This window comes from Microvirga calopogonii (genome assembly GCF_003347665.1).
GTDB classification, from domain to species: domain Bacteria; phylum Pseudomonadota; class Alphaproteobacteria; order Rhizobiales; family Beijerinckiaceae; genus Microvirga; species Microvirga calopogonii.
The window spans coordinates 1-57173 of record NZ_QDGA01000009.1 but is presented as its reverse complement, the minus strand read 5'-3'; the positions used below and the strand labels follow the sequence as shown (position 1 = coordinate 57173).

General features: G+C 64.3%; 49 protein-coding genes (1 of these 49 running past the window's edge). 18 read left to right on the top strand and 31 right to left on the bottom strand.

What is annotated here, in order from left to right; translation table 11 throughout:
- The 3 genes from DDF70_RS10370 to DDF70_RS10360 all read left to right on the top strand — a co-directional run.
- Window positions 1-329, top strand: partial view of a hypothetical protein gene (locus tag DDF70_RS10370; RefSeq protein WP_162820326.1) — the 3' portion only. The gene continues 97 nt to the left of window position 1, outside the view; 329 of the gene's 426 nt are visible here — the last part of the coding sequence; the start codon falls outside the window, past its left edge; the stop codon is at window positions 327-329.
- 405 nt (window positions 330-734) lie between these two features.
- On the top strand, window positions 735-2177 hold the full coding sequence (locus DDF70_RS38720; RefSeq protein WP_114944793.1) for a M10 family metallopeptidase: 1443 nt from the start codon (window positions 735-737) through the stop codon (window positions 2175-2177).
- Window positions 2178-2287: 110 nt separating this feature from the next.
- The gene (locus DDF70_RS10360; RefSeq protein ID WP_114944792.1) at window positions 2288-2599 is read left to right on the top strand and encodes a hypothetical protein; all 312 of its coding nucleotides are present in this window, start codon (window positions 2288-2290) and stop codon (window positions 2597-2599) included.
- Between the two features lie 227 nt (window positions 2600-2826).
- Here the strand turns inward: DDF70_RS10360 and DDF70_RS10355 are convergent, their stop codons facing one another.
- From DDF70_RS10355 to DDF70_RS10320, 8 genes are all read right to left on the bottom strand, one after another.
- Entirely contained in the window at window positions 2827-4116 is a 1290-nt protein-coding gene (locus DDF70_RS10355; protein WP_114944791.1) for an NAD(P)/FAD-dependent oxidoreductase, read from the bottom strand.
- A gap of 9 nt (window positions 4117-4125) precedes the next feature.
- Complete coding sequence (locus tag DDF70_RS10350; protein ID WP_114944790.1) at window positions 4126-4623, bottom strand: GAF domain-containing protein; 498 nt, start codon at window positions 4621-4623, stop codon at window positions 4126-4128.
- 42 nt (window positions 4624-4665) lie between these two features.
- Window positions 4666-6477 (bottom strand): ABC transporter ATP-binding protein, encoded by a 1812-nt coding sequence (locus tag DDF70_RS10345; RefSeq protein WP_114944789.1) that lies wholly within the window; start codon window positions 6475-6477, stop codon window positions 4666-4668.
- 300 nt (window positions 6478-6777) lie between these two features.
- Complete coding sequence (locus DDF70_RS10340; protein ID WP_114944788.1) at window positions 6778-7320, bottom strand: MOSC domain-containing protein; 543 nt, start codon at window positions 7318-7320, stop codon at window positions 6778-6780.
- Between the two features lie 27 nt (window positions 7321-7347).
- Entirely contained in the window at window positions 7348-7797 is a 450-nt protein-coding gene (locus DDF70_RS10335; protein ID WP_114944787.1) for a DUF488 domain-containing protein, read from the bottom strand.
- Window positions 7798-7806: 9 nt separating this feature from the next.
- Window positions 7807-8382 (bottom strand): cyclase dehydrase, encoded by a 576-nt coding sequence (locus tag DDF70_RS10330; RefSeq protein ID WP_114944786.1) that lies wholly within the window; start codon window positions 8380-8382, stop codon window positions 7807-7809.
- 11 nt (window positions 8383-8393) lie between these two features.
- Window positions 8394-9566: a zinc-dependent alcohol dehydrogenase gene (locus DDF70_RS10325; RefSeq protein WP_114944785.1), complete on the bottom strand. Its 1173-nt coding sequence runs from the start codon at window positions 9564-9566 to the stop codon at window positions 8394-8396.
- A 113-nt stretch (window positions 9567-9679) separates the two neighbouring features.
- Window positions 9680-10126 carry an NUDIX hydrolase gene (locus tag DDF70_RS10320; protein WP_114944784.1) on the bottom strand — a complete coding sequence of 149 codons (447 nt, stop codon included), beginning with the start codon at window positions 10124-10126 and terminating at the stop codon, window positions 9680-9682.
- A 192-nt stretch (window positions 10127-10318) separates the two neighbouring features.
- On the opposite strand from DDF70_RS10320, the gene DDF70_RS10315 reads away from it, so the two are divergent.
- The 4 genes from DDF70_RS10315 to DDF70_RS10300 all read left to right on the top strand — a co-directional run bounded on the left by DDF70_RS10315 (window position 10319) and on the right by DDF70_RS10300 (window position 15695).
- Entirely contained in the window at window positions 10319-11113 is a 795-nt protein-coding gene (locus DDF70_RS10315) for an inositol monophosphatase family protein (protein ID WP_114944875.1), read from the top strand.
- Window positions 11114-11232: 119 nt separating this feature from the next.
- Window positions 11233-12279, top strand: coding sequence for an ABC transporter substrate-binding protein (locus DDF70_RS10310; RefSeq protein ID WP_114944783.1), 1047 nt, complete (start codon window positions 11233-11235; stop codon window positions 12277-12279).
- A 111-nt stretch (window positions 12280-12390) separates the two neighbouring features.
- Window positions 12391-14580, top strand: coding sequence for an ABC transporter permease (locus DDF70_RS10305; protein WP_114944782.1), 2190 nt, complete (start codon window positions 12391-12393; stop codon window positions 14578-14580).
- 5 nt (window positions 14581-14585) lie between these two features.
- Window positions 14586-15695 carry an ABC transporter ATP-binding protein gene (locus DDF70_RS10300; RefSeq protein WP_114944874.1) on the top strand — a complete coding sequence of 370 codons (1110 nt, stop codon included), beginning with the start codon at window positions 14586-14588 and terminating at the stop codon, window positions 15693-15695.
- A 96-nt stretch (window positions 15696-15791) separates the two neighbouring features.
- Here the strand turns inward: DDF70_RS10300 and DDF70_RS10295 are convergent, their stop codons facing one another.
- Window positions 15792-16559 (bottom strand): potassium channel family protein, encoded by a 768-nt coding sequence (locus DDF70_RS10295; RefSeq protein ID WP_114944781.1) that lies wholly within the window; start codon window positions 16557-16559, stop codon window positions 15792-15794.
- A 179-nt stretch (window positions 16560-16738) separates the two neighbouring features.
- Between DDF70_RS10295 and DDF70_RS10290 the strand changes: the two genes are divergently transcribed.
- Window positions 16739-17404: an HAD family hydrolase gene (locus tag DDF70_RS10290; RefSeq protein ID WP_114944780.1), complete on the top strand. Its 666-nt coding sequence runs from the start codon at window positions 16739-16741 to the stop codon at window positions 17402-17404.
- A 254-nt stretch (window positions 17405-17658) separates the two neighbouring features.
- Here DDF70_RS10290 and DDF70_RS10285 read toward each other — a convergent pair whose 3' ends face one another.
- Complete coding sequence (locus tag DDF70_RS10285) at window positions 17659-18066, bottom strand: winged helix-turn-helix transcriptional regulator (protein WP_114944779.1); 408 nt, start codon at window positions 18064-18066, stop codon at window positions 17659-17661.
- 103 nt (window positions 18067-18169) lie between these two features.
- Here DDF70_RS10285 and DDF70_RS10280 point away from each other — a divergent pair, with 103 nt between their 5' ends.
- A complete protein-coding gene (locus DDF70_RS10280) occupies window positions 18170-18766 on the top strand; it encodes an NADPH-dependent FMN reductase (protein WP_114944778.1) in 597 nt (198 codons plus the stop codon).
- A gap of 55 nt (window positions 18767-18821) precedes the next feature.
- Here the strand turns inward: DDF70_RS10280 and DDF70_RS10275 are convergent, their stop codons facing one another.
- From DDF70_RS10275 to DDF70_RS10255, 5 genes are all read right to left on the bottom strand, one after another.
- Complete coding sequence (locus DDF70_RS10275; RefSeq protein WP_114944777.1) at window positions 18822-19985, bottom strand: iron-containing alcohol dehydrogenase; 1164 nt, start codon at window positions 19983-19985, stop codon at window positions 18822-18824.
- Between the two features lie 11 nt (window positions 19986-19996).
- Window positions 19997-21388, bottom strand: coding sequence for an aldehyde dehydrogenase family protein (locus DDF70_RS10270; RefSeq protein WP_114944776.1), 1392 nt, complete (start codon window positions 21386-21388; stop codon window positions 19997-19999).
- Window positions 21389-21460: 72 nt separating this feature from the next.
- The gene (locus DDF70_RS10265; protein WP_114944775.1) at window positions 21461-22831 is read right to left on the bottom strand and encodes a glutamine synthetase family protein; all 1371 of its coding nucleotides are present in this window, start codon (window positions 22829-22831) and stop codon (window positions 21461-21463) included.
- A gap of 191 nt (window positions 22832-23022) precedes the next feature.
- Window positions 23023-24558 carry an amino acid permease gene (locus tag DDF70_RS10260; protein WP_114944774.1) on the bottom strand — a complete coding sequence of 512 codons (1536 nt, stop codon included), beginning with the start codon at window positions 24556-24558 and terminating at the stop codon, window positions 23023-23025.
- Window positions 24559-24621: 63 nt separating this feature from the next.
- The gene (locus DDF70_RS10255) at window positions 24622-25410 is read right to left on the bottom strand and encodes an N-formylglutamate amidohydrolase (RefSeq protein ID WP_114944773.1); all 789 of its coding nucleotides are present in this window, start codon (window positions 25408-25410) and stop codon (window positions 24622-24624) included.
- Between the two features lie 138 nt (window positions 25411-25548).
- On the opposite strand from DDF70_RS10255, the gene DDF70_RS10250 reads away from it, so the two are divergent.
- Complete coding sequence (locus tag DDF70_RS10250; RefSeq protein WP_114944772.1) at window positions 25549-26421, top strand: MurR/RpiR family transcriptional regulator; 873 nt, start codon at window positions 25549-25551, stop codon at window positions 26419-26421.
- A gap of 3 nt (window positions 26422-26424) precedes the next feature.
- On the opposite strand, the gene DDF70_RS10245 is transcribed toward DDF70_RS10250, so the two are convergent.
- Window positions 26425-27474 (bottom strand): AbrB family transcriptional regulator, encoded by a 1050-nt coding sequence (locus DDF70_RS10245; RefSeq protein ID WP_114944771.1) that lies wholly within the window; start codon window positions 27472-27474, stop codon window positions 26425-26427.
- 159 nt (window positions 27475-27633) lie between these two features.
- Between DDF70_RS10245 and DDF70_RS10240 the strand changes: the two genes are divergently transcribed.
- The gene (locus tag DDF70_RS10240) at window positions 27634-28098 is read left to right on the top strand and encodes an RbsD/FucU family protein (RefSeq protein WP_114944770.1); all 465 of its coding nucleotides are present in this window, start codon (window positions 27634-27636) and stop codon (window positions 28096-28098) included.
- A 14-nt stretch (window positions 28099-28112) separates the two neighbouring features.
- Here the strand turns inward: DDF70_RS10240 and DDF70_RS10235 are convergent, their stop codons facing one another.
- The 4 genes from DDF70_RS10235 to DDF70_RS10220 form a co-directional block, all read right to left on the bottom strand.
- A complete protein-coding gene (locus tag DDF70_RS10235; RefSeq protein ID WP_114944769.1) occupies window positions 28113-29315 on the bottom strand; it encodes a pyridoxal phosphate-dependent aminotransferase in 1203 nt (400 codons plus the stop codon).
- Between the two features lie 116 nt (window positions 29316-29431).
- Window positions 29432-29866: a large conductance mechanosensitive channel protein MscL gene (gene mscL, locus DDF70_RS10230; protein WP_114944768.1), complete on the bottom strand. Its 435-nt coding sequence runs from the start codon at window positions 29864-29866 to the stop codon at window positions 29432-29434.
- Between the two features lie 55 nt (window positions 29867-29921).
- Window positions 29922-30449, bottom strand: a complete 528-nt coding sequence (locus DDF70_RS10225) for a VOC family protein (protein WP_114944767.1) — start codon at window positions 30447-30449, stop codon at window positions 29922-29924.
- A 9-nt stretch (window positions 30450-30458) separates the two neighbouring features.
- The gene (locus DDF70_RS10220) at window positions 30459-30893 is read right to left on the bottom strand and encodes a DoxX family protein (protein ID WP_114944766.1); all 435 of its coding nucleotides are present in this window, start codon (window positions 30891-30893) and stop codon (window positions 30459-30461) included.
- A gap of 101 nt (window positions 30894-30994) precedes the next feature.
- Here DDF70_RS10220 and DDF70_RS10215 point away from each other — a divergent pair, with 101 nt between their 5' ends.
- Both DDF70_RS10215 and DDF70_RS10210 read left to right on the top strand, forming a co-directional pair.
- Window positions 30995-31909, top strand: coding sequence for a LysR family transcriptional regulator (locus tag DDF70_RS10215; RefSeq protein ID WP_114944765.1), 915 nt, complete (start codon window positions 30995-30997; stop codon window positions 31907-31909).
- A gap of 71 nt (window positions 31910-31980) precedes the next feature.
- The gene (locus DDF70_RS10210) at window positions 31981-35490 is read left to right on the top strand and encodes a PAS domain-containing hybrid sensor histidine kinase/response regulator (RefSeq protein ID WP_114944764.1); all 3510 of its coding nucleotides are present in this window, start codon (window positions 31981-31983) and stop codon (window positions 35488-35490) included.
- 129 nt (window positions 35491-35619) lie between these two features.
- Here the strand turns inward: DDF70_RS10210 and DDF70_RS10205 are convergent, their stop codons facing one another.
- The 8 genes from DDF70_RS10205 to DDF70_RS10170 all read right to left on the bottom strand — a co-directional run bounded on the left by DDF70_RS10205 (window position 35620) and on the right by DDF70_RS10170 (window position 44385).
- Window positions 35620-36324, bottom strand: coding sequence for an aspartate/glutamate racemase family protein (locus DDF70_RS10205; protein WP_114944763.1), 705 nt, complete (start codon window positions 36322-36324; stop codon window positions 35620-35622).
- Window positions 36325-36331: 7 nt separating this feature from the next.
- Window positions 36332-36955 (bottom strand): 2-hydroxychromene-2-carboxylate isomerase, encoded by a 624-nt coding sequence (locus DDF70_RS10200; protein WP_114944762.1) that lies wholly within the window; start codon window positions 36953-36955, stop codon window positions 36332-36334.
- A gap of 46 nt (window positions 36956-37001) precedes the next feature.
- A complete protein-coding gene (locus tag DDF70_RS10195; protein WP_114944761.1) occupies window positions 37002-37550 on the bottom strand; it encodes a thioesterase family protein in 549 nt (182 codons plus the stop codon).
- A complete protein-coding gene (locus DDF70_RS10190) occupies window positions 37547-38056 on the bottom strand; it encodes a DinB family protein (RefSeq protein WP_114944760.1) in 510 nt (169 codons plus the stop codon). Before DDF70_RS10190 ends, DDF70_RS10195 begins: the two co-directional genes overlap by 4 nt.
- A 294-nt stretch (window positions 38057-38350) precedes the next feature.
- Window positions 38351-40558, bottom strand: coding sequence for an FAD-dependent oxidoreductase (locus DDF70_RS10185; RefSeq protein WP_114944759.1), 2208 nt, complete (start codon window positions 40556-40558; stop codon window positions 38351-38353).
- Window positions 40559-40582: 24 nt separating this feature from the next.
- A complete protein-coding gene (locus DDF70_RS10180) occupies window positions 40583-41791 on the bottom strand; it encodes an acetyl-CoA C-acetyltransferase (protein WP_114944758.1) in 1209 nt (402 codons plus the stop codon).
- 136 nt (window positions 41792-41927) lie between these two features.
- Window positions 41928-43721: an acyl-CoA dehydrogenase C-terminal domain-containing protein gene (locus tag DDF70_RS10175; protein ID WP_114944757.1), complete on the bottom strand. Its 1794-nt coding sequence runs from the start codon at window positions 43719-43721 to the stop codon at window positions 41928-41930.
- 253 nt (window positions 43722-43974) lie between these two features.
- Complete coding sequence (locus tag DDF70_RS10170) at window positions 43975-44385, bottom strand: MerR family transcriptional regulator (RefSeq protein WP_114944873.1); 411 nt, start codon at window positions 44383-44385, stop codon at window positions 43975-43977.
- 360 nt (window positions 44386-44745) lie between these two features.
- Here DDF70_RS10170 and DDF70_RS10165 point away from each other — a divergent pair, with 360 nt between their 5' ends.
- The 4 genes from DDF70_RS10165 (at window position 44746) to DDF70_RS10150 (ending at window position 50762) form a co-directional block, all read left to right on the top strand.
- A complete protein-coding gene (locus tag DDF70_RS10165; protein ID WP_114944756.1) occupies window positions 44746-47919 on the top strand; it encodes an SEL1-like repeat protein in 3174 nt (1057 codons plus the stop codon).
- A 103-nt stretch (window positions 47920-48022) separates the two neighbouring features.
- Complete coding sequence (locus DDF70_RS10160; protein WP_114944872.1) at window positions 48023-48952, top strand: sulfite exporter TauE/SafE family protein; 930 nt, start codon at window positions 48023-48025, stop codon at window positions 48950-48952.
- Entirely contained in the window at window positions 48949-49710 is a 762-nt protein-coding gene (locus DDF70_RS10155; RefSeq protein WP_114944755.1) for a TIGR02186 family protein, read from the top strand. The genes DDF70_RS10160 and DDF70_RS10155 overlap by 4 nt, the downstream gene beginning before the upstream one ends.
- Window positions 49711-49718: 8 nt before the next feature.
- A complete protein-coding gene (locus DDF70_RS10150) occupies window positions 49719-50762 on the top strand; it encodes a nitrilase family protein (RefSeq protein ID WP_245435433.1) in 1044 nt (347 codons plus the stop codon).
- Window positions 50763-50785: 23 nt separating this feature from the next.
- Here the strand turns inward: DDF70_RS10150 and pdeM are convergent, their stop codons facing one another.
- Both pdeM and DDF70_RS10140 read right to left on the bottom strand, forming a co-directional pair.
- Entirely contained in the window at window positions 50786-51487 is a 702-nt protein-coding gene (gene pdeM, locus DDF70_RS10145) for a ligase-associated DNA damage response endonuclease PdeM (protein WP_114944754.1), read from the bottom strand.
- The gene (locus DDF70_RS10140; RefSeq protein WP_114944753.1) at window positions 51484-54114 is read right to left on the bottom strand and encodes a ligase-associated DNA damage response DEXH box helicase; all 2631 of its coding nucleotides are present in this window, start codon (window positions 54112-54114) and stop codon (window positions 51484-51486) included. Before DDF70_RS10140 ends, pdeM begins: the two co-directional genes overlap by 4 nt.
- Window positions 54115-54294: 180 nt before the next feature.
- Here DDF70_RS10140 and DDF70_RS10135 point away from each other — a divergent pair, with 180 nt between their 5' ends.
- Entirely contained in the window at window positions 54295-55113 is an 819-nt protein-coding gene (locus DDF70_RS10135; protein WP_114944752.1) for an SDR family oxidoreductase, read from the top strand.
- Between the two features lie 163 nt (window positions 55114-55276).
- On the opposite strand, the gene DDF70_RS10130 is transcribed toward DDF70_RS10135, so the two are convergent.
- Window positions 55277-56206, bottom strand: a complete 930-nt coding sequence (locus tag DDF70_RS10130) for a class I SAM-dependent DNA methyltransferase (protein ID WP_114944751.1) — start codon at window positions 56204-56206, stop codon at window positions 55277-55279.
- Window positions 56207-57173: the final 967 nt, after the last annotated feature.

Here is a 57173-nt window from a genome sequence, read left to right as displayed (position 1 = left end):
TCACACGGCAGATGTTCCAGCCAAAAGGACCGGGGGAAAACCTTCGGCATATGGGGGACATCATGAAGAACGTGGCCAGCGCGCCCGAGATCGCAGATCCATATGCGGCGCTCGAGAAAATCCTGAAAGTGATCGGCAGAACTTGGCTGAGCGAGGAATGGCGCCTTGAAGACATTCGCCTCCTGGCTCAGGAAGCCATTGCGTCACGCGGAAAAAGAGTGAACGGGAAAGGCGCCGCAAGTGCAGCCCCGCCTCGCAAGCCGCAGCTTCATTTCAAGTCGGACCTCCCGCTAACGCCACCCGCACGAGGCGAGCGCCGCCCTTCTTAGCGCATCGGATCCGAAGTGGACTTACACTTCTGGGATCCAAACCGACGCCCCATTCTTTGATGAGCGCATCGTTTGGCGCGGAGCCCACGGGACGAGCCCGTGCGGCATGTTGTCGGGCGGCGCTAAATTCCGGGCAGATGCCCTTTTAGTCCTATCGCAAATCATTTAGAGGCTCTTGCGCGAGAGCTCGCGAGTTCAACTCAAGTAAAAACGTCCTTCGTATTCTGCACCTACCAAAGCTGATCGTTTTATTGTAACAAATAGAGCAATGGCGCGATAAACTTGTAAGTTTAAGCTTTTAGAAAGCGACGGATTTTACTCTCTGGGCACAAAGCTGCTTGCTGTTTGCAGGCGATAGCTCGCACGAACCTTACGGCATTAACATCCTTATTCGATTGAAGAACCATGCCTGCTGTCGAGACATATTCCTCTACGGGAAACATCTATATCGATGCCGTTCTCGGCTCCATTAAGTGGGTGCCGAGCAACCTGACCTACAGCTTTCCCACGACAGCCGCTTCCTACGGCGCATCCTATGGAGACGGCGAGGCGGCGAAGGGGTTTGGCGCGTTCAACGGGACGCAGCAGGCCATCGCGCGCTCGGCGCTGAATCTCTACTCCGCCGTCAGCAATCTGACCTTCACGGAGTTGGGCGGAGCGAGCATCCCATCGGCGGATCTGCGTTTTGCGCAATCGGACCTGCCCAATACGGCATGGGCTTACTTTCCGAGCACGAACGCGACAGGCGGAGACGTCTGGGTCAACAATTCCAGTCTCAGCTATGCGAGCCCGATGAAGGGCAACTATGCCTATTTCACCATCGTGCATGAGATCGGGCACGCCCTCGGGCTCGAGCACTCCCACGAGAACGGGATGCCGCTCGATCGCGACACCATGGAATACACCGTGATGAGCTACCGCTCCTATGAGGGCGCCTCAACCAGCACGGGCTACACCAATGAGACTTGGGGCTACGCGCAGTCGCTGATGATGTACGACATCGCGGCCGTGCAGCACATGTACGGCGCGAACTACGCCACCAACAGCGGCAACACGACCTATACCTGGAGCGCTACGACAGGCGAGATGTTCGTCAACGGCGTCGGCCAGGGCGCGCCCGGCGGCAATAAGATTCTGCTGACGGTGTGGGATGGCGGCGGCGTCGACACCTACAGCTTTACCAACTACGCCACCTCGCTCACGATCAACCTGCAGCCGGGTGCCTGGACGGTCACGTCTCAGGAGCAACGGGCCAAATTGAGCTATGACGGCTCCAAGCTCGCCGTCGGCAACATTGCCAATGCCCTACTCTATCAAGACAACCCGCTCTCCCTCATCGAGAACGCATCCGGCGGCTCCGCGGCCGACGTGATCAGAGGCAACGACACCGGCAACACGCTTCGCGGCAACGGCGGCAACGACAAGCTCTATGGTTTGAACGGCAACGACGCTCTGTTCGGGGGGAGCGGCAACGACAGGCTCGAGGGCGGCGCCGGAAACGACAAGCTTTATGGGCAGGCCGGCAAGGATGTGCTCTTCGGTGGAAGCGGAGCGGACGCGTTCATCTTTCAGAGCCTGAATGATTCCCGTGGGTCGTCGTTCGATACGATCCAGGATTTCCGTCGCGGATCGGACAAGATCGATCTGCGCAGCATCGATGCCAGCACGAAAGCTGCGGGCAATCAGGCCTTCACCTTCATCGGAAAGTCCGGGTTCCACGGCGCTGCCGGAGAGCTGCGCTTTGCCGACGGCATTCTGTCGGCTGATGTAAACGGCGATACGATCGTCGATTTCAAGCTGAAGGTCGCCGGCCTCTCCACATTGGCGAAGAGCGACTTCTATTTGTGATCAGGTTTTTGTGACCGGCTCCCTCGCGGAGCCCGGTTGCCTTCCGGCCCGCGATGATGCGAGGAGTGGCGGAGCCATCCGCTGAACAGATTCGATCTTGGGAGCCGTGAGTGAAAACAACCGTCGCCGCCTGCCTCGCCCTGTTTGCCGGATTGGCCGTTCCGGGCGTTGCTCTCGCGGCCGACAGCGAGAAACCACTACCCGAGACGGATCTGGCTGCGCCCTTCCACACGAACGAGCGCACCTATTTCCGTGAGCATCGCCTGCGCGCCTACGAGCGCACCCGGGCTGGCACCCGCCAGGGCGCTACCTGTGTGACACCGAAGGGCGTGTGCTGGATCGCGGAGCCTCTTTCCAGCGGGAACGACTGCTCCTGCGAGAGCCGGCGCCTCGGCACGATCCACGGCCTGATCGGCGGCTGATCGAAAATTATGTGTTAACCATCTGGACAGAAAGCGAGCTTAGGCATTATCCCAATCGCAAGACCTTCCGACTTGAAAGGAAGCGCGATGGAAGAAACGGGAAAACGCCACCCGGCCAACGATGCCTTAGCCTATCTCCTGAACCTGGTCGCCCTCGCGTTCAGCGTCAGCTGCCTTTGGATCGTCGCATCCGCCGCGAAGATGTAACCGCGTATCAATGACCGGGTTCAGCGGGCCCTGAATTCCTTGACCGCATCGGCCGCCTGATAGCTCCAATAGGTGAGCTGAACCGCAGCACGGCCGAAGATGCCGCCGTTCCATGCCAGATCGAAGGGTGCAAAGAGGCGATAGCGGTCGCTCTCGCCCGCGATTCCTTCGGCGATGACGGCACCTCCGATGGCGGTGGTGTTCATGCCGTGACCGCCGAAGGCCGTGCAGTACCAGACTCCCGGCTTACGCTGGCCGATCTGCGGCATCAGGTGCCTGGCATAGGACATGAGGCCCGACCAGGCGATCTCTACCTTCAAGCCCGACAGCTGCGGATAAGTGGCTACCATCTCGCGCCGGAGAAGGGCCGCGATGTCACGTGGATCGGTCGTGCGCGTGGTGATGCGCCCGCCCCAGAGGATACGGCTTCCGCCGTCGACGAGCCGGTAATAATCCCCTGCCCGCCGATCATCGAGGATGGCCGCCCGGGTCCGGATGGCGCCCTGCACCAGTTCCGGCGCCTGCTCGGTCAGCAGAACATAGGTGGCAATCGGCAGGAAGGCCCGTTTCAGCGCAGGCAGCACGCCACCGGTATAGCCACCCGTTGCGAACACCACATGCTCGGCTGTGATTTCGGCTCCCTTCGTGCGGACGATCTTGCGGACGCCGTCGAGATCCACATTCACCACCGGCGAATGCTCATGGATCGCCGCGCCCAGCCGTGACGCCTCGCGGGCCAGCGCTCGCGCATAATTCAGTGGGTGGAAGTGAAAGGCACCCTCGTCGAGGATCGCTTCGTGATACTTGGACGAGACGAAAAGCTCTCTCACCTCATTTCGTGGCAAGTGGCGGAGCTGCAGCCCGAATTCACGCTGCTGGCGCTCGCTTGCGAGCTCGAGAGCACCGCGCGAATCGTAGCGCAGTGCCTTCGCAATGCCGGGGATCGGGTGAGCGTCATCGATCCCGAGCTCCTCGATATTGCGGCGCACGATCTCCGCGCCTTCCATGGAGAGGCGGAACAGCTCCCGCGCCTGATCGGGCCCGACACGGCGTTCGATGGCGGCGAGGCCCGTGGCATAGCCGGCGGCGACGAAGCCCCCGTTGCGGCCGGAGGCGCCCCAGGCCACGCGCTGGGCTTCGAGCAGCACGACCCTGCGCCCGCTGCGCGCCAGCTTCAACGCCGCCGTCAGACCGGCGAGCCCGCCGCCGATGATGCAGACATCCGCCTCGATGCGCCCCACCGCCGGCGGATGGCGTTCCGAAGTGGCAGCGGTGCGGCTGTAGTAGGTGTCGATATAGGCAGGCTGCATGGGTGCTGGCTAAAGCGACAGCTCGGACGCCGCGAGATAGATCTGCACGAGGGTCTCGCAGCCTTTGCGGTCGTCCTCGTCGAACCGGTTCGGGTGCGGACTGTCGAGATCGAGCACGCCCAGCACCTGGCCGTCCTTGACGAGCGGCACGACGAGTTCGGACCGGGAGGCGCTGTCGCAGGCGATGTGGCCCGGGAACGCATGGACGTCCGGCACCACGATGGATTCCTGACGCTCCACAGCCGTGCCGCACACGCCGCGCCCGACCGCGATGCGCACGCAGGCCGTCTTGCCCTGGAAGGGACCGAGAACGAGTTCCGGCCCGCGCATGAAATAGAATCCGGCCCAGTTCAGATCCGGCAGGAACTGGTAGATCAGTGCCGACATGTTGGCCGCATTGGCGATCGCATCCGGCTCGCCCTCCAGAAGTCCGGTGAGTTGCTGGGCGAGCGAGGCATAGAAGTCCCGCTTGTTGTCGGAGAGGGGGATGTCTTTGACTTCAAACATGGGATTTTCCTTAAGATTCCAGAAGGATCTTGTCCAGATGCCCTATTCGGCGGCCATGTCGGACCGGGGCGCCCTGGCGAGGTCCAGCCCCTGATGATCGCAGAGGCGGCGATAGAGGCCGCCCTTGCGATAGAGCGTGAGGTGATCCCCCTCCTCCACCATCCGCCCTTTGTCGAAGACGAGGATTCGGTCGAGGGCGCGCACGGTGGACAGGCGGTGTGCGATCACGATGGAAGTGCGCCCCACCATGAGCCGCTCCATCGCCTGCTGGATCAGAACCTCCGATTCCGAATCGAGGGCGGAGGTCGCCTCGTCGAGGATCAGGATGGGGGCATCGGCCAGGAAAGCGCGTGCGATCGCGACCCTCTGACGCTCGCCGCCCGAGAGCTTCACGCCGCGCTCGCCCACGAGGGTCGAATAGCCCTTGGGCAGGTTCACGATGAAGTCGTGCGCATTGGCGAGCCGCGCCGCGCGCTCGATCTCCGCCATCGAGGCACCCGGCCGACCATAGGCGATGTTCTCCGCCAGCGTGCGGTGGAACAGGATCGGCTCCTGCTGGACGATGGCAATCTGCGAGCGCAGGGACGCCTGCTCGGCTTGAGCGATGTTCTGGCCGTCGATCAAGATCTTCCCGCCCGTCACGTCGTAGAGGCGCTGGATCAGCTTGACGAGGGTCGTCTTGCCCGAACCCGACGGACCGACAAGGCCGACGCGTTCGCCCGCACGGATCGACAGGGACAGATCCCGGTAGAGCGGCGTATCGTGTCCGGCGTAATGGAACGTGACCCGGTCGAACGCGACCTCGCCGCGCATGATGCGGATGGGCGTCGCATCCGGACGATCCGGCACGCCGATGCGCTCCCGATGGATCTCGACGAGCTCCTCCATGTCGTTCACCGAACGACGCAGGTTGTTGATGTGCATGCCCACGTCGCGCAGGTAGCCGTGGATCACGAAATAGGTCGTGAGCACATAGGCGAGATCGCCCGGCGTCGCGCGGTCGTTCCACCACAGCCAGATGGCCGTACCGATGATGGCCGCGCGAATGCCGAGCAGCGCGATGAACTGCACCGTGCCGCTGTTGGTGCCGCGCTGCCAGAGACGGCGCGTGCGGCTCTGCCACTTGCCTAGCACCCAGGTGAGGCGCTCGTCCTCGCGCGTCTCGGCTCCGAAGGCCTTCACGACGGGATTGCAGCTCAAGGCATCGGCCAGGGTGCCGCCGATGCGCGTGTCCCATGCATTCGCGAGCCGAGCGGCGGGCGCGACATAGCGCGTCGCCAGGAACCCCGTCATGACGATGTAGGCGAGCGCGCTCACGCCGATGACGACACCCATCACCGGCCAGCGCAGGCCCAGCACGATCATCGAGCCGGCGAGCACCGTAAGCGAGGGCAGCAGCGCCAGCAGAAGCGTGTCGTGCATCAGGTCGAGCGCCCACATGCCGCGCGTGATCTTGCGCACGGTGGAGCCGGCGAAGGAATTGGCGTGCCAGTCGGTCGAGAAGCGCTGGACCCGCGCGAACGCATCCTGCGCCACGCGCCCCATCACGCGCAGCGTCAGTTCTACGATGCCGTAGAAAGCCAGATGCCGCATGACGATCATGAGCAGGCCGAGGCCCGTCATGAACGCGAACGCGACGAGCGCCGCGTGAAGTGCCGCATCGCGGTCATTGCCACCTGCCGCGATGGCGTCGACAAGCCGCCCGGCGAAGACGGGCATGAACACGTCGGCCAGCGTCGAGACCATCATGGTGACGGCGATCAGCGCCACGTAACGCGGTTCCTCGCGCCAGTGCCGGAATGTGAATCTCAGGACATCGCGGGTCGCATCCCCGCTCTTCTTCTGCTGGATCATGAAAGCGAACAGGCGGCGCTCGCAGCGCGCACCTCTCCCCGGAATGTCAATGAGCGACAGAAGGAGCGCCCGCTTACGGTGCCCGAGATCGCTCGAAGATCATGAATCGTGAAAGCTTGATAAGGTTTGCCGGGCCTCGGAGCCCCGCACGGCCCGACCTAAAGTTCGGACGCGGGAGGAACGTTCAGCAAGCGGATAGAAGCCATGCAGTCCTCCCTCTCTAGAAATAAAGCCTAGGCCTAACGTAAGGCAGTTCGTTCAACTTGGCAACCGCACATTGGTTCCAGCGTATTCTGTGCCTTACACGACTTCCAGCGGACGGTGTGGCCCCGACGGCAGTTCCACCCGGATGGCGTCTCCCGATTTCACCTCGCCGCCTTCGAGGACGATCGCCATGATGCCGGACTTGCGGACGAGATTTCCATGCTCGTCCTTGCCGAGCACCGCCTTCATGAGGCCTTTCTGGAAACGGTCGATCTGGACGCAAGGGTTACGCAGTCCCGTCACTTCGATCATGGCGCTCGGACCGAGGCGAAGGCGTGCGCCTACGGGCAGGCCGAGCAGATCGATGCCGCGCGTGGTGACGTTCTCGCCCAAGTCGCCGGCGGACACATCGAAACCCGCCTCCCGCAGCTCATCGTGCAGTTCCGCATGGATCACATGAACCTGCCGCAGGTTCGGCTGGCTGGGGTCCTTGGCCACCCGTGAGCGGTGCTTGACGGTCGTGCCGAGGTGAGCGTCGCCCTCGACGCCGAGACCTGCCAGAAGCCGGATGACGTCCCGGTTGGGTTTGCTGAAGCTGTGGCTGGAGCTGCTGCTCACTGCCGTGACGATTGCCTGCATGACTGCCCCCTGGCCCGTCTTGTAGCCTCAGAGGACGGTCAGATCCACCGTCTCGAAGCCTTTCTCGGCGAGACGCTGCGCCAGAACGCGGCGATGGCAATTGGTGGGGTCGCGCTCGAAGCAGAGGAGGCAGATGGGCTGGGCCTGCGCCAGAGATTCCAGCTCTCGGAAAGCCTCTTGGGCCGGTTCGGTCGCCAGAACCTCGTTGCAATAGATCCGGCGCATCAGCTCGCCGTCCCCGGCGCGGGCCGCCTGGCGCCCCTCCTTCGGCGTTCCGAGCTTGATGAAATGCTGATAGCCAATGCCCTGGTTTGTCAGGGCATCGCGCAGGGCGGACTTGGAGAAGCCCCGCTTGCGCGAGAGCGCGACCGCCCGCACGTCCGCGAGCGTTGCGACTCCTGCATCCTTCAAGGTGGTGAGGAAGCGGTCCACGTCCGCTCCCTCGTATCCGATCGTGAAAACCTGGGGCTTTGCCATTCCGCGACGTTACATGGACGGCTGCGGATGTCGAGCCGGTTCCGGTTGCATATAGGGGCGCAGCGCCTCAGGCGTGCGGAAGTCCCGCGGCACCTCGAAGTCGCTGGCAGCGCCGTGGCTCTGCTCGATTCCGCGCGGATAGCCTGTGCGGTTCGAATAATCCTGCATCGGCGGCAGCGGATGCGGGCTCTCCCGGCTCAGGGTCTGGGCGCAATAGACATCGAGCGCCGTCACGCCCGCCACGGCCGCCATGGCGATGCCGACATTGCCCTTGTTCGGGTTGTTCCCTTCAAGGGCCGTCGCCAGCGTTGCAAGGTCGAGCCCGTCGCCGGCGACGCGGCCCCAGATCCAGGGCGTCGGATCCTTCGAGGCGAGAATGCCGATGCCGGTGGCGATCTCGCGCATGCCATAGCCGGCGATCAGTCCTTCCTGGCCTTTCATGCCGAGCGCGCGCGCCAGCGTACGGGGCGCGGCGATTTGGGCGATGCCGAGCGCGATGGAGAACAACCCGAGCCCACGGGCCAGGGTGTCGGTTGCCGTGTCGGCGTGACCACGGCGGCGCGTTCTTTCGGTTTCGTAGCGCATGATCTCACCTGTCAGGGTTTGATGACGACCTTGATGCAGCCGTCCTGCTTGTCGCGGAAGACCTTGTACATGTCCGGTCCCTCATCGAGGGACACCGTATGGGTGATGACGAAGGACGGATCGATCTGACCGTCCTCGATGCGGCGCAGGAGATCGTCGGTCCAGCGGTTCACATGGGTCTGGCCGGTGCGGATGGTCAGGCCCTTGTTCATGATGGCCCCGAACGGAATCTTGTCGAGCAGGCCGCCATAGACACCGGGCACCGACAGCGTTCCGGCGGGACGGCAGACATAGGCCATCTCGCGCAGCACGTGCGGACGGTCCGTCTCCATCATGGCCGCCTGCTTGACCCGATCGTACATGGCATCGACCGTGCCGGCGGCATGCGCTTCCATGCCGACCGCGTCGATACATTTCTCGGGCCCCTTGCCGTTGGTGAGTTCGTTGAGGCACTCGATCACGCTCTCCTCGTCGAAATTGATCGTGATGGCGCCGCCCGCCTCTGCCATGGCGAGGCGCTCGGGAATCCGATCGATCACGATCACCTGCTTGGCGCCGAGAAGAATGGCGCTGCGGATCGCCATCTGGCCGACTGGACCTGCGCCCCAGATGGCGACCGTGTCGGTCGGCTGGATGTCGCACTGGACGGCCGCCTGCCAGCCCGTGGGGAAGATGTCGCTGAGGAAGAGGAGCTTTTCGTCGGGAATGCCGTCCGGCACCTTGATGTGGGTGGTATCGGCGAACGGCACCCGGAGATACTCGGCCTGCCCGCCAGGATAGCCGCCGGTCAGATGGGTATAGCCGAAGAGACCTGCCGTCGTGTGGCCGAAGGCCTTGGCGGCGATGTGGCCGTTGCGGTTGGTCCGCTCGCAGACAGAGAAATTGCCGCGCTTGCACTGCTCGCACTCGCCGCAGATGATCGTGAAGGGGATCACCACCCGGTCGCCGACCTTCAGCTTGCCTTTGGTCTCGGAGCCGACCTCGACGACTTCGCCCATGGTCTCGTGGCCCATGATGTCGCCGGATTTCATTCCCGGCATGAAATGGTCGTAGAGGTGGAGATCCGAACCGCAGATGGCGCAGCTCGTCACCTTGATGATCGCGTCGCGCGGATGCTCGATCTGCGGATCGGGAACCGAATCGCAACGGATGTCGGTGGTGCCATGCCAAACGAGCGCCTTCATCGAAATCTCCTCACATGCCTGAAGATGGCCAAACTCCGCCGCTTGACCGCATTCGTCAGTGGAAAGACTTCTTGAGGGGCTTTGCGTTCCCAGATGGGCGGCAAATTCTGCCGCTACTCAGCCGCTGCGAGGATTTGGACATGCTCCGGCAAACTGCGGATGAGTTCGGCCAGGGCGGGTTCCAGCACCTGATGGGCCGCCTCCTCGACCTCGAACCATCGGGCTTGGCGCTGCCCCTTTTCGCGCCATGACTTCAGCTGCTTCGAGACCTCGAGCGGATAGACGTCCACGCGGCACAGATCGAAATGGGCGGCGCGACGCTTCCAGTAATTGTAGAAGCCGAGAGGCTTGCTCCGGATCTCACCCTTCACGCCGGCCTCTTCCTCGGCCTCCTGCGCGGCCGCCTTGTGGGGCTTCTTGCCTTTCATCGGCCACCCCTTCGGAATGAGCCAGCGCTTGGTCTCGCGGGACGTGACGAGGAGCACCTCGACTTTGCCGTCTCTGATCCGGAAAGGAAGTGCTGCAATCTGGCTGAGTTCTTCTTTTGGTGTCTGGGGCATTCGACGAGAGTAGGATTCCTAACAGGATAGTTTGTAACGTAGATGATTTGAGCCGGCTAAGAAAGGATCAATTTGAGAAAACTGTGACCGCCCTCGGCCTTTGGCCTCGGACGAATCTCAATTCTCTCAAGAATCCATGACGGCTTCATAACAATGGACAGCCCGATTTTGATCCAGAAGGACGCCTCCTCGATGACGACAGACAGCCTGGACATGAGGTTTGCCGCAGCCTGCGCCATCGCCCGCGAGGCAGGCGTCCTGGCGCGCAAGCGCTTTCTGGAACGGCCGCGCTCGCAACGGCCCGATTTCAAGGGCCCGCAGGACTTTCTGACGGCGACCGATGCAGAAGTCGAGGAGCTGATCCGCAGCCGCCTGAGTGAGTTGTTTCCCGCCGATTCCTTCTTTGGCGAAGAAGGCGGCGGCTCCTTCGAGCGCGACGTCTGGGTGGTGGATCCCATCGACGGCACCGCGAACTTCGCCCGTGGAATCCCCCATTTTGCCATTTCCATCGCCTTCGCGCGCGAAGGCAGGGTCGAGATCGGCGTGATCTATGATGTGATGCATGCCGAACTCTACACGGCTCAGCGTGGACGAGGCGCCATCCTCAACGGGGAGCCGATCCAGGTGAGCGGGCTGGCCCAGATGAACCAGGCGACCGTTGAAGCAGGCTGGTCGTCGCGCCTGCCGCCGGAGCCTTATGTGGCCGTCGTCGACAAGCTGAAGACGGCCGGCGCCAATGTGCGCCGTGCGGGATCGGGAACGCTCGGCCTGGCTTATGTCGCGGACGGTCGCATCGATGCCTATTGCGAGCTGCACATCAATTCCTGGGATGCTCTGGCCGGGCTCCTGATCATCGAGGAAGCGGGCGGCTGGACCAACAACTTCCTGGCCAAGGACGGCCTCAGGAAGGGCAATCCCATTCTGGCCTGCACGCCGGAACTGGCCGATGCGCTCACCCGGGCAACGGGAATCGCCAAGGAGCCATGAGAGGCATCTTATTCTAAAGATTCACATTTGCTGCACGGGCTAGGCACTTGACCTGCCGTCTCATTGGGGAGAGCTTAGCCGACCAACCAATAACAAGAACGTCATCTTGGGAGGATCGTATGAAGATGAAGAAGACTATCGCTGCGGCAACCATGCTGGCAGGTTCCATGGCGGCCCTGTCCTTCATGTCGGCAGGCGCGGCTCAGGCGCAGGGCGCGCTGGTCATGTATTGCGGCGTGCAGGAAGAATGGTGCCGCGCCATGACGACCGCCTTCGAGCGCGAGACCGGCATCAAGGTTTCCATGACCCGCAAGAGCGCGGGCGAGGTCTATGCCCAGGTCAAGGCGGAAGCCGCCAATCCCCGCGCCGACATCTGGTGGGGCGGAACGGGCGACCCGCACATGCAGGCGGCGGAAGAAGGCATCACCGAGGAGTACAAGTCGCCGAAGATGGGCGAGCTTCAGGACTGGGCCGTGCGCCAGTGGGAGCAGTCCAAGGGCCGCACCGTCGGCATCTATTCCGGCGCACTCGGCTTCGGCTACAACACCGAACTCGCCCAATCGAAGAAGATCGGCGAGCCGAAATGCTGGGCGGATCTCCTGAAGCCCGAGTTGAAGGATGAAGTGCAGGTCGCGGATCCCAACTCCTCCGGCACCGCCTACACGCTTCTCGCCACCATCGTGCAGATCATGGGTGAGGACAAAGGCTTCGAGTACCTCAAGGCCCTACACAAGAACGTCAATCAGTACACCAAGTCGGGCGCGGCACCGGCCAAGGCCATGGCGCTTGGAGAGACGACCGCCGGCATCGCCTTCATGCACGACATAGTCACGATGGTCGTCGACAAGGCGCCCGTGAAGGTGGTCGCTCCCTGCGAGGGCACGGGCTACGAGATCGGCTCCATGTCGATCATCAAGGGGGCCAAGAACCTGGACAACGCCAAGAAGTTCTATGACTGGGCGCTCACCGCCGATGCGCAGAAGCTCGGCGCGGAAGCGAAGTCCTATCAGGTGCCGTCGAACAAGACCACGCCGATCCCGCCGCAGGCACCCAAGCTCAACGACATCAAGCTGATCAATTTCGACTTCGCCAAATATGGCTCCTCGGCCGAACGCAAGCGCCTCCTGTCCAAGTGGGACAACGACGTGAAGAACCTGCCGAAATAGTCGGACACACAACGAACCACGGCGAAGCGGCAAGCCGCTTCGCCGTGGTGCATCGATACCCTGATCATACGAGGGCCGGGCATCGAACCGGCCTTGAAGCGAGAACAGAAGATGTCACGGGCAACCCTTGGCTGGATCGTTCTGGGCTGGGTCGGCTTTGCCCTCCTGCCCTGGTACGGCTTCGACCGTAATGCCATCCCCACCCTTGCCGATTATTTCGTCAGCGGCTCGGCTCTGATCCATGGTCTCAAGGGTGCGTGGTGGCTCCTGCCGATCCTGGCGCCCCTGTGCCTGGCCCTGATTCCGGTGATCCGTCCATCGGCGGAAAGCAAGGGCAACTGGCTCATCGCCTCGGGAATTCTCGGCCTTGCTCTCATCGTTCTCCAGGGCTTCTCCATCGGCCTCAACGGATGGACGGTGGACATCCTTCGCAACCTCTTTGGCGCACCGGGCCCCAGCCAGGCCGGCATGGGTTATGGCGCCGCCCTGACGGCGACCGCTTTCCTCATCATCCTGTGCCATGGACTTGCGGCCCATGGCTGGTGCCGGGGCGATGCGTTCGTCACCTCGTCCATCGGCGTCGTCATCGCGCTGATCATCGTCTTCGTGTTCTTCCCGGTGACGACCATCCTTGGGAGCGCCTTTGCCGACAACGACGGCAATTTCGCCCCTTACGAGTTCTTCGCGAAATTCCTGGACCGTTCGATCTGGGGCCTGGATTGCGTGACGAGCGACCTGCGTTGCGGCGTGGCATGGAACACGCTCTTTCTCGGGCTGCTTGTGGGCGTCGGCACCACGGCTCTCGGCCTTGCCTTCGCGTTGATCGCGACCCGCACCGGCTTCCGGTTCAAGAGGCTCCTGCGCCTGATGAGCGTTCTGCCCATCATCACGCCGCCTTTCGTGATCGGCCTGGCCCTGATCCTGCTCTTCGGCCGTTCCGGAGCTCTCTCGGCCGTGCTGTGGGAATGGTTCGGCGTGCCGCGCTCGCGCTGGATCTATGGGCTTCCCGGCGTTTTCATCGCGCAGCTTCTCGCCTTCACGCCGATTGCGTTCCTGGTTCTCATCGGCGTGGTGCAGGGCATCAGCCCGACGCTCGAGGAAGCCTCGCAGACCTTGCGTGCCAAGAGCTGGACGACCTTCTGGACCGTGACGCTGCCGCTCATGCGTCCGGGCCTCGCCAACGCCTTCCTCCTCGGCTTCGTGGAAAGCCTCGCCGATTTCGGCAATCCGCTGGTGCTCGGCGGCAACTACGAAGTGCTCTCCACCAAGATCTTCTTCGCCGTCGTCGGCGCGCAGCAGGACCAGGGCCGCGCGGCCGTTCTGTCCATCATCCTGCTGGCGTTCACCCTGGGAGCCTTCTGGCTCCAGCACGCCTGGCTCGGCAAGAAGGTCTACACGACCGTCACGGGCAAGGGCGATGCCGGCATTCCCCTCCCACTTCCACGGCGGGTGGCGCTCGCCTCCTATCTCACGGCCCTTCCCTGGGCGATCTTCACGGTCGCCATCTATGCGATCATCGTGGTCGGCGCCTTCGTGCGCTCCATGGGCCGGGACTACACGCCGACCTTCGAGCACTTCGTCACCGCCTTCCGAGTCGAGCGCGCCGATTGGGGCTTCTACTTCTCGGGTTCCGCCTGGAACTCCTTCTTCGCCACCGTGAAAGTGGCCGCGCTCTCGGCACCGCTGACGGCCGCCATCGGCCTGCTCACCGCCTATCTGCTCACCCGCCAGCGCTTTTCCGGGCAGCGCGCCTTCGAGTTCGGTACGCTTCTGAGCTTTGCGATTCCCGGAACGGTCGTGGGCGTGTCGTATATCCTGGCCTTCAACGTGCCGCCCATCGAGATCACCGGAACGGGCTTCATCCTCGTGATGTGCTTCGTGTTCCGCAACATGCCGGTGGGCGTGCGCTCGGGCATCGCCACCCTGAGCCAAATCGACAAGAGCCTCGACGAGGCCTCGTTGACCCTGGGAGCCCGCTCGTCGACCACCATGCGCCGCGTGGTGCTGCCGCTGCTGCGGCCGGCCATCGTCGCCTCACTGGTCTATTCCTTCGTCCGCGCCATGACCGCCGTGAGTGCCGTGATCTTCCTCGTCACCGCCGAGTACAACATGGCGACGACCTATATCGTCGGTCGCGTCGAGGCCGGCGAGTTCGGCCTTGCGATCGCCTATTCCACCGTGCTCATCCTCGTCATGCTGGTCGCCATCGCGGCGATCCAGCTGGCTGTCGGCGAGCGGCGCCTCGGGCGCCGCAGCGCGAGCACCGCCTCCTCCCCCGTTGCCGTGCAGGCTATCCCATGAACAAGATGTCTTCCGTCCACTCGCTGTCCCGGCCCGGGACGTCCAAGAAGCAGGCGGCTTCGGTTCAGTTCCGCAACGTGACGAAGCGCTATGGCAGCGTCACGGCGGTGGACAACGTCTCCTTCACCATCGAACCGGGTCAGCTCGTGACCCTTCTCGGACCCTCCGGCTGCGGCAAGACCACGACCTTGCGCATGATCGCAGGGCTCGAAATGGCGAGCGAAGGCCAGATCCTGATCGGCGGACGCGACGTGACGAACCTCTCCGCCGCGGATCGCGACGTGAGCATGGTGTTCCAGTCCTACGCGCTCTTCCCGCACATGTCGGTGCTGGAGAACGTCGCCTATGGACCTTCCGTGCAGGGCGCCTCGAAGAAGGATGCCAACGAGATGGCCATGGAGAAGCTGTCCCTGATCGGCCTCAAGGGCCTGGAGAAGCGCGCACCGTCCGAGTTGTCTGGCGGACAGCAGCAGCGCGTGGCCGTGGCCCGCGCCCTCGTGCTGGAACCGCAGGTCCTCCTGTTCGACGAGCCCTTGTCGAACCTCGATGCGAAGCTGCGCCGCCGCGTGCGCGAGGACATCCGTGAATTGCAGCAGAGCCTCAATCTCACCGTCGCTTATGTGACGCACGACCAGGAGGAGGCGCTTGCCGTATCCGACCACATCATCGTGATGTCGAACGCCCGCATTGCCCAGACCGGCACGCCGCGTGAACTCTACGAGGAACCGGCCGATCTCTTCGTGGCCGACTTCATCGGCGACGCCAACATCATCTCGGGCGATCTCGTGAGCGTTGCCGGGCCGACGGCCCAGGTGAAGATCGGCAATGTGAGCCTCCAGCTCCCGCACAGGAATGCCGGCCACGGCGCCGTCAAGCTCGCCGTGCGGCCCGATGCCATCTTCCTCGACGAGACGGCAGCGACGACTTCCGGTGCACTGACCGGCACGGTGCGGAAGGCCTCTTACCTCGGCACCCAGGTGGAATACGAGGTGGACAGCGCCATCGGGGACCTGTTCGTGGTGCAATACGGACGCAAGGAACCGATTGCGCCGGGCACTCCGGTGTCGATCTCGTTCGCCAACCAGCGCGGCGTCGCCATCGTTCCGAATGCGTAACGCATCAAGCGCAAAAGTGGGAACCGGTTTTGCGCTCGATGCGCGAAAGCAAAAAGCTTAAAGCATCGGATGTTCACATCCGATGCTTCAACGCCCTCAGATCGCCCCATCGTCCGGAATGTTGAGGACCGTGCCGCAGGCCTTGCAGTGCACTGCATCCCTGTCGTGCCGCTGCAAGGCGCATACGGGACACGGGAAACGGACCTTGTCGGGCCTGAGCAGCACCTGCACGAGACGTAGGAAAAGCGTGACGCCGAAGATCATGATGATGACGGAGATCAGGTGTCCCAGCGTCCCGGTCAGCGTGATGTCGCCGAAGCCGGTGGTGGTCAGCGCCGCAATGGTGAAATACAGCGCATCGATGTAGTTGCCGATTTTCGTGTTCGTCCAGCGCTGCGTCTCGTAGACGAAGCCGGTCATGACGAAGATGAAGACGCAGAGATTAACGGCAGCGATAATCAGGTCCTCGTTGCGCCGGAAGAAGACGCTGTCGGACCGCAGGCGGGCAAGCAGCTGATAGGTTCTCAGCAGGCGAAGCGTGCGCAGGATCCGCAGGAACCCGATGCCCTCTCCGACCACCGGAGCGAGAAAGGACACGATGGCCGCAACGTCCGCCAGCGTCGTCGGATGGGCCAGGTCCCGCCAGGGTGTCCGGCTGATGACGATCCGGGCGACGAAATCGGCCAGAACGATCAGGCCGATGATCACGTCCATCCACTCGAAGGCCGGGGAGCGCGGCAGGAAGGATGTCAGGACGATGAAGAGGATCGCGGCAACGTCGAATACCAGAAGGCCGTAGCGGAACTGGTGCGCCTCCGGCGTGTCGCCTTCATAGAGAAGCCGGAGCTTGTCGATCACCCGCATCTGGACATCTCGTCGATGAGGCAGGAAAGGATGCGAACCATCGGTGGGATCACGCTTTATACAGTTTCATTGGCCTTCGATTATCTATAGAGCTGGGCTGCAATTCCAACGGGGTGCCTTCCAGAGCGGAGCGGTCTATTCCATTGCCACGAGGCCCGACATTCTTGAGAGACGTTCCCATGCTTAAAGCCCTGATCTTCGATATGGATGGAACATTGGTGCACAGCGATCCCGTGCATCTGGAAGCCTTTGCCGAGGTTCTGAAAGACCAGGGCGTCTCGATCACCGAGGAGGTCTACCGCTCCAAGATCATCGGGCGTACCAACGAGGCGATCTTCGCCACGCTCCTGCCTCATCTCCCTGTCGAGCAACATGAAGCCTATGCGGACGAGAAAGAGGCCACCTTCCGCCGCATGGCCCAGAACCTCAGGCCGCTGGAGGGGCTCCTCGACCTGCTGGACTGGGCGGAGGAACGCGGCATCAAGATCGCTCTCGTCACAAATGCACCGCGTCTCAATGCGGATCACATGCTGGAGGTCCTAGGACTGGCCGGGCGGTTCAAGGTTGAGATTACCATCGAAGAGGTGGAGCGCGGCAAACCCGATCCCCTGCCCTATCTCACGGCCCTTGAGCGGCTCGGCATTCAGGCCGATGAGGCAATCGCCTTCGAGGATTCTCCGTCAGGTATGAGGGCCGCCAAGGCGGCGGGCCTGTTCTCTTTCGGTGTCCTGACCGGCCTGACCGCCGACGAGATGCAGGAGATCGGCGCCGACGGTGCCATCGTGACCTTCCACGACCGGGCCCTCTGGGAAATCCTGGAGCATAGGGCCGGCGCCAGCTCATGATCTTGCACAGGGCTGACGATTGACACCGTTGTCAGGCCTCGCGACCCTGAGTGCTTGGTTGGTCTCACGCCTTCGTTTCACACCCGCGCCTCCCTGAAGGACGATCTCATCGATCTTGGCGTCGCCGCAGACTCCATCTGCTCCTTTGCCGTCACGTGGCTGGAGCGGAATGCCGAGACCTAGCGCATCATGTCGACAGAGGAGACCACGCCGAACGACACGGCACTTATAGAACGGAGCATTGGATCGGCCGATCAAGCTGCATCGGAATGCTTCGGCTCGGTCCCGTGATCGTCGGCTCCACCCGCATCGAAGCGGCGCCGGGCGGCCAGGATCTCCTCCCGGTTCGCGATCGCCCAATCGCCCAAACCCCGAACAGTCCTGAGCAGGGAGCAACCCAGCCCTGTGAGCTGGTAATCCACGCGGGGCGGAATGGTCGGGTAGACGGTGCGCGTCACGAGCCCGTCACGCTCCAATCCGCGCAAGGTCAGGGTGAGCATCCTTTGCGAGATTCCGCTGACAATGCGGCGTAACTCATTGAATCTCTTAGGACCTCCGCCCAGCTGGACCACGACCTGGACGCTCCATTTGTCGCCGACGCGCGACAGGATTTCGGTCACGGTCCCGCAATCGGCAGGCACATGGATGTGACTGGGTGACATGAAAGTGCCTCCTTGCATGACGCTCGGGAAGTTACTTAATGAGCCTCGGTTACAAAAGGGAACTTAATACCTGTGTCCCACCGTTGCAAATTCAGGAGATAAGATGGCTCCCAAGCTTCACACGATCATTGCCAGCACCCGTCCTGGCCGGGTCGGACCCGGCATCGCGAAGTGGTTTAACGACTTCGCCGCCGAGCACGGCAAGTTCGATCCGGTCCTGGTGGATCTGGCGGATTTCAACCTGCCGGTCTTCGACGAGCCTGAGCATCCGCGCCTGCGCAACTACCACCATGCCCACACCAAGGCCTGGAGCGAGAGCGTGGCTTCGGCCGATGCCTTCGTGTTCGTGACGCCCGAATATAATTACGGCCCGCCGCCCTCCCTCCTCAACGCACTGAACTACCTTGTGGCCGAATGGCAATATACGCCCGTCGGCTTCGTGAGCTACGGCGGCATTTCCGGCGGCCTGCGTTCGGTTCAGGTGACCAAGCAGATCCTCGCCACCTTCAAGATGATGCCGATCCCGGAAGGCGTGCCCATGCCGATGGTGTTCCAGCATCTGGACGAGAACGGCGATCTCAATGCTCCCGACATCTACAAGACCTCGGCGGCCACGATGCTCGACGAACTCTTCCGCTGGACGGAAGCCCTCAAGTCGCTCCGGGCCGAGCGCAAGACTCCCCTGAAGGCTGCGGCCTAAAACAAAAGGCACCGCTGTTCGTCGCAGCGGTGCCTTTTCATTCACGGTCGAGGGATCAAAGCCGTCCTGCCAGCGCATCCTCGAAGAGCTTGCGGGAACTCTCCTTGGTGATCGGAACCGGGTTGCCGCCTGCGGTGGGATCGTTCGGCGCCATCTCGGACATCTCGTCGAAGCGCGCCGCATCGACCTTCAGCCCCTCCAGCGTGTGCGGCACGCCGAGATCCTTGCGCAGCTGCAGCACCCAGTCCAGGAACGCCTGGAACGAGGGTTCTAGGCCGATATAGGCGGCAAGACGTTCGATCCTGCTCTCGATGGCCTTGCGGTTATAGACCAGCACATAGGGCATGAAGACCGCATTGGTCAGGCCGTGATGCGTGTCGTAGAGCGCGCCGGTCGGATGCGAGAGGGCATGAATCGCGCCGAGCCCCTTCTGGAACGCAGTGGCGCCCATGGCGGCGGCCGACATCATCTGCGCGCGGGCTTCGATATCCCGGCCGTCCTTGTAGGCGCGCGGCAGGTATTCCTTGACGAGGCGGATGCCCTCCACCGCGATGCCGTCGGCCATCGGGTGATAGCCCGGCGCGCAATAGGCCTCGATGCAATGCGCGAGCGCATCGAGCCCCGTGCCGGCCGTGATGTGCGGCGGCATGCCCACCGTCAGCTCCGGATCGCAGATCACGATCTTGGGCATCATGAGCGGATGGAAGATCACCTTCTTGGTGTGCGTCGCCTCCTGGGTGATGACGCCGGCGCGCCCCACTTCCGAGCCCGTGCCTGCCGTCGTCGGTACGGCGATGATCGGCAGGATTCCCTTGGGATCCGCTCTCGTCCACCAGTCGCCGATATCCTCGAAATCCCACATGGGCCGGGTCTGGCCCGCCATGAAGGCGATGACCTTGCCCGCGTCGAGCGCCGAGCCGCCGCCGAAGGCGACGACGCCGTCATGCTTGCCGGAGCGCAGAACTTCGAGGCCCTTGTAGACATTGGTCTCGACCGGGTTCGGCTTGATGTCCGAGAAGATCGCGGCCCTGAGACCGGCACTCGTCAGCTGATCGAGCGCTGCCTTCGTCATGGCTTGAGTGGCGAGAAACGGATCGGTCACGATCAACGGCGCCTGCATGCCGACGGCCCTGCAGGCCTCGGCCAGTTCAGCGATGCGGCCTGCGCCGAAGCGCACAGCTGTGGGGTAGTTCCAGTTGGAGCGGGGAGACGTGGTCATGATGCCTTCAATCAGATCTGACGGAGGTGGTAGGATTTCGGACGGGTGAGCGACTCGTAAGCGAGACGTGACAGGCTCGCGCCGCGGCCCGTATCCTTCACGCCCGTCCAGGCGAGCGCGGGATCGAGATAATCGCAGCGGTTCATGAAGACGGTGCCGGTCTCCAGCCTCTCGCCGATGGCCTCGGCGGCGTCGACGTCGGAGGTCCAGATCGCGGCGGAAAGACCGTAAGGCGAATCGTTCATGAGGCGGATCGCCTCCTCGTCACCCTTCACCTTCATGATGCCGACGGTCGGGCCGAAGCTCTCCTCGCGCATCACGCTCATGGAGTGGTCTACATGGGTGAGCACCTGCGGGGCGAGATAGGCGCTGTTGCCGACATCAGCAGGGAACTTCTTCGCGTCGATATGCGCCTTCGCGCCTTTCGCCACGGCTTCCGCGTTCTGCTGACGCACGAGATCGGCGAAGCGCTTATGCGCCATCGGACCGAGGGTCGTCGCCTCCTCCAGCGGGTTGCCGAGCACGTATTTGTTCACCAGATCGACAGCACCTTCGACGAAGCGGTCGTAGTGCTTTTCGTGCACATAGATGCGCTCGATGCCGCAGCAGCACTGACCGGAATTGAAGAACGCACCATCGACGAGGTTCTCGATCGCGTGGTCGATATTGGCGTCCTCGCGCACATAGGCCGGATCCTTGCCGCCGAGCTCAAGGCCCAGCGACGTGAAGGTGCCGGCCGCCGCGCGTTCGATGGCGCGCCCGCCGCCGACGGACCCGGTGAAGTTGCAGTGGTCCACGAAGCCGCCGCCGAGGATGCGGCTCGTCTGGTCATGGCTGAGATGCAGATTCTGGAACAGGCCCTTCGGCAGGCCGGCGCGGTCCATCGCCATCTGGAAGCGCTCGCCGGCGAGCACCGTCTGCGACGCGTGCTTCAGCAGCACCGCGTTGCCGGCCATGAGCGCCGGCACGATGGTGTTGATCGCCGTAAGATAGGGATAGTTCCAGGGCGCGATGACGAGAACGAGCCCCACGGGCTCGCGCTTGATCATGCGGCGGAAGCCCGGTTTCTCATCGTCGGCCGGAATGGGCCCAAGGCTCTTCTCGGCGATCGAGATCATGTAGCGCGCGCGCTCCTCGACCCCGCGGAACTCGCCGCCGTAGCGCACCGGACGGCCCATCTGCTGGGCGATTTCCGGCACCACTTCCTGGTTCATGGCGAGCAGCGCATCGAGGAAGGCGGAAACCCGGGCGGACCGCTCGGCGAGCGGCACGTTACGCCAGGCCTTCTGGGCATCACGGGCAGCCCGAATTGCCGCATCGATGGCGGCCTCGGACATGATGGGACGTCGGACGAGCTCGCGCCCGTCGATGGGGGAAATGCAGACGATATCGGTATCAGCCATGATGTGATGTCCGAAAGACCAAGGCCCGTGGGAGCCATGGCCTTCTCCTGTGCTTGTGTCTGATTGAGTCTTTTAGATGATCTCGAAGTAACGGGCGAGCTGCCAATCCGTGATGGCCTTGCGGGCTTCCCTCTCCTCCCATTCGCGCGTGGCCGCGTAATGGTCGACGAAGGTATCGCCGAAGAGCTGGCGGGCCGCCTGCGAGCCCTTCAGGCGCTCGGCCGCCTCGCCCAGCGAACGTGGCAGAGCCCGCTCCTTCGGGTGCTCCACCGCATAGGCGTTGCCCTCGATCGGCTCGCCGGGGTCGATCCGGTTCTCGATGCCCCACAGGCCCGAACCGATGGCGGCCGCGAGCGCGATATATGGATTGATGTCGGCGGCCGCGACCCGGTATTCCACGCGCTGCGATTTCTCGGAGCCGGGAATGACGCGCAGGGCCGTGGTGCGGTTCTCCACGCCCCAGGCAGAATCCGTCGGAGCCCAGAAGCCCGGGATGAGCCGCGTGTAGCTATTCACCGTGCAGGCCACCATGGCGAGGATCTCGGGCATCAGCTTCTGCTGGCCGCCGACGAACCAGCGCATGGTCTCCGACATCGAATGCTTGCCGTTCGCATCGTAGAATGTGCCTTTGCCGGTGCGAAGATCGCGTAAGGAAGCGTGCAGATGGCCGGACTGGCCGGGCCAGTCGCGCGACCACTTGGCCATGAACGTCGCCATCCAGCCGCGACGCTGCGCGAGGATCTTGGTGTAGGTCTTGAACAGGGCCGCCTTGTCGGCCGCCTTCAGCGCGTCGTCGACGCGGATCGCGGCTTCCAGAACACCGGGCCCGGTCTCGGTATGCAGCCCCTCGATCTCGAAATCCATCTTGTTCGCAAGGTCGAGAAGTTCGTGATAGAAATCCGCATGAACGCCTGAGCGCAGCACCGAATAGCCGAAGAAGCCCGGCGTGATGTTCTTCAGGTCGCGATAGTTCTTCTCGCGCACGGAATGCGGAGTTTCCTCGAACAGGAAGAACTCGAACTCGGCGGCGGCCGAGACGGCAAAGCCCATGTCCTCTGCCTTCTTCAGCACGCGGCGCAGCACGCCGCGCGGACAGGCGGCCTCCGCGTAGCCGTCGAACTCGGCGAGGAAGAACGGAAGATCGTTCTCGAAGGGGATGAGCCGCATCGTTTCCGGCAGGATCCGCACCGGCGCATCCGGATAGGCCGTGTGCCATCCGGTGAGCTTGGTGTTGTCGTAGAGCTGATCGTTGGAATCCCAACCCAGCACCACGTCGCAGAAGCCGAAGCCCTTCTCGAGAGCGGATTCGAACTTGTCGCGGGCCATGTACTTGCCGCGCATGATGCCGTCGACATCGGTCACGCCGACCTTCACGAAGGGAAGGTCGCGGCTGCGCACGTATTCCGCAGCCTCGGCGGCATTCTTGATCTTGGGAGCGTCCATACGAAATACCTTGAACAGAAAGGGTGGGAGCGCGTCAGCCGCGCCCCCTTGGGTTCGTTCGAGCATCAGACCCAAAAGTGGACTTGCACTTTTGGGATTGATCCGATGCTCATCTATTCATTGGCGCATCGCTTTGGCGGAAAACCGGATCCACTTTTCGCTGACGCGGCCCTCTGGGTCCGCACGATGCGCTAGTACGTCTTGTATTCCGCCTCGCCCTTGGTGAGAGCGAACTCCTCCTCCGGCGAGAGGATGAGCTTGTGGCGCCCGATGATCAGGAAGTAGGCCATCATCACGGAATAGTAGATGGCCACACCGATGACGGCCGTCTGGAAGACCGAGTCGGTGAGCTGGAAGTAGAGCGTCACCGCCGCGATGACCATGCAGGTCACGGCTCCCGCGATCCCGAAGGGGCTCCGATAGGGCCGGTGCAAGCTCGGGAACTTCCTCTTGAGGACGATGTAGGACATGCCCTGCATGAAGTAGGCCAGCATCGCGCCGGCGACCGCCATGTTGAGCAGCGTGCCGCCGATCACGGTCGCCCCCGCCTCGGCGCCACGGGCGAACCAGATGATCAGCATCACCAGGAGGCCGAGCACGGCGCCCGCGATCAGCGCCACGTGCGGCGTCTTTCGCTCGCCGTGCGTGACTGACAGGAAACTCGGGAAATATCCCGCCCGCGACAGCGAGTAGATCTGCCGCCCGAAGGCGAAGATGATGGTGTGGAACGACGCAATCAGCCCGATCACCGCGACCGCCGCCAGGATTTTGGCGATGTCGGTGCCGAACAGGGTGCGGAAGCCGTCGAGCAGCGGCTCGCCGGACTTGCCCAGGCCTGCGGCGCCGGGCGCGATGCCCGTGTTCAGGAAGAGCACGAGGAACGCGGAGGCGATCAAGGTCAGGATGCCGGCAATAATGCCCTTGGGCATGTCCTTCTGCGGGTCGTGCGATTCCTCGGCCGCGAGCGGCAGCTGCTCGATGGCGAGAAACAGCCAGACCGCGAAGGGCAACGATGCCAGGATGCTGCCCACGCCCATGGGCAGGAACGGGCCGCCGCCATTCGGCAGTTCAGCTCCGTCCGGACCGATGTTCAGCGCCCAGCGGGAGAAATCGAACTGGCCGGAGAGCAGCACCGACACATAGAAGAAGGCGAGCACCGCGAGTGCCGCCAGGGTCACCCCGACGGTGACCTTGAACGAGAGCTCGACGCCGATGATGTTGAGGCCAACGAACAAGGCGTAGCACAGAACCCAGTAGACCGGCTGGAAGGCCGGCGACGTATCGAAGATCGCCGACAGGTACGAGCCGATGAAGAATACGATCACGGCCGGAGTGAGCACGAACTCGATGTTCTCCGCGATGCCCGTGATGTAGCCCGCCCAAGGTCCCATGGAGGTGCGCGCGAACGAGTAGGCGCCGCCCGTATGCGGCAGGGCCGGCGACATCTCGGCGAGCGAGAAGGTGAGGCCCAGATACATGATGGCGATGATGATGGTCGCGAAGAACATCGCGCCGAAGCCGTTGGTGAGGCCCAGGTTCCACCCGGAATAATGGCCCGAGATTACGGCCCCGACGCCGAGCGCCCAGAGCGACCAGACACGGGCATGACGCTTGAGACGCCGTGCTTCGAAATAGCTTTCATCCACCGTGGTGTAGGTAATGCCGGCGGCGCCCTGCACTCCGGTCGGCGGGGCATGCACTCCTGTACTTCCTTGTCCGACTGACATCGAGTTGATCCTCCAAGAAGTTCTGCCTTTCGGGTCAGGGCGCATGACGCGCCATGCCCGTCATCAGAGCGTCCGTGCCCCCTCCCTCAAAAGCGGCGCGAGACGGCGAGCCCACGACGCCTGTTCGTCTTGTGTGCGAATCAGGTCGTTGCGGATTTCGATCATCAGCGGGGGAAGGCCGCGCCTCTCGGCGTGGCGCTCGAGGGTGTGGAACACCCGATCCGCCGGTGAATAGGGTTCGTTCATGCCGACGACGAGCGCCGGATCCTGCTTCAACCCGGCCTCGACGCTGCGCGCATAGCGCTCGTCGCGGTCGAAGATCAGGCCGATCTGCCAGGGGCGTGGCACGTCACGGTAGACAGGCGTGAAGGAATGGATTGAGACGATGGTGGTCAGCTGCCCTGCCGCCTTGCGGGAATCGGCGAAGGCATCAACGGCGCCGTGAAACGCATCGTACACCTCGCGCACGCGGGTCGCCCGCTCCGTCTCGTCGAGATCGAGGTTGCCGGGGATCTTGGTACGCTCGCTGAGCGTCCAGATCGAATCCGGCGCAGATGGCTCGCGATTGAGATCGAGGACGAGGCGCGACACGGTGGCATGAATCAGCGGCGCATCGAGCAGGCGCGAGAGTTCCTTCGCCACGCCGAGCGCGCCGGGGTCCCAGGCAATGTGGCTCTCGAGTTCGGCGGGCCCAAGCCCCAGGGTGCCATAGCGGGCCGGCAGATGATTGGAGGCATGTTCGCAAATGAGCAGGATCGGCGAGCGCCCTCGCGGGTTCTCAATGGCTGCAACCGGCTCCACCGCCTGTGCGGCGTGTCTCTCACCGACTGCCGTCCGACTCGCATGCGCCATGCGGCCCTCCGTTGCCTGCAGGATGCAGGTGATCGCCCTCGTTTGAACGCTTAATACGTTTCTTGATGATTTTTATTCTATGAAATTTTTGATACAGCTTTTAACAACCGTCAAGGTGGGGAAACGAAACATTCCAACATGAACTCTGCCAACGCCATTCCGCCCGCAGCTCCGCCAAGTCTGGCCGAACGCATTCGCCTCGACATGGACAGCTTCACGCTCAGCGAGAAAAAGGCCGCGCACCTTCTGCTCAGCCATTATCCCTTTGCGGGCCTCGATACGGTGGCGGAATTCGCGTCCCGGGCCGGCATTTCCGCACCCTCGGCATTACGTTTCGTCATCCGTCTGGGCTTCAACGGCTTTCCGGACTTCCAGAAGCACCTGCGGGAGGAATTGGAGGCGCAGCTGCTCTCCCCGCTGGCCAAGGCAAGCCCCTCCGACGAGGGCAAAGGCGCCCCTGCCCTGGCTTCTTTTGCCGAGGCGGTGATCGGCAATTTGCGGGCGACGGTGGAGAACATCGCGCCGGCCGAGTTCGACGCGGTGGTGTGCCTGCTCGGCGACCCGCGCCGGCGGATCCATTTCACGGGCGGACGCTTCACCGGAGCGCTCGCGCGCTACGCCGAAAGCCATCTCCGCATCGTGCGCGGGCATGTGGATTTCATCGAAGGGCAGCCTGCCCTCTGGCGCGACAGGATGATCGAGATCGGCAAGAAGGACGTCATCGTCGCCTTCGACATCCGCCGTTACCAGGAAGACGTGACGGCCCTTTGCGAAACGGCCGCGAAGCAGGGCGCGACCGTCGTTCTTCTGACCGATCCCTGGCTCTCGCCCATCGCCCGCGTCGCCCGTCACGTCCTGCCGGCCCATATCGTGGCGCCTTCGAACTGGGACTCCTCGGCGGGCCTTCTTCTGCTGACCGAGGCGCTCATCGCGGCGGTCACCAAGCACCTGTGGGAGACCGCCAAGCCGCGCATGGAGGCGGTCGAGCGGTTGCGGGGCGAAAAGCCTTAAGGCCTATTCCGCGGCCTCCGGCCGGTTTCTTTGCAGCCAGCCGATGAGGAACGGCAGGACGAGTCCGATCCCCAGGAAACGGACGAGGTGGTGGATGCCCACATAGAGCGGGTCGAGTCCGAGGATCAGGGCCAGCACGGTCATGGCTTCCAACCCGCCCGGCGCGAAGGCCACGAGACCGTTGGCGAAACTGACCCCGGCGAGCCAGGCGGCGACGGCGGCGAAGACGGCCGCCACCACCATGCCGACCGTGAAGGAGCCGATCGCCGACACGAGCGCTCTCCTGAGGGTCGAGCGCTGAAGATTGCGGAACCGGTCGGCGATGAAGAGCCCGATCAGCACGAGGCCGCCCGTGGCGATCGCCGGGGGGATGACGCCGGTCACGAACTCGGTGCCGTGGCTGACGGAACTGACGATTGTGGCGCCGAGCAGGATCGGAGCGGCCACCTTCAGCTTCTTGAACACCGTCCCCAGCACAAGCCCGCCAAGCAGGATGAAGGCCATGCCTTCCGGGCTCTCGACGGGAAGCCCTGCACCGACCAGCGCACCCGTGTTTCCCCCTCCTCCGGTCATGACGACGAGACTCGGCAGCAACGCGATCAGCACGAAGAGCCGAAAGTTCTGCACGATGGCGATGGACGCCACCTCCGCCTTCCGGTCTGCTGCCACGGCCAGAACGGTGGACAGCGCGCCAGGAACGGAGGCCAGCACCGCATCGGCCTTGCGCCAGCCGGACATGCGCACCAGCCAGGCGCTCGATGTGGTGGAAATGGCCACGATACCGAGGACCAGCAGGATGAGACTGCCCGGGTAACGCCCCATGGCCTCGATGGCGGCGGGCGTCACCGCCGCGCCCATGGCGGCGCCCGAGGTGAGCATGGCGGCATCGGCCAGCGCCTTCGGCAGGGGCACGGCCCAGCCGGTCAGGCCCCAGAGCGTTGCCGCGATGGCGGAACCCGACAGCCATGCGGCCGGAATGCCGAGCCAGTAGAAGAGGAGCCCACCGAGAGCGGCAACCAGGATCTGTACGAGATGGGCGAGGATGAGACGCATCACGGTCCAGCTCAATGGACGGCGTTTGCGCTTACGTCAAATGCCCAGGATGCGCGCATGCCATGCGGTCAAGGTCTGCCCGTGCCGAGGCGAAGCGTTGCGGAGATCGCAAAAGCCTGCTGAGATTGCGCTCAGTCGAACACGACAAGGGAGAAAACGGTGCTGCACGGAATCGACCCGGCGCTCAATGCGGATCTTTTGTATGTGCTCCAGGCCATGGGACACGGCGACGATCTCGTGATCTGCGATGCCAATTTCCCCGCCGATTCCATCGCGCGCCAGACCACCTACGGCCGGGTGATCCGCATGGACAACATCGGCTCGCCGCGCGCCATCCGCGCCGTCCTGTCGCTGATGCCCCTCGACAGCTTCGTCGAATATCCCGCAGAGCGCATGGAGGTCGTCGGCAATCCCGACGAGCTTCCGGCCATTCAGCAGGAAGCTCAAGAAGAGATCGACGCGGTCGCGCGCCGCGACGCCGGGCGAGACAGCTGGCCAATGGGGTCGGTCGAACGCTTCGCGTTCTACGAGCGCGCGAAGAAGGCCTATGCAATCGTCGCGACCGGCGAGCGCCGCTTCTATGGCTGCTTCATCCTCAAGAAGGGTGTGATCCCGCCTCCATAGGCAGGATCATCTCATCAGGCCACGAGCCTCGGCAGGGCTTCGCTGATGCGGCGGACCGCCTCCTCTACGTCCTCTTGCTTGCGCAGGTAGCACAGGCGCAGGTAGCCCTCGCCGGCCTCCCCGAAGGCGGAGCCCGGCGCGAGGCCGACATTCGCCTCGTCGATGAGCCGGAAGGCGATGTCCTTCGAATTCGTCGCGCCCTTGATCTTCAGGAAGGCATAGAAGGCGCCGCTCGGCGGCGGCAGCTCCACGAGGCCGGTCTCTGCCAGACACCCGACCACCTCGCGGCCGTAACGGGCCTTGGCGATCTGATCGGCCAGGAAGTCCTCGCCCTGCTCGATGGCCGCCACGCCCGCGCGCTGGATGAAGACCGGCGTGCCGGAGGTCTGGTACTGCACGAGGTTCTCGATCACCTGCCCGAGGGAGGGCGGCGCCTCCAGCCAGCCGAGGCGCCAGCCGGTCATCGCCCAGTTCTTCGAGAACGTCTGGACGAAGACGATCTTGTCCTCCGGCTCCATCACGTCGCGGAAGGACGGTGTGCGCCCATCGACCGTCAGCGCCGGATCGTGAACGAAGCGGCCATAGATCTCATCCGCCACGATCCAGAGCCCATTCCGCCGGGCGAGTTCCAGCGCGGCGCGCAGGTCGGCATGGGTCGCGACCCAGCCGGTTGGATTGGATGGCGAGTTGATGACGAGCACGCGGGTGCGCGGCGTAATCGCCTGTTCGAGCCGCTCGAAATCGAGATGCCAGCCTTGTCCATCGATGGTCATCGGCACGGCGACGGGACGCGCGCCGGCAATGGTGATCGCGCCGGCGAAGTTCGGCCAGGCCGGCGTGGGAACCAGAACCTCGTCGCCGTTGCCGGCCAGCATTCGGAAGGCGATCTGCATGGCCGGCATGCCGCCGGAGGTCACGAAGAACCTCTCCGGATCGAAGGCCTTGCGGTAGACCCGCTCATGGTAGCCGGCAATGGCCTGGCGGAGCTCCGGAATGCCGCGCTGGTAGGTGTAGAAGGTCTCGCCTTTCGCGAGCGACTGGGCCGCGGCCTCGCAGATGAAGGATGGCGTCGGCAGGTCGCCCTCCCCGACCCAGAGCGGGATGATGCCGGGCTTCAGACGACCGTAGCTGAACACGTCGACGATCCCGCTCGTCGGCGCTTGCTCCGCCTCCGGGCGCAGGTTGAGAACGGACGGAACCGGCACTGACACATTCATGGGAGGACTTCCTTGGAAAGACACGAACAGGCATGGCCCGTTCACCCTCTCAAGGCAAGTCCGGAATAGGTATCATGACAAAAGACGAAGGATCCGATCGAAACCTGTGATGGGTGTCAGGTCGTCCGGCCCGCCTTCAGGAGATCGCGGATTTCCGTCAGCAGCTTCACGTCGGCGGGGATCTCCGCCGGTTTGTCGGCCGTGCCGGTCTTCGCATCCTCCGTGCGGCGCAGGCGGTTCATGCCCTTGACCAGGAGGAAGAGGATCCAGGCAATGATGGCGAAGTTGATGGCGACCGTGATGAAGTTGCCCCAGCCGAGCACGGCGCCCTGCTTCTTGGCCTCGTCGAGGGATCCGGCCGTGACGTTGCCCGACAGGGCCGTGAAGTGGTTCGAGAAGTCGAGGCCGCCGGTGACGGCCCCGATGATCGGCATGAAGATGTCACCGACGAGGGAATCCACGATCCTGCCGAAGGCGGCACCGATGATGATGCCGATGGCGAGATCGACCACGTTGCCGCGCAGGGCGAATTGCTTGAATTCATTCCACATGACCGGACCTCTTTCGCTTGCTCTCAAGCTTAAGCTGCCCGATCTGGGAATTCCGTCAAGCTTTACGCGCCGCCAGAAGATCCTGCAGGTCGAGGCGCTGCGTGACCATGGCAAGCTCGCCATTGGCGGTTCTGGGCCACTGATCTTCCGGCCGGTCGACATAGAGCTCGATGCCGTTGCCGTCCGGATCGCTCAGGTAAAGCGCCTCGCTCACCCCATGATCGCTCGCGCCCTGCAGGGGGATGCCCGCTTCGGCCAGCCGGTAGAGCGCATCCGCGAGGGCTGCCCGCGTCGGGTAGAGGATCGCCACATGGTAGAGCCCTGTCGTGCCGGGAGGCGGCGGGGAGCCGCCCTTGCTCTCCCAGGTGTTGAGGCCGATGTGGTGATGGTAACCGCCCGCCGAGATGAAGGCGGCCTGGGTTCCGTAGCGCTGGATCAGCTCGAAGCCGAGCACGCCGCAATAGAAGGCGAGCGCGCGGTCGAGGTCGGCCACCTTCAGGTGAACATGCCCGATCCTGACGCCGGGATCGATGGGACGGGCCACCGGCGCACCGGTGGCATCCTGGGGAATGGGCTTGACCATGAGCGTGCCTCAGGCTGAGCGCGGGGAAAACGAGGGAGCAGTCTTCGCCGATCCGGTCCGCACCGCAAGAGCGCCGTCGCCCAGAAGAGCCTGCGCCACGAGCGCCGCGATCCAGAACGCGAGATATTCCCAGCCGCCGTTCGGATTGTTGAAGAAGAAGCCGGCCGGACCATGAACGAACGCGATGGCGCCGAGCAGGATCGGGATCAGGGCGAGCGAGACCCAGCGGGTGAAGAACCCGAGGATGAGCGCGATGCCACCGGCGGTTTCCGCCGCGATGGTCAGGTAGGCCAAGGCCGGAGGCAGGCCGAGGCTGCCGAAGAACTGGGCCGCGCCGGCCGGCGTGAACACGAAGACCTTCAAGCCTGCATGGGCGAGGAACACGAGGCCGAGCGTGATGCGCAGGACCAGGGCGGCGTAGGGAGCGGTACGGGTATCGATCATGGAGGATCTCCTAAAGTGAGCCTTCCATATGACCTCAAACCAAGAATGTGATAATCCCGCTACCGGAATATTACTTCACACCTGGAGAGTGAGATCACGCCATGCTCGACCGCGTCACCGGCATGCAGGTCTTCGTTCGCGTCGCCACCCTCGGGAGCTTCTCGGCCGCGGCACGGGCGCTTCATCTGTCGCAGACCATGGTGACGAAGCACGTGGCCGCCCTCGAAGAGCGGCTCGGGGTCAAGCTGCTGCACCGCTCCACCCGCAAGCTGGTGCTGACCGAAGAGGGCCGGGCCTATCTCGCCGCCTGCGAGCGGATCCTCGCCGAGATCGAGGAGGCGGAAGCCTCAGCCAGCCTCGACCGCATCGAGCCCCGTGGAACGCTGCGGCTCAACGTTCCTCTCACCTTCGGTTTCCGGCAGGTCGTCCCGGCCCTCACGGAATTCAGCCGGCATTACCCCGCCGTCTCGTTCGACCTGGGGCTCGCGGACCGCTATGTCGATCTTATCGAGGAAGGATGGGATCTGGCGATCCGGATCGGCCGCCTGAAGGATTCGAGCCTCGTGGCACGGCGACTCGCCGCCTGCCGCACCATCGTCTGCGCCTCCCCGGCCTACCTGAAAGCCCATGGCACTCCGCAAGCCCTGGAGGATCTCGCCCGGCACAACTGCCTCGGCTATACCCTGCCGAGCGCCATCGGGGCGAGCCGCTGGACCTTCGGCCTCGACGGCGAGATCGCAGTGCCGATCCAGGGCAATCTTCGGGCCAACAACGGCGACGCCCTCTTGGCCGCAGCCGTCGCCGGACAGGGGCTCATCTACCAGCCCACCTTCATCGTCGGCGACAGCCTGCGCGAAGGTAGCCTCGTTCCGGTCCTGACCGCCTATCCGACTTACGAACCTGCCATCCATGCGGTCCTGCCCTCGGGCCGCCAGGCTCCGGCCAAGGTCCGTGCCTTCGTGGCATTCCTGGCCGAGCGCTTCGGGCCGGAGCCAGAATGGGACCGGGACCTGTGACGCCCCTGCCATGGCTTTCGTCCCCTTAACCCGCTAAAGCTATTCGGTGTTTGCTTTCGAGGGTTGAGCCTATGGTCGCCACCTGGGCCGTCGTACTGTCCGCGCTGGTTTATCTCTGCTTCCTGTTCACCGTGGCCCATTGGGGCGACAATGGAGGGCGGCGCTTCATTCTGGGCCCTGCCCGCTCCACCATCGCGGCCCTTGCTCTTGCGGTCTATTGCACGTCCTGGACCTTCTTCGGATCGGTGGGACTTGCAAGCCATTCCGGTTTCGACTTCCTGGCGATCTATATCGGCCCGGTCCTCGTGATCGGATTGGGCTATCCGCTGGTCGCCCGCATCGTGCGGGTGGCGAAGACGCAGAACATTTCCTCCATCGCCGATTTCGTCGCGGCCCGTTACGGCAAGAGTGAGCGGGTCGCGGCCCTCGTCAGCCTGATTGCGCTTGTCGGCTCCATTCCCTATATCGCGCTCCAGCTGAAAGCCGTCTCGTCGTCTCTCGACGTCTTCCTGACGGCAGCCAACGAGACCTTCCTGATGAAGCCTCCCTTCATCGGCGATCTCGCTCTCGTGGTCGCTCTCGTGCTGGCGGGCTTCGCCGTCGCCTTCGGCACCCGCCACACCGATGCGACCGAACACCAGAACGGGCTTCTGCTGGCGATCTCTCTGGAATCGGTGGTGAAGCTCGTCGCCTTCCTGGTGGTCGGCGGCTACATCACCTTCGTGATGTTCGACGGCTACGACACCATCGTACAGAAGCTGCATGCGCAGGGCACCACTGCGGAGCTGATGAACCGAACCTCAGGGTTCGGCAGCTACATCACGCTCATCCTGCTCTCCAGCTGCGCGGCGCTTCTCCTGCCGCGCCAGTTCCATGTGACCGTGGTCGAGAACCACGACATCGCGGATCTGAAGCGTGCCGCCTGGCTGTTTCCGCTCTACCTGCTTCTCATCAACCTTTTCGTGATCCCCATCGCCCTTGCGGGCCTTGCCTCGTTTCCCGAAGGCACTGTCGATCGCGACATGATCCTTCTCGCCCTGCCGCTCTCGGACAAGGCAGGGATCATCGCCGTTCTCGCCTTCCTCGGCGGTTTCTCGGCGGCCACGGCGATGGTCATCGTCGACTCCGTCGCCGTGGCGGTGATGATCTCGAACCATCTCGTGATGCCGATCGTCCTGAGACGACGCGCCTTTGCGGGCATCGATCCCGGCAATTTCGTGATCGGGGTCAGGCGCATCTCCATCGTCCTGGTCATCCTTCTCGGCTATGCCTATTACCGGGCGTCCGGAGAGGCCGCCCTTGCAGCCATCGGCCTTTTGTCCTTCGCCGCCATCGCGCAGGTCGCGCCCGCCTTTCTCGGCGGGCTCATCTGGTCTCGCGGCACCGCACTCGGAGCCAGCATCGGGCTGATCGTCGGCTTCCTCACCTGGGCCTATACGCTTCTCCTTCCGAGCCTCGTCTGGGATGGCGTGTTCTGGTCCGACGTCGTCGTCACGGGGCCCTTCGGCATCACGGCTCTCAAGCCAACATCCCTGTTCGGTGTCGACCTGCCGCAGCTCACCCACGGCGTCGTCTGGAGCCTGACGCTCAACATTCTCTGCTATATCGGCTTCTCGCTCTGGCGGCCGGTGACCGCGATGGAGCAGATTCAGGCCAATGTTTTCCTGGGCGAGGCCGCCGCCTCCGCGGCACCGAGCTTCCGCCTGTTCCGCGCCAGCGTGACCGTCGGCGAACTGCGCGCCACCGTGGCGCGCTATCTCGGCGAGGAGCGCACGACCCGCTCCTTCGAAGGCTTCACCCATAGCCGCGGACAGAGCCTGGAACCCCGCGCCGAAGCCGACGTCCATCTCCTGCGCTATGCGGAACATCTGTTGGCGTCCGCCATCGGCACGGCGTCGTCTCGCCTCGCGCTATCGCTATTGCTGCGCCGCCGCACCGTGTCGACGGAAGCGGCGCTCAAGCTGCTCGACGACGCCTCCGCGGCCATCCAGCATAGCCGCGACCTTCTCCAGCATGCGCTCAACTACGCCAAACAGGGCATCACGGTGCTCGACAGCGACCTGCGCCTGCTGGCATGGAACCAGGCCTTCATCGATCTCTACGACATGCCACCCAACTTCGTTCACGTGGGCATCAGCATGGAGCGCATCGTTCATTACAATGCCTCACGCGGATCCTACGGTCCGGGCAGGATCGACGATCTGGTCGAAGCGCGCCTCCACTCCTTCCGCCACGACGTGGAGCCGGTGCGCCTCAAGCTCTATCCATCCGGCAAGGTCATCGAGATCCGCTCGAACCTGCTGCCCGACGGCGGCCACGTGACCACCTACACGGACGTGACCGAAACCGTGCTGGCGGAAGAGGCGAGCCGCCGCGCGAACGAGACGCTGGAACAGCGCGTGCGCGAGCGAACCGAGGAATTGACGCGTCTCAACGAAGCCTTGCGGAGCGCGAAGGCCGAGGCGGACGAGGCGAATATTTCCAAGACCCGCTTTCTGGCCGCCGCCTCGCACGACATTCTCCAGCCCCTCAATGCGGCGCGTCTTTACGCGGTCTCTCTCGTCGAGCGGGACCGCGAAGCCGGCGACGCGACCCTGGCCGAAAACATCGATGCCTCGCTCGATGCGGTCGAGGAAATCCTGACCGCTATCCTCGACATCTCGCGTCTCGATACGGGCGCCATGAAGCCGCAATGGTCGAGCTTCCGGATCGACGAATTGTTCCGTCAGCTGCAGCGCGAGTTCGAACCCGTCGCCCGCAACAAGGGCCTGAAACTGACCTTCGTGCCCTCAACGCTGACCGTGCGCTCGGACCGCCGCCTCATGCGCCGCCTGCTGCAGAACCTGATCTCCAACGCGATCAAATACACGCCGTCGGGCCGGGTGATCGTCGGCGGGCGCCGGCGCGGCGGCCATCTCGTGCTGGAGGTGTGGGACACGGGCCTCGGCATCCCGCCCTCGAAGCAGCGCATCGTGTTCCGCGAGTTCCAGCGCCTCGATCAAGGCATGAAGGCCGCGCGGGGCCTGGGCCTCGGCCTTTCCATCGTCGAGCGCATCGGCCGCGTGCTCAAGCATCCGATCACGCTGAACTCGGATGTGGGCCGCGGCTCCGTGTTCCGGGTCGAGGTGCCGGTGGTGGCGGCTCTTCCGGCCACGGTCGCCGCGCCGGAGGCGCCGAAGCCGGCCGCCACGGTGCTGTCGGGCCTGCGCGTGCTCGTGATCGACAACGAGCCCGCCATCCTCGAAGGCATGCGCCTGCTTCTCTCGGGCTGGGGCTGCGACACCTGGACGGCGTCCGATCTGGAGACCGCCCACCAGGCATTGAGAACGCACAGGGCCCTGCCCGAAGTCATCATCGCCGATTATCACCTGGACGACAGCGACGGCCTCGAACTGATCAAGGCCCTTCGCTGGAAGACCCAGGTCGATACGCCGGCCGTTCTCGTGACCGCCGACCGCACGCCCGCGGTGCGCGACGCGGCGACGGGCATGAACATCCACGTGCTCAACAAACCGCTGAAGCCGGCAGCCCTGCGTGCCCTGCTGACGCAATGGCGCGCGACGAAGGTCGCGGCGGAGTAGGCCACCACCGCATGTCATCGCCGGCCTCGTGGCGGTGATCTCGATTACTTTAAGCGCGGCGTCCCACAATATCGGGATGGCCGGCACAAGGCCGGCCATGACGTCGGAGAGTGTAAGGACGTGAAGGCGTCATTCCCGGCTGGAGCGTAGCGCTTCATCCACCGCGGCAACCGCGTGGATCGTCGTGGTGTCGAACAGCGGCACCGCGCTGTCCTCTTCTGAGACCAGCAGCATTATCTCCGTGCAGCCGAGAATGATGCCTTGCGCGCCGCGTTCGATCAGGCGCGCGATGATCTCCCGATAGGCCTGCCGCGATTCCGGTTTGATGATTCCAAGCACGAGCTCCTTGTAGATGATCTCGTGCACGATCCGCCGGTCCGCCTCGTCTGGCACGATCACCTCGAGCTCATGGCGCCGTTGCAGGCGGCCCTTGTAGAAATCGTGCTCCATGGTGAAGGCCGTCCCGAGGAGGCCGATGCGCTGCAGGCCTGCAGCCTTGATTCTGTCGGCCGTGGGATCCGCAATGTGAAGCAGCGGAATGCTTACGGCCGATGAGATCGCATCCGCGACCCGGTGCATGGTATTCGTGCACAGGACGATGAAATCCGCGCCGCCGCGCTCCAGTCGCAGTGCGGCCTCCTTCATGGCCTGCGCGAGGCTTTCCCAATCCCCCTCGTGCTGCAGCCGCTTGATGTCCTCGAAGTCGACGGAATACATCAGGCATTGCGCCGAGTGCACGCCGCCGAGCCGCCGGTTCGTTTCCCGGTTGATGATACGGTAGTACTCGGCCGAGCTTTCCCAGCTCATGCCGCCGATGAGTCCGATGGTCCGCATGAGGCTATCAGGGGTTCGGCGTGTAGGGCGCGCGTCCGGAACTCAGCGCATCCTCGAGCAGTTCGAGCCGGTCCTGTCCCCAGAACACCTCGCCGTCGAGCACGTAGGCCGGCGAGCCGAAGACGTCGCCCGCGACGGCGTTCTCGAGATTGAGGGCATAGATCGCCTCCGTGGTGCTGCCGGTCACCACGTCCATGAGCGCCGACGAATCGAGCCCCGCTTGCTCGGCCAGCTCGGACAGGACGAGTGGATCGCTCAGGTCCCGCTCTTCCTCCCAAATGGCCGCGAAGGCCCGGCGCAGGAAGGCATCCGGGCTCCTGCCGGAGGCCGTGATCGCGATGACGAAGCGGTCGGCGAGGTTCACGTCGAAGGGCCAGTGCTTCGGATTGATGTTGAAGGCGAGGCCGCGTTTCTCGCGCCAACGCTGCAGTTCCACGATCCGGTAGCGCTGGCGCGCGGGATGACGCTGGGAGAGCGGCAGCCCCCCGGTCTCCGAAAAGACACGGCCCAGGAAGACAGGCTTGAAATTGACCTCGACCCCATGCCTCTGCGCGACTTCCATGAAGGGCGCATGGCCGATATAGGCCCAGGGGCTCACGAGGGAGAAGTAGTAATCGATGGTGCGGGGCATGGGTTCGCTTCGCCGGTAGCTGACAAGATGCCCCCACCTTGGACCATCAGGCGGCGCTCTTCAACGCCTCTTCGGCTCTGAGGAAAGCCTCGACCTCGGGCGTCACCGAGGGCGCCTTCTCCTGGATGCCGACTTCTGCGAGCAGGCGGCTCACGGGAACGAAACCCCTCTCCCGGCGGTCATAGATCCCGGCCCGGACAAGGGCGATGGCGTTGAGGATGGGGCTGCCGTCCCGGCCCGTCGAGACCAGCCGATGCTCCATGACCACATGGCTGTCGGACCATGTGAGGATCCGCGTCTCGAGGGTAAAGGGCCGGAAGGGCCTGAGCTCCCGCCGGAATCGGATCTGCCCCGCGCCCACCACCGGCACCCAGCCGTGCCTGAGGATGGGTCGCCACAGGCCGGAGCGGATCATGATGTCGGAACGGCCGAGATCCATGAGCGTCCAGTAGCGCCCATTGTTCATATGAAGCGAGGTATCGAGGTCGTGCGGCCAGACCCGGTATGTCAGGCGCGATACGTCCCGCACCGCATCGAGCCTCGGCCGGAAGAGCGAGGCGATGATCAGGTGAAGAACGCGCAGCCACAGGTTCATGTCAGGCCCATTCCGGTCTGCCGCTGGAACAGGATGAGGTCGAGGGCCGGCGCATCGAGGCCGAAGCCCGTCAGCAGGCCATGCACCTGTCCGCGATGATGCGTCTGATGATTGAAGAGGTGGGCCAGGGCCGGTGCAAGCGGCTGCTCGATCTCCGCCGGGTTCGTGATCGTCTTGTAGCGGATGCGGCCTTGGAGATCGGCCTCCGACAGGCTGTCGATATAGGCGACGATCCGCTCGTCTTCCTTCCGCCTTGCGTTGCGAAGGTCTTCGAGGTTCTCGAACAGGATCGCATCGAGCCGGTTCGGCGCCTCGCCCTGCCCCGTGAAGCGCTTCAGCCAGATGCGATCGGTGGCGAGGAGATGGTTCAGGGTGCCGTGAACCGACTTGAAGAAAGCCCCGCGGTCCGCGCGGTAATCCGCGTCGGAAAGCTGCGCGGCGACGTCATAGATGCGCTCGTTGCACCATGCGTTGTAGCCCGCCATCATCGCGAAGTGCGGTTTCATAGAGAGACTCCCTCGGGTGGGCTCGATTCTCAATCACGACACCATATCGTCATCCCGGACGTAGCAAAGCGGAGATCCGGGATCGCTTTCCGAATAGAGCGCCAGCCCTCTCCCCCCTTGTGGGGGAGAGTTGGAGAGGGGGGTACGGCGCCACACGTGGATAGGCTATCGCTCACACCCCCCTCCCGGCTGCTTTCGCAGCCACCCCTCCCCCACAAGGAGGAAGGGGACCCCACGCTGCACTTGTCACTCGATCCCGGATCGGCCTACGCCGTCCGGGATGACAACCGTTGATCAAGCCGCCTTCTTCGCCCCGGCGCGGCCGTAGAACGTGTCACCGGAGGCTGCCATGTCGAGCAGGATCTTCGGCGGCGCGAACCGGTCACCGTGCTTGGCCTGCAGATTCTTGCACAGCTCCACGAAGGTCTTCGCGCCCATGAAGTCGATGTAGGAGAGCGCGCCGCCCGTATAGGGCGCGAAGCCGAAGCCGAGGATGGAGCCCACATCCGCTTCGCGCGGATCGGTGATCACGCCCTCCTCGAAGGTGCGCGCGGCCTCCAGGGCCTGCGTGACGAGTAGGCGCTGCTTCAGCTCCTGCATGTCGACGAGTTCGGGCTCCACGTGCTTCGCCTGCAGATCCTTCAGTCCCGGCCACAGGTGCTTCTGCCCACCTTCCGGATAATCGTAGAAGCCTTTGCGGTTCTTGCGGCCGAGACGCCCTTCCTTCTCCACCAGCGCGGTGAGCAGCTCTTCCTGCTGCGGCACGATGGAGGATTCACCCAGCTGCGCCTTCGTGGCGCGCAGGATCTTGAGACCGAGATCGACGCCGACCTCATCGTTGAGCGAAAGCGGCCCGACCGGCATGCCCGCCTGCTTGCCCGACTGCTCGATCATCGCGGCCGGCAGGCCCTCGGTGAACATCAGGTGGCCTTCGAGAATATAGGCGAGCACGCACCGATTGGCGAAGAAGCCGCGCGAGTCGTTGACGACGATCGGCGTCTTCCTGATCAGCCGCACATAATCGAGCGCGGTGGCGAGCGCCTTGTCGCCTGTTTCCTTGCCCATGATGATCTCGACCAGCATCATCTTCTCGACGGGCGAGAAGAAATGAATGCCGATGAACTGGTCGGGCCTCTTCGATTGCCTGGCGAGCCCTGAGATCGGCAGGGTCGAGGTATTGGACGCGAAGATGCAATCCGGCCGGATCGCAGCCTCCACCTTCTCGATCACCTCGGCCTTGACCTTGGGATCCTCGAACACCGCCTCGATGACGAGATCGCAATCGGCCAGATCACCGTAATCGGCGGAAGGCGCAATGCGGGACAGAAGCGCATCGCGATCCGCCGTCTTGGCACGGCCTTTCATGATCTGGTCGCTCATGAGCTTGTGCGAATGCGCCTTGCCCTTTTCGGCTGATTCCACGTCGCGATCGATGAGCACGACGTCGAGCCCGGCATTGGCCGTGACGTAGGCCACGCTCGCGCCCATGAAGCCCGCGCCGACGACGCCGACCTTCCTCAGGCTCGTAGGCGGGACATCCTTGGGACGGCGGGCGCCCTTGTTGAGATCCTGCATGGAGATGAAGAGCGTGCGGATCATCGCCGCCGCCTCCTTCGAACGCAGGATCTTGGCGAACCAGCGCGATTCCACCTTGAGCGCCAGATCCATCGGCAGCTGCAGGCCCTGGTAGACGGATTCGAGAATCGCGCGGATCGCCGGGTAATTGTCCTGCGTCTCGCGGCGATAGATGGCGTTGGCCGGCGGCCAGATCTGCATGCCGGCGGCGGAATAGACCTTGTTGGAGGGCAGCTTGTAGCCCTTCTGGTCCCAAGGAGCGACCGCGGAGCCGCCCTGTCTGATCCAATCCTTCGCCGTCTGGACGATCGCATCACGCGGCGCGACCGCATGAACGAGGCCCATGTTGCGCGCCATGAGTGGGCGGATCTGCTCGCCCTTGAACAGCATCTGCAAAGCGTCGCCCGTCTGCATGAGACGCGCCACGCGCTGCGTGCCGCCGGCGCCGGGGAAGAGCCCGACCTTCACCTCGGGCAGGCCGACGCGGGTGGAGTCCACATCCGACAGAACACGGAAATGGCAGGCGAGCGCCAGCTCGAAGGCGCCGCCGAGGCACACGCCGTGGATGGCTGCGGCAAACGGCTTGCCGCTCGTTTCGAGGCGGCGATAGAGCAGAGAGAGCTTGCGCGATTCCTCGAAGAAGAACTGCATCGCGGTCTCTTCGCCCTTCTCCTTCGCAAGGCGCGCATATTCGGCGCCGAGCCCCTGGAGCATGGTGAGGTCGGCGCCGCCGGAAAAAGCCTCCTTGCCGGAGGTGATGACGCAGCCCTTGATGGCCTCGTCGCCGGCGACCGTCTCGATGATCCGTTCCAGCTCTCCCATCACCTCGGGCGTGATCACGTTCATGGAGCGACCGGGCATGTCCCAGGTCGCAAGCGCGATACCGTCGGCGTCGACCTCGAAGCGGAAATTGGTGAAGTTCGTCATAGTGGTTCTCCCCTTCCCGCTTTCTCAAACCCGCTCGATGATCGCGGCCGTGCCCATGCCGGCGGCGACGCACAGCGTGATCAGGGCCGTCTGCTTGTTCGTGCGTTCCAGTTCGTCGAGCACCGTGCCGAGGATCATGGCGCCGGTGGCGCCGAGGGGGTGGCCCATGGCGATGGCGCCGCCGTTCACGTTGACCTTCGCCGGGTCGAGATCCAGGGCCTGCATGTAGCGCAGCACCACCGACGAGAACGCCTCGTTGATCTCGAAGAGATCGATGTCGTCCTTCGTCATGCCGGCCTTGCGCAAAGCCAGTTCCGAGACGTCGATCGGACCGGTGAGCATGAGCGCGAGGTCGGAGCCGATGGAGGCGAAGCCCTTGAGGCGCGCGCGGGGCTTCAGGCCCATCTTTTCGCCCCCTTGCTTCGATCCCACGAGCACGGCCGCCGCACCATCCACGATGCCCGACGAATTACCCGCGTGATGCACGTGGTTGACGGTTTCCACGTCCGGATGGGCCGCGATGGCGACCGCGTCGAAACCGCCCATCTCGCCCATCTGCACGAACGCGGCTTTCAGCTGGCCAAGCGACTGCATGTCGGTCTGCGGGCGCATGTGCTCGTCCTTGGCCAGGATCGTGATGCCGTTGACGTCCTTCACCGGCACGACGGATTTGACGAAGCGTCCTTCGTCCCAGGCTTTCGCCGCGCGCTTCTGCGACTCGACCGCATAGGCGTCGACGTCGTCGCGCGAAAAACCGTACTTCGTCGCGATCAGATCCGCCGAGATGCCCTGCGGAAGAAAATACGTAGGAATGGCGATGCCGGGATCGACCGGCCATGCGCCGCCCGATGCACCCATGCCGATGCGGCTCATGGATTCGACGCCGCCGCCGATGGCGATGTCCTTCATGCCCGACATGACCTGCGCGGCGGCGAAATTCACCGCATCCAGGCCCGAGGCGCAGAAGCGGTTGATCTGCACGCCCGGCACCTCCTTGCCGAAGCCTGCCTTCAAGGCCGCCGCACGCGCGATATCGCCGCCGGCTTCGCCGACGGGATCGACGCAGCCGAGCACCACGTCCTCCACGAGCATCGGGTCGAGATCATTGCGCTTGCGGATGGCATCGAGCGCCGTCACGGCGAGATCGACCGCCGGAACCTCATGCAGCGAGCCATCCGGCTTGCCGCGTCCGCGCGGGGTGCGGACGGCGTCGTAGATAAAGGCTTCAGCCATGGCGGCCTCCAGATTTATTTGAGCGTCATCCCGGGCAAGCGAAGTGCGACCCGGGGTCGTTATCAGAATTAGGCACTATGCTCGTCATGCGATCCCGGCTCTTCGCTCACGCTCCGGCCGGGATGACACTTGTGGGTTAGAAGGCTTCCATCGGCAGTGCCATGGTCGTGTCCGCGCCCGTAGAAATGCGCGCAAGGCGCATCCCGGTCTCGGGCATCAGGCGCTCCATGAAGAAGCGGCCGGTGAGCAGCTTCGCGTCCATCTTGTCGGCGACGCCGTTGCCTTGCGCCTTCCTGGCCTGCGCGGCCTTGGCCATCCTGGCCCACATGTAGCCAAGGACCACGAGGCCGAAGAGGTGCATGTAGTCTGTCGCGCCGGCGCCCGCGTTGTCGGGCTTCGCCATGGCGTTCTGCATGAACCACATGGTCGCCTGCTGCAGATGGCCGAGGCCCTGCTGCAGGGGAGCGATATACGCCTTTAGGGTCTCGTCGCCCGCATTCTCCTGGCAGAAGGCGCCGACCTCGTTGAAGAAGGTCATGATGGCGCGTCCGCCATCCTTGCCGAGCTTGCGGCCGACGAGATCCATGGCCTGAATCCCGTTGGCGCCCTCGTAGATCATGGCGATGCGGGCATCGCGCACGAACTGCGACATGCCCCATTCCTCGATATAGCCGTGGCCGCCGAACATCTGCTGCGCCTTGACGGCATTGTCGAAGCCGAGATCGGTGAGCACGCCTTTCACCACGGGTGTCATCAGGCCCATGTAATCCTCGGCGGTCTGGCGCTGCGCATCGTCGGACGAGCGATGCGCGATGTCGCTGTTGAGCCCCGTCCAGACGACGAGCGCGCGCGCCGCCTCGTTGAACGCCTTGATCGAGAGAAGCGTGCGGCGCACGTCCGGATGCACGATGATCGGATCCGCCGGCTTGTCGGGGAACTTCGCACCCGTGAGCGAACGGCCCTGCAGGCGGTCCTTCGCGTAGGCCACGGCATTCTGATAGGCGACCTCCGACTGGGACAGCCCCTGGACGCCGACCGCGAGCCGCGCCTCGTTCATCATCACGAACATCGCGTTGAGGCCGCGGTTCGCCTCGCCGACGAGCCAGCCCTTCGCACCGTCGTAGTTCATCACGCAGGTGGCGTTGCCGTGGATGCCCATCTTGTGCTCGAGGGAGCCGCAGGAGACGCCGTTATGATTGCCGAGCGAGCCGTCACCGTTGACGAGGAATTTCGGCACAACGAAAAGCGAGATGCCCTTGGTGCCGTCCGGTGCGCCTTCGATGCGGGCGAGCACCAGATGGACGATGTTCTCCGCCATGTCGTGCTCGCCGGCGGAGATGAAGATCTTGGTGCCCGAAATCGCGTAGGAGCCGTCGCCGTTCGGAACCGCCTTGGTCTTGAGCAGGCCCAGATCCGTGCCGCAATGGGGCTCGGTGAGATTCATGGTACCGGTCCAAGCGCCTTCCACCATCTTCGGCAGGTAGGTCTTCTTCTGCTCGTCGGTCCCGTGCACCAGGAGCGCCGCAATGGCTCCCTGCGTCAGGCCCGGATACATGCCGAGAGCGAGGTTCGCCGAGGAGATGAATTCCTGCATGATGGTGTTGAGGACCGAGGGGAGCCCCTGCCCGCCGTATTCCTCCGGCACCGACAACCCCATCCAGCCGCCCGTCGCATAGGCCTCATAGGCCGCCTTGAAGCCCTTCGGCGTCGTCACCGATCCATCCGGGTTGCGGGTGCAGCCTTCCTGGTCGCCCGACTGGTTCAGGGGCGCGAACTCCTCCTCGCAAAGCTTGGCGCCCTCAGAGAGGATGGCCTCGACCGTATCGGGCGTCGCATCGGCGAAACCGGGCAGATTGTTGTACCGCTCAATCGGGAACACGTCGTTCAGAAGGAACATGACGTCTTCGACGGGTGCCTTGTAGACCGGCATTCGGACTCTCCCAAATCGGACGCCGGTGCCGAAGACCCAATGGGGTATGCACCGGCCGAAGATATAGTTCACATATAAACTATATGGCCGTTTTGGAAAGAGGTAGGGTGGGAAATCTTTGGTGGAAGCGACGAAGGTGGCTTCCAGCCAAGCCGGCTCCGGACAAACAGCAACGCCCACCCGGCAGCAGGTATGTCACCTGCTCTCGAATGGGCGCCCTTGAAAGACAAAGTCTTTAGGGAAGCGCTGCCTTTCAGGCGGCGGCAGCGAGACCGGCGCGGCGCGCCTGGAGTTCGGCCAGCGCTTCCTCGATTTCCTTCTTCTGCTGTTCGAGGTGCTGAATCTGGCTCTCGATCTGATCAAGGGAGAGCTGGAGGTTCATAGCCGCCCCGCCGCCCGACCTCTCTTCGGCCACCATGGCGCGGATCTCGGTGAGCGTGAAGCCGAGCTGCTTGCCCTTGAGGATGACGGACAGACGCTCGCGGTCGCGGGCATCGTAGATGCGCGCCGTTCCGTCCCGGCGGGGAGACAGAAGCCCACGATCTTCATAGAAGCGCAAAGTCCGGAGGGTCACCCCGAACTCACGTGCGAGATCTCCGATCGTATAGGATTTTGCACTGTCTCCGGCTTCGCCGGCATTCGAAGTGCCTATAAGCTGATTCATGGAACGCCCCATTATCGATATTGTCAGAGGATTCGTGCGGCGCACTTATCCTTTCGTAACGAAATAATAAAACAATTACCGGTCATCTTGCAAGAGTCTTGCGACAGACCGGTTCCGCAAAGGCAAAGAGCGGCCCTGTCGCATGTGACGCAACGGCACTTGGCTGATGTCTGAAGACCGCTCCCGCTAACTCCCCTCGCCTTAACGTCTTTTTTACTACGAGAGACAAAAGTTGCGGCGTCGGGCGAAGGGTTCGAGACGGGCGTGATTCGCCTCTTTCCGGCTCCAGGCCCGTCAGGCGAGCATCGGTACGGGGCCGTGCGAGCCGCATGAGTTCACGCGTAACCCCGCGAGCGCATCATGAGACGATCCGTCTTCTCAAGACCTGACGACCTGGACCTCAATGCCCGCGAGCTCATCGCCGCTGCGGCCCGGCGGGCCGGCATGAGCATTGAGGAATGGACCGTCTCCGTGCTCGAAAAGGCGCAGAGCAAGCCGGCATCCCCGCTCCGGAAAGCCGGGAGCGACCTCGACAGCGTAATCCCCCGCGGGTCACCTTCGCTCCGCTCCCAGCTCGGGCGGGATTATGAAGCCCTGATGGCTGCCGTGGCCCAGGAGAGCGAGCGCCAGGCCAAGGATCAAGCCGCGCAGACGGCGATCGCGCTCGAATCCATGGCCCATTGGATCGAGCAGGCCGAGATCCGTCTGAACGAGGCCACCCGGAGCTCCGCCGACCAGCGTGACCGGATCGCCGTGGTACTGTCCCAGGCCCTGTCCTCCCTGAAGGACCGCCTCGACTCGGTCGAGCGCCAGGTGACCTCGGAGCGGACCAATCCGCCACGCATCGAATTTCCCATGGAGGCGGCGCTCAAGGCCCTCGCCCCCGTGTCCGAGACGCTGACCGGCCTGCGAGCGGACATGTCCCGCCTCGCCTCGCATTTCGAGCAGCCGCAGTCCATCTGGGCTCCGGCCGTCGAAGGCATCCGGACCGAGATCGATGGGTTGCGCTCCGGCATTGAAAGTCTGGCGACCCGCGACGAGATCGCGGCCCTCGATGCGGCTCTCGGCTCCATCTCGAGGGAGCTCGAACAGGGACCGACGACGAAGGATCTGCGGACCCTCGCCAACTCGATCACGGTTCTCTACGAACAGGTCCAGTCCCTGTCGGAAGAAGTCAGCGAAGGCCTGCTTCGACGCATCGGCCGCGAGATCGACCAGATCAAGGGCAAGATCGACGCGTTGGCCGCAACGGGCGTCGACCGTTCCGTCGTCGACTTCCTCAGCGGCCAGATCGTCGACATGCGCCAGGATCTGGCGCACCGGGCCGAACCGCAGCAGATCGCCCGCCTCTCCGACGAGATCGGCACGATCAGCCGTCAGGTTTCGGAGCTTCGCCTCCACCAGGTGAGCAAGAGCGATTTCACCGCCCTGAAGACGTCCCTCGATGATGTCTGCTCGGCCCTCTACGTCACCGCCACCGCGCAGGAGACGAGCCGGGTTCCCGAGCAGTTGGAGACGTTGAGCCGGCGGATCGACGCTCTCGTCCGCCGCCCGGACCCCGTCTCGACCGATCTCACCCCGATCAGCGCGCAGCTCGCGCTCCTCAGCGAGCGGATGGCCAGCCTGTCGGAGAGCCGCGTCGGCGACAGCGATAGGCTGGTCGGGACGATCGAGCGGCTGTCTTCGCGGATCGAAGCCGTCGCCGAACGGGAGCCCTCCTCCCACGAGCCCCTGATGCGGCGCTTCGACCGCATCGAGCAGGATCTGCGTGAACTCGGCCGTCAGACCGACACCGCCGACATGGCACAGATGCTCCGCTCCATCGGCGAGAAGCTCGAGCGGCCACCGGCTCAGCCTGCTGGCCTCGATTCCCTCGAGCGACAGATCAGAACCCTGACCGAACGGTTCGAGGCGATGCCCGGGGAGGCCATGCACACGGCCCTGACCGAGGCGACCGGCCATCTCAAGAGCCTGCGGGATGAAGCGGTCGACATTGCCGAGCGCGCCGCCCGAACCGTGCTGAACGACATTCGCCCCACCCTGCCGGAGACGGGCGATTTCGATGCGCTCAAGCATGGCTTCGTCGAGCTGAAGGCGCTGCACAGCCGCTCCGACAAGAAGACCCAGGAAACCCTGCGCGCCGTTCACGACGCTCTGGAATCGCTCGTCTCCCGTCTGCCGAACGAGATCACGGTCACCATCGCCGACACTGGCAGGACATCGGCGCCCCCGGCCGCCGAACCGTTGCCGCCGGCGGATCGCCTGGAAGCCGCCGTGCGCAGGCTCCATGCCGCCACTCTCACTCAGATCGAAGAAACCGCCCCGCAGGCGCTCGACATCGCCCGCTGGGAATCGTCCATGGCGCAGGCTCCGGATGCGGCTCCTGCGGCCGATGTCGGAAACGTGCGCGCCAACTTCATCGCCGCTGCGAGACGAGCCGTCCAGAACGCCGCACCGGAGCTGCCGGCATCCATCCCGGCGCCCGCGACCCAGGAGGCGGAACTCTCCGATGAAGAGCCGGAATCCGACGAGTCCCTGTCGCCTCCCTCGTCGTTCTTCGAGCGCCTGCGCCGGACCCTCGACAACCGGCGGCGTCCCCTCCTCTTCGGACTGGCCTTCCTGATCCTGGCCGCAGGCACCTACCAGATCCTATCGATCACTCAGTATGGGCAGGACCTGTCCCTGGCGCCGGCAGGCGTGAAGGAGCCGGCACAGCCTGCACCGGCAAAGCGCGCCGACGAAGCCGGCAACGCCTCTCCGGCCGACGAGGCAAATCTCTTCCAATCGTCCAGCCTCGCCACGGGATCCATTCCCGCCGGTCCTCTACCGGCCGGGCAGTTCCTCGTCGATCCCGCGACCATCGACGGCATTCCCGTCGATACGCCGGCATCGCTGCAGCACGCGGCCTTGTCAGGCGATGCGGCGGCGATCTACGAGGTCGCGGCGCGGGCCGCGGAAGGACGCGGCATGGCACGGGACGTGAAAGCCGCCGCCCGTCTGTTCGAGCGCGTCTCCCAGGCGGGCCTGCCTCCGGCCCAGGAACGGCTCGCCATGATGCACGAGAAGGGAGAGGGCGTTCCGCTCGATCTCAAGCAGGCCGCCTTCTGGTACGAGCGTGCGGCGCTGGGCGGCAACGTCCGCGCCATGCACAACCTCGCCACCGTCCTCGCCTCGGGCAAGAACGGCAAGCCGGACTACGCCGCCGCCCTTCGCTGGTACGCGGAGGCTGCGGAATATGGCCTGCGGGACAGCCAGTACAACCTGGGCATCCTGCTCGCCCGCGGCATCGGGGCAAGGCCCGACCGCTCCAAGGCCTACCAGTGGTTCTCCCTCGCGGCCGACCAGGGCGACCCGGAAGCCGCGCAGAAGCGCGACGAGATCGCCGTGTTCCTGAATCCGGCCGAGCTCAAGGCTGCCAAGGCCGCCCTCGAACTCTGGCGCCCGAGGGCCGCCGACCCCGTCGCGAACAAGCCGCCGATCTCCGCCCAGGGCCAGGCCGCCTCTCTGGATCGATCCCAGGGCACCCGGAGTTGACGGCACGCAGGCTTTGTCATCTTCCATTCAGAACATGAGCATTACATCGCCTGCATGATGCTGTAACAACGACATGGCTGCACCGGCCATTGGGGGAACCGGGGTGCAAATCTATTTGCCGATCGCCGAGATGCCTGTGAGCGTTCTTCTCATCCTGGGAATGGGGGCGGCGGTAGGCTTCATTTCAGGTCTTTTCGGGATCGGCGGCGGCTTTCTGATGACGCCGCTCCTGATCTTCCTCGGCATCCCCCCGGCCGTCGCGGTGGCAACCCAATCGGCGCAGATCGTCGCCTCCTCCACAACGAGCGTGCTCGGCGCGCTGCGCCGCAACGCCCTCGACCATAAGCTCGGCGCCATCTTGGTCGCTGGTGGCTTTGTCGGCTCGGCGCTGGGCGTGTGGTTCTTCGCGGCGGCGCGACGGGCCGGCCAGCTCGAGCTCGTCATCGTCGTCTCCTACGTGACGCTGTTCACCATCGTGGGCAGCCTGATGCTCAAGGAGAGCATCCGGGAATTCTGGAGCCGCCGGAAGGGCGGCGCGGTGCGCCCGCGGCGCAGGGCCGGCGAGCATGCGCCCTATCTCGGCTGGCCCCTGCGCATGCGCTTCTACCGTTCCAAGCTTTATGTGAGCATCATCCCGATCATCGGGCTGTCGCTGTTCATCGGCTTCGCCGGCGCGCTGCTCGGCATCGGCGGCGGCTTCATCGTGGTGCCTGCCCTGCTCTACATCTTCCGGGTGCCCACCAACGTGGTCGTGGGCACCTCCCAGTTCCAGATCGTCTGCACCACCCTCGTGGCTCTCATCCTCCATGCGGTGACAAACCAAGCCGTCGACATGGTCCTGGCGATCCTGCTCATCGTCGGCGGCGTGTTCGGCGCGCAGTTCGGGGCGCGCATGGGCCGCCACCTGCGGGCGGAGCTGTTCCGTTTCCTGCTGGCCATCCTGCTGCTGGCGGTCGGCCTGCGCTTCGGCCTGGAACTCGTGATGAAGCCGGAGGAGCCGTTCTCCATCACGGTGCAGGAGGTGCGCACGTGAGGCTCGCCGTCTCCCTCCTGGTCCTTCTCGGCACGATGGTCTGCGCACGCGCGGAAACCCTGATCACATCCCTGTCGAACCACCGGGTCCTGATCAATTCGAACTACACGGGAACGCAGATCGCCGTGTTCGGCGCCATCGAGCGGGACGCGCAGACCATCGCCAGGGCGACGGGCTATGACATCGTCGTGACCGTTCGCGGCCCGCGCCAGTTCCTCACCGTGCGCGAGAAGGAGCGGCTGGGTCCCGTCTGGATCAATCAGGACCAGCAGAAGTTTCCGACCGCCCCGTCCTACCTGAACGTGCTCAGCTCCCGACCCATCGAGGAGATCACGAGCGACCAGCTGCGCCAGCGCCAGAAGATCGGCCTGGGGGCGATCATCAATTCCGGCGACTTCACGCTCGCGCGCGGCGGCGCGGATCAGCCGTTCCGGGATGCGCTGTACCGGCTCAAATCGGAGGAAGGTCTCTATCTGGAAGACGAGCGCGGCGTCACCTTCCTGACGCCCGAAATCTTCCGCGCCGCCATCGCGCTGCCGGCGACCGCCCCGCCCGGCAATTACGATGTCGACGTCACGCTCTTCGCCGATACGGTGATCCTGGCCCGCACGCAGACACACTTCGAGCTGGTCAAAACCGGCTTCGAGGAGCAGGTGGGCGTCATAGCCCGCGACTGGTCGCTCGCCTACGGCCTGACGACGGCAGCCATCGCCCTCATGTTCGGCTGGCTCGCCAGCACGATCTTCCGGCGCGACTGAAAAGACTCATGCCTCCCCTTTACGCCGCAGGACAGGCAGGCAATCCTGCCGACGGCGAGAACAAGGGGTGCCCCATGATGCTCCGGTGCGGGACGGTTCAGTTTCATCACAAGGCCGACGACAAGATCTACAACATGTCGGTCGCGGAGCGCTTCGCCCGGGAAGCCGCCGAGGCCCAGGTCAAGATCCTCGCCTTTCCGGAGATGTGCCTCACCGGGTACTGGCACGTTCGCAATCTGGGGCGCGAGAGGCTGGAGCAGCTCGCGGAACCCGTGCCGTCGGGGCCCTCCACTCAAGCCGTCCTCAAGCTCTCGAAGCGCTACGACATGGCCATCGGCGTCGGATTGATCGAGCGCGGGGACGATGGCCGCCTGTTCAACACCTATGTGGTCTGCCTGCCCGATGGACGGGCTCACCGTCACCGCAAGCTCCATGCCTTCGAGAGCGACGATATCGCCAGCGGCGACAGCTACACGGTCTTCGACACGCCTTTCGGCGTGAAGGTCGGCGTTCTCATCTGCTGGGACAACAACCTCGTGGAGAACGCCCGCGCCACCGCCCTTCTCGGCGCCGACATCGTCATGGCCCCGCATCAGACCGGCGGCTGCCATTCGCGCAGTCCCCAGGCCATGGGCCTCATCGATCCTGCCCTTTGGGAGAACCGCCATCACGATCCGGAGGCGATCGAGGCCGAATTCCGGGGGCCAAAAGGGCGCGAATGGCTGCTGCGCTGGCTGCCCGCCCGCGCCCACGACAACGGCTATTTCCTGCTCTTTGCCAACGGCGTCGGCGAAGACGACGGCGAGGTGCGCACCGGCAACGCCATGATCATCGATTGCTACGGCCGCATCATCAACGAGACCTGGAAGGCGCAGGATGCCCTCGTCGTGGCCGATCTCGACCTCAGCCTCTTGCCGCTCGCCACAGGCCGGCGCTGGATTCGCGGTCGGCGGCCGGAGCTTTACGGCCTTCTCACGGAGCCGCAGGGCCACGAGCTCGCGCCACGGCAGGCACGCTTCTCCGAGGCGCCCGTGGTGAAGAAGACCGGGTGAGAAAACGACAATTCCGCAGGCTCTCAATCCCGGCAGAGCATCGCCTTGGCAATCGCGAAGATGCGCTCGGTGCCGATGAGATGCGCGGTGAAGCCTTTCGGGAAGAGCGGCTTGAAGGCAGCGTCGCAGGCATTCAACCCGCCCGCATAGGCGCCGAGCGCCGGCATGACGCAGCGCTTGCCGTCGGTCAGAAAGCAGCGCCGCCGCGTGGCGCGCCCGCGCATCACCACCTTGCCGACCGGATGCAGGTGGCCGGCGATTTCCGCCTGCTCCCCCGAGGCCGGTTCGTGGCGCAGGGTGAGGGAACCGAGCGCCATCTCGTCGACCACCTGCCCACCGATGCTGTCGGGCAGGATGCGGTCGTGATTGCCTGTGACCCAGATCCACTCACGCCCCTTCTGCACGTCATTGAGCGTCGTGCGTTCCTCAGTCCCGAGACGATCCGGCCCGCCGATGTCGTGAAAACTGTCGCCGAGCGCAATGACGGTCTTCGGATCGAAGCGGAACACCGCATCGGAGAGCGCGACCAGCGTCTCGCGGGTGTCGTAGGGCGGCAGCATCATGCCGCGCCGGGCGAAGGACGATCCCTTCTCGAAATGGAGATCGGCCACGAGCAGCGCATCATGCGCGGGCAGGTACATCGCTCCCGTCAGGTCGAGGAGCGCCAGCTGCCCTGACAGCTCGATCTCGTGCGTTGTCTGTTTGTTCTTACGCAATGCCGTCACGCCAAAGCCTCGTCGAGAAGCGCCGCTTCCGCCTCGGCCAGAATCTCGTCCGCATTGTCGCTATAGACGCGCTCGCGGCCGATCTCCAGCATGACGGACACGCTCAAAGGAGAAACCCGGTCGAGCGGCTTGTGGATGATTCGCCCCCGGATGCGCTCTAACATCATGCCGAGGCGCCTGACGTCGAGGAGTCCCGTTGCCGCATCCGCCCGCGCGGCGCGCAGGAGCACGTGGTCGGGTTCGTGCTTGCGCAGCACGTCGTAGACGAGATCGGTCGAGATGGTGACCTGCCGCCCGGTCTTCTTCTCCCCTGGGAACCGGCGCTCGATGAGCCCGGCGATCACGGCGCATTGGCGAAAGGTGCGCTTCATGAGGGCCGACTCGGCGAGCCAGTCCTCCAGATCGTCGCCGAGCATGTCCTCGGAGAAGAGGTCGTCCAGGAAAGCCGGGTCGCGCCCGGCGCGGGCCGCGATATCGCCCGAGGCATAGACCGCGATTCCGTAATCGTTCGCCACGAATCCGAGCGGCTTGAGCTTCGCCCGCTCCAGGCGGCGCGTGAGCAGCATGCCGAGCGTCTGATGCGCGAGCCTGCCCTCGAACGGGAAGCAGGTCATGTAGTAGCGGTTGCCGCGTGGAAAGGTCTCGACCAGAAGGTCGCGCGGTCCGGGCACGATCGAGCGGCGGCGCTGCTGCAAGAGCCACTCGGTCATCTGTCCCGGCAGGCGGTCCCATTCGAACGGATCGGCCAGGATCGCCCGCACCCGCGCGGCGAGAAACGTCGAGAGCGGAAACTTGCCGCCCTCGTAGGACGGGATCATCGGATCGGTGCCGGAGCCCGCCCGCGTCACCAAGACCTCGTCCTCGGATATGCCCTCGAAGCGCAGCACCTCGCCGGCGAACAGGAACGTGTCGCCAGGAGTGAGCGTCTCGGCGAAGTACTCCTCGATCTCCCCGAGGATCCTTCCACGCGGCAGGACCGTTCCCGGACGCGAGCGCGTGCTCTTGCCGAGCCGCACCTTGATCATGCTGGATTCGACGATGGTGCCGACGTTCAGCCGGTATTGCTGCGCGACCTTTGCATCGCGCACGCGCCAGAGATCGTCCTTGCCCTTCACGATCTTGGCGAAGCGTTCGTAGGCGCGAAGCGCATAACCGCCTGTCGCGACGAAAGCGACGCAGGCCTCGAAATCCTCCAAGGTCAAACCCGCGTAAGGTGCTGCGGACCGCACTTCCTCGTAGAGCTCATCGAGCTTGAATGGCTCGGCGCAGGCCATGCCGAGGATGTGCTGGCAGAGCACGTCGAGCGCGCCGATGCGCGCATCCGGCGTATCCTGCGCCGCCTCGTGCACCGCGTCGAGCGCCGCACGGCATTCGAGAATCTCGAAGCGGTTCGCCGGCACGAGATAGGCTTCCGACGGCTCGTCCATGCGATGGTTCGAGCGGCCGATGCGCTGCATGATGCGTGAGGCGCCCTTCGGCGCGCCCACATTCACCACGAGATCCACGTCGCCCCAGTCGATGCCGAGATCCAGCGTCGCGGTGCACACCACCGCTTTCAGCCTCCCCGCCGCCATCGCCTCTTCCACGCGCCGGCGCTGCGACACGTCGAGCGAGCCATGATGGAGCGCGATGGCGAGGTTGTCGTCGTTGAGCTTCCAGAGTTCCTGGAAGGTGTATTCCGCCTGCAGGCGAGTGTTGACGAAAACGAGCGTCGTCTTGTGCGTGCGGATCAGATCGTAGATCGCCGGCATCGACAGCGAGGCCGTGTGGCCCGCGAGCGGCAGGCGCTCGTCGAGTTCGAGCATGCGGATGTCGGGCTGCGCGCCGCCCTGGACCACGACGAGGTCGGCGAGCGCTTCTTCACCCTCCCCTTGAGGGGGAGGGTCGGAGCGCATCGGCGCTCCGGGGTGGGGTGGCAGCGCCGACGCAGGTCGTGTTTCCACCCCCTCCCGCACCTCCGGTGCGACCTCCCCCCTCAAGGGGGAGGTGGGGCGCTGCCCCACCAAATACCTTCTCAGATCGTCCGGCTCGCGCACCGTCGCCGACAGCCCCACGGCGGTCGCCTCCGGCGCGATGGCCATGAGCCGCGCCAGCCCGAGCGACAGCAGGTCGCCGCGCTTCGAGGTGACCAGCGAATGCAGCTCGTCCAGCACCACGCGGCGCAGGTCCTTGAAGAACTCCCGCGCCTCTGCATGGGCGAGCAGGAGGGCCAGCTGCTCCGGCGTGGTCAGCAGGATGTCAGGTGGCCGCTCGATCTGCCGGGCGCGCTTGTGCGAGGGCGTATCGCCCGTGCGCGTCTCGATGCGGATGGGCAGCCCCATCTCCTGCACGGGGGTTTCGAGGTTGCGGGCGATGTCGGTGGCGAGCGCCTTGAGAGGCGAGATGTAGAGGGTGTGGAGCCCTCGCCTGTCCTTGGCCGTGCCCCGGCCCGGCCCTTTCTCGGCCAATTCCACCAGGCTCGGCAGGAACCCGGCAAGCGTCTTGCCCGCACCCGTGGGCGCCACGAGCAGGACGGAACGGCCCTGCCGCGCCTTGGCGAGCAGTTCGAGCTGGTGCTCGCGGGGCGCCCAGCCTCGGCTCTTGAACCAGTCACGGAAGATTTTCGGGAGAAGGGAGACTTGCGACATGAATCCTGAACATAAGGTGCGTCCGGCCTTTCGCCAGAGACTTCCCGACACAAGGAGATAAAGTTACCATATCGAGGTCGGGGCTCTGGCGTGAACGTCTACCAATGGCCGCTTGCCATCTTCCGGCGGATCATTTCACCTTGGACAACGCCAACAACGAGAATGAAAAGGCAGAACGCCATGTCGGATGACTTTCAGTTCCAGAATGCCGTCGCGGTCGTCACGGGAGGGACGCAAGGGCTCGGCGAGGCCATCGCCCGCACCTTTGCCGAACGGGGCGCCAAGGGGCTCGTGATCTGCGGCCGCAACGCGGAGCGCGGGCATGCCATCGCGCGGGAGATTTCCGGGCAAGGGTGCCACACGGAATTCGTGCAGGCCGATCTCGAAAGCGTCGACGAGGCGCGTCAGGTCACGGCGCGGGCGGACAGCGTGTTCGGGCGCATCGACGCCCTGGTCAATGCGGCGGGTATCACCGATCGCGGCACGATCTTCGACACCACGCCGGAACTCTTCGACCGCATGTTCGCGGTCAATGTGCGCGCGCCCTTCTTCCTGATGCAGGAAGCCGCCAAGATCATGCGGCGCGAGAAGATCGAGGGCGCGATGGTCAACATCCTGTCGATGTCGGCCCATGGCGGCCAGCCTTTCATCACCGCCTATAGCGGCTCGAAGGGCGCGCTCGCCACGCTCACCAAGAACGCCGCCTTCAGCCTCATGCCCTGGCGCATCCGCGTGAACGCGCTGAACATCGGCTGGATGAACACGCCGGGCGAGGACCGGATCATTCGGCTTTATCATGGCGCCCAGGACGGATGGCTGGAGAAGGCCATGAAGGAACAGCCTTTCGGCCGCCTTCTGGAACCAAGGGAGGTCGCCCGCGCCGTGGCGTTCCTGTGCAGTTCCGAGTCCGGCATGATGACCGGCTCGGTGATCGATTTCGACCAATCCGTGATGGGCTGCTACGAAAGCGCGCCGCATCCCTCGACGCCGGCGCAGTAGACGTTTCTTACAACCGCAGCCTCGTTCTGGCCGACTGGTCGGAAACCATCTTGCCTTGTCATCACCGGCCTTGTGCCGGTGATCTCGATTGGAAAGGCACGGCGCTTCACCTTATCGGGATGGCCGGGCCAAGCCCGGCCATGACGTCGAAAGTGTCACCGGCTTAACGCTGCAGCACCATCAGAAACCCCGGCACGGGCACGCCGCGATCCTCGCGGGTCGAGACGCGCTCGAAGATCACGAGGGTGAAGCCTTCGTGCTCCGCGAGTCCGCGCAAATAAGTCTCACTATGGGCGTATCGGGCATCCTCGCCGAGGATGTATCCCTCGCCCTCATGCGTCTGGACGGTGAAGGCGAAGAGGCCTTCGCGCTTCAACACCCGATGCGCCTCCCGGAAGACCGCATCGAGCGCCGCCATGTAGACGAACACGTCGGCGGCCACGACGAGGTCGGCCTCGCCCGTCCCGCGTCCGCTCAGGAACGCGACGAGTTCACCCTCGTGCAGGGCATCGTAGAGTTTCGTCTTGTCCGCCTTCTCGAGCATTCGCGGGGAGAGATCCACGCCCTCGATGGCGGCGCAGCGCCCGGCGAGTTCCTGCGCCATCAGCCCGGTGCCGCAGCCCAGATCGAGGGTTTGCCCGAAGCGGTCATCCCGGATTTGCTCGGAGCAGGCCCGGCGCAGCGCGGCGGCGATCAGCTCCGGGCCGCGATAGGCGAGGCTCTCGGTCAGGTGCTGGTCGAATTTCGGCGCGTAATCGTCGAAGAGAGCCCGTACATAGCCGTCGGTCATCGCCTCGTCGGGCGTGAGCGCCCCGAGCCGTGCGAGGTCGAGCCGCACCCCCATGGCGTCCTCGGGCTCCAGCGAAAGAGCCTGGCGCAGGGCTGCCACCGCCTCCTCCCGCGCTCCGAGTTCGGCAAGCGAGCGCCCCAGCATCGCATGGGCGGCCGCGAAGCCCGGTACGAGTTCGAGCACCTGCCGGGCCAGATCGGCAGCGGCCTCGAAGTCGCGCTCGTCGAAGGCCGCGCGGGCATATTCGTAACGGTGATCGGCGCGAAAATCGCCGGAGGTTCGGACGGTGGTGGTCAAAGACATGGCCTTGGATGCGGGAGAGCGGAAGGGCTGTCAATGGTGCGCCAGGAACGGAGTAGAAGCCGAAACCAATGTCGGGTTGCGGGACGGTCGGGCCCCTCGCTCTTGTCTCTATCGTACGGATCCTCTCGTCGGGCCCGGCCTTATGCCGACCGCCTCAATCCCGAGAAGCGCACCGTCTCCTCCTCTCGTTTGGGAGAGGGGGTGAGCGCTCTGCGTCTATCTGCTCCCCGTCATGGCCGGCCTTGTGCCGGCCATCCCCGGCTGCCGTGCCCCCACAGCCCTCATCCTGAGGAGGTCGCTGTGCGACCGTCTCGAAGGACGAGGGCGTCTCCCGTGCACGCTGGAGGATCCTTCGAGACGCCGCTTGCAGCGGCTCCTCAGGATGAGGTCGGAGAGGGGTCGGAGAGGAGCGCTCCCTTTCCATCCTCTCCACCGTCATGGCCGGCCTTGTGCCGGCCATCCCGATTGTTTGACGCGCGGCGCTTTTCGGATCGGGATCACCGGCACGAGGCCGCTGATGACGGCGCGGGGGTGGTGAGGGCGAGCGCAATGTTCTTACTTTGTTCTTGACAGCCGCATCAACCTTGGATATAACATTGCGTAGATCTGCTCCTGACGAGGGGCGCGCTTCGCGAGGCGTCGCAAGTTGTGGGAGCAGGCACGGTCCTGTCCGCCGGTCACGCAGCCGGCGCCAGGAGGCCCTTGGCAGCCGTGTGCTGGTCCAAGTCTAAACGCCTAAAAAGAACCGTGCGCGAAGCGGCCGTCCGGCTCTTCCATCTACCACACCAAGCGAGCCGGGCTGCCCGTCGCGCCACCCTCGAACCCTGACGGCTCGCAGCGCAAGCTGCGGGCCCACAGGTGCTGGCTCTTTGACATCAGACACACCCCCGTCATCCCGGGGCCCCGCAGCGGAACCCGGGACCCAGAGCCGCCGACGGTGCAAAACGAGACGCAACGCGGCTCGTCC

Coding starts and splice junctions, on each gene's coding strand:
- DDF70_RS10150 (WP_245435433.1), top strand. CDS start 49,719: ATGCCTCCCCTTTACGCCGCAGGACAGGCAGGCAATCCTGCCGACGGC.
- DDF70_RS10225 (WP_114944767.1), bottom strand. CDS start 30,449: ATGGTCAAGCCCATTCCCCAGGATGCCACCGGTGCGCCGGTGGCCCGT.
- DDF70_RS38720 (WP_114944793.1), top strand. CDS start 735: ATGCCTGCTGTCGAGACATATTCCTCTACGGGAAACATCTATATCGAT.
- DDF70_RS10185 (WP_114944759.1), bottom strand. CDS start 40,558: ATGACGAACTTCACCAATTTCCGCTTCGAGGTCGACGCCGACGGTATC.
- DDF70_RS10215 (WP_114944765.1), top strand. CDS start 30,995: ATGCTCGACCGCGTCACCGGCATGCAGGTCTTCGTTCGCGTCGCCACC.
- DDF70_RS10330 (WP_114944786.1), bottom strand. CDS start 8,382: ATGCGCTACGAAACCGAAAGAACGCGCCGCCGTGGTCACGCCGACACG.
- DDF70_RS10205 (WP_114944763.1), bottom strand. CDS start 36,324: ATGCGGACCATCGGACTCATCGGCGGCATGAGCTGGGAAAGCTCGGCC.
- DDF70_RS10220 (WP_114944766.1), bottom strand. CDS start 30,893: ATGATCGATACCCGTACCGCTCCCTACGCCGCCCTGGTCCTGCGCATC.
- DDF70_RS10170 (WP_114944873.1), bottom strand. CDS start 44,385: ATGAATCAGCTTATAGGCACTTCGAATGCCGGCGAAGCCGGAGACAGT.
- DDF70_RS10285 (WP_114944779.1), bottom strand. CDS start 18,066: ATGTCACCCAGTCACATCCATGTGCCTGCCGATTGCGGGACCGTGACC.
- mscL (WP_114944768.1), bottom strand. CDS start 29,866: ATGTGGAATGAATTCAAGCAATTCGCCCTGCGCGGCAACGTGGTCGAT.
- DDF70_RS10165 (WP_114944756.1), top strand. CDS start 44,746: ATGAGACGATCCGTCTTCTCAAGACCTGACGACCTGGACCTCAATGCC.
- DDF70_RS10315 (WP_114944875.1), top strand. CDS start 10,319: ATGACGACAGACAGCCTGGACATGAGGTTTGCCGCAGCCTGCGCCATC.
- DDF70_RS10195 (WP_114944761.1), bottom strand. CDS start 37,550: ATGAACCTGTGGCTGCGCGTTCTTCACCTGATCATCGCCTCGCTCTTC.
- DDF70_RS10250 (WP_114944772.1), top strand. CDS start 25,549: ATGAACTCTGCCAACGCCATTCCGCCCGCAGCTCCGCCAAGTCTGGCC.
- DDF70_RS10320 (WP_114944784.1), bottom strand. CDS start 10,126: ATGCCCCAGACACCAAAAGAAGAACTCAGCCAGATTGCAGCACTTCCT.
- DDF70_RS10190 (WP_114944760.1), bottom strand. CDS start 38,056: ATGAAACCGCACTTCGCGATGATGGCGGGCTACAACGCATGGTGCAAC.
- DDF70_RS10130 (WP_114944751.1), bottom strand. CDS start 56,206: ATGTCTTTGACCACCACCGTCCGAACCTCCGGCGATTTTCGCGCCGAT.
- DDF70_RS10280 (WP_114944778.1), top strand. CDS start 18,170: ATGGCTCCCAAGCTTCACACGATCATTGCCAGCACCCGTCCTGGCCGG.
- DDF70_RS10235 (WP_114944769.1), bottom strand. CDS start 29,315: ATGAATGTGTCAGTGCCGGTTCCGTCCGTTCTCAACCTGCGCCCGGAG.
- DDF70_RS10345 (WP_114944789.1), bottom strand. CDS start 6,477: ATGATCCAGCAGAAGAAGAGCGGGGATGCGACCCGCGATGTCCTGAGA.
- DDF70_RS10310 (WP_114944783.1), top strand. CDS start 11,233: ATGAAGATGAAGAAGACTATCGCTGCGGCAACCATGCTGGCAGGTTCC.
- DDF70_RS10355 (WP_114944791.1), bottom strand. CDS start 4,116: ATGCAGCCTGCCTATATCGACACCTACTACAGCCGCACCGCTGCCACT.
- DDF70_RS10325 (WP_114944785.1), bottom strand. CDS start 9,566: ATGAAGGCGCTCGTTTGGCATGGCACCACCGACATCCGTTGCGATTCG.
- DDF70_RS10305 (WP_114944782.1), top strand. CDS start 12,391: ATGTCACGGGCAACCCTTGGCTGGATCGTTCTGGGCTGGGTCGGCTTT.
- DDF70_RS10270 (WP_114944776.1), bottom strand. CDS start 21,388: ATGGCTGATACCGATATCGTCTGCATTTCCCCCATCGACGGGCGCGAG.
- DDF70_RS10210 (WP_114944764.1), top strand. CDS start 31,981: ATGGTCGCCACCTGGGCCGTCGTACTGTCCGCGCTGGTTTATCTCTGC.
- DDF70_RS10245 (WP_114944771.1), bottom strand. CDS start 27,474: ATGCGTCTCATCCTCGCCCATCTCGTACAGATCCTGGTTGCCGCTCTC.
- DDF70_RS10175 (WP_114944757.1), bottom strand. CDS start 43,721: ATGCCGGTCTACAAGGCACCCGTCGAAGACGTCATGTTCCTTCTGAAC.
- DDF70_RS10290 (WP_114944780.1), top strand. CDS start 16,739: ATGCTTAAAGCCCTGATCTTCGATATGGATGGAACATTGGTGCACAGC.
- DDF70_RS10180 (WP_114944758.1), bottom strand. CDS start 41,791: ATGGCTGAAGCCTTTATCTACGACGCCGTCCGCACCCCGCGCGGACGC.
- DDF70_RS10340 (WP_114944788.1), bottom strand. CDS start 7,320: ATGCAGGCAATCGTCACGGCAGTGAGCAGCAGCTCCAGCCACAGCTTC.
- DDF70_RS10260 (WP_114944774.1), bottom strand. CDS start 24,558: ATGTCAGTCGGACAAGGAAGTACAGGAGTGCATGCCCCGCCGACCGGA.
- DDF70_RS10275 (WP_114944777.1), bottom strand. CDS start 19,985: ATGACCACGTCTCCCCGCTCCAACTGGAACTACCCCACAGCTGTGCGC.
- DDF70_RS10300 (WP_114944874.1), top strand. CDS start 14,586: ATGTCTTCCGTCCACTCGCTGTCCCGGCCCGGGACGTCCAAGAAGCAG.
- DDF70_RS10135 (WP_114944752.1), top strand. CDS start 54,295: ATGTCGGATGACTTTCAGTTCCAGAATGCCGTCGCGGTCGTCACGGGA.
- DDF70_RS10255 (WP_114944773.1), bottom strand. CDS start 25,410: ATGGCGCATGCGAGTCGGACGGCAGTCGGTGAGAGACACGCCGCACAG.
- DDF70_RS10335 (WP_114944787.1), bottom strand. CDS start 7,797: ATGGCAAAGCCCCAGGTTTTCACGATCGGATACGAGGGAGCGGACGTG.
- DDF70_RS10295 (WP_114944781.1), bottom strand. CDS start 16,559: ATGCGGGTGATCGACAAGCTCCGGCTTCTCTATGAAGGCGACACGCCG.
- DDF70_RS10265 (WP_114944775.1), bottom strand. CDS start 22,831: ATGGACGCTCCCAAGATCAAGAATGCCGCCGAGGCTGCGGAATACGTG.
- DDF70_RS10350 (WP_114944790.1), bottom strand. CDS start 4,623: ATGTTTGAAGTCAAAGACATCCCCCTCTCCGACAACAAGCGGGACTTC.
- DDF70_RS10140 (WP_114944753.1), bottom strand. CDS start 54,114: ATGTCGCAAGTCTCCCTTCTCCCGAAAATCTTCCGTGACTGGTTCAAG.
- DDF70_RS10200 (WP_114944762.1), bottom strand. CDS start 36,955: ATGCCCCGCACCATCGATTACTACTTCTCCCTCGTGAGCCCCTGGGCC.